This is a genomic window from Pseudomonas muyukensis (genome assembly GCF_019139535.1).
In the GTDB taxonomy this organism is placed as follows: Bacteria; Pseudomonadota; Gammaproteobacteria; order Pseudomonadales; family Pseudomonadaceae; genus Aquipseudomonas; species Aquipseudomonas muyukensis.
The window spans coordinates 1,098,337-1,155,067 of sequence record NZ_CP077073.1; the positions used below are offsets into that span (position 1 = coordinate 1,098,337).

Annotated in this window: 49 protein-coding genes, 2 pseudogenes and 1 riboswitch (2 of these 52 running past the window's edge); of the genes and pseudogenes, 24 read left to right on the forward strand and 27 right to left on the reverse strand. The window is 66.0% G+C overall.

Going from position 1 to position 56,731, the window contains the following annotated elements; all coding sequences use genetic code 11:
* The 3 genes and pseudogenes from KSS95_RS24760 to KSS95_RS24770 form a co-directional block, all read left to right on the forward strand.
* On the forward strand, positions 1-541 hold the 3' portion of the coding sequence (locus KSS95_RS24760) for a methyl-accepting chemotaxis protein (RefSeq protein ID WP_437179600.1). 173 nt of this gene lie to the left of the window's left edge; only the last 541 of its 714 coding nucleotides appear in the window; its start codon lies beyond the left edge, outside the window; its stop codon occupies positions 539-541.
* A 156-nt stretch (positions 542-697) separates the two neighbouring features.
* Positions 698-1,786, forward strand: a pseudogene (locus KSS95_RS24765) (methyl-accepting chemotaxis protein); the annotation flags it as partial.
* Positions 1,778-2,507 (forward strand): annotated as a pseudogene (locus KSS95_RS24770) (methyl-accepting chemotaxis protein); the annotation flags it as partial. The pseudogenes KSS95_RS24765 and KSS95_RS24770, both read left to right, overlap by 9 nt.
* 325 nt (positions 2,508-2,832) lie before the next feature.
* Here the strand turns inward: KSS95_RS24770 and KSS95_RS04995 are convergent.
* From KSS95_RS04995 to gshB, 14 genes are all read right to left on the reverse strand, one after another.
* Positions 2,833-3,447, reverse strand: coding sequence for a TetR/AcrR family transcriptional regulator (locus KSS95_RS04995; protein WP_217852165.1), 615 nt, complete (start codon positions 3,445-3,447; stop codon positions 2,833-2,835).
* Positions 3,448-3,451: 4 nt separating this feature from the next.
* The gene (phaC, locus tag KSS95_RS05000; protein WP_217852167.1) at positions 3,452-5,116 is read right to left on the reverse strand and encodes a class II poly(R)-hydroxyalkanoic acid synthase; all 1,665 of its coding nucleotides are present in this window, start codon (positions 5,114-5,116) and stop codon (positions 3,452-3,454) included.
* A 63-nt stretch (positions 5,117-5,179) separates the two neighbouring features.
* Positions 5,180-6,031 (reverse strand): poly(3-hydroxyalkanoate) depolymerase, encoded by an 852-nt coding sequence (gene phaZ, locus KSS95_RS05005; protein WP_217852169.1) that lies wholly within the window; start codon positions 6,029-6,031, stop codon positions 5,180-5,182.
* 62 nt (positions 6,032-6,093) lie between these two features.
* A complete protein-coding gene (gene phaC / locus KSS95_RS05010) occupies positions 6,094-7,773 on the reverse strand; it encodes a class II poly(R)-hydroxyalkanoic acid synthase (RefSeq protein ID WP_217852171.1) in 1,680 nt (559 codons plus the stop codon).
* 336 nt (positions 7,774-8,109) lie between these two features.
* Positions 8,110-8,487, reverse strand: coding sequence for a gamma-butyrobetaine hydroxylase family protein (locus KSS95_RS05015; protein ID WP_217852172.1), 378 nt, complete (start codon positions 8,485-8,487; stop codon positions 8,110-8,112).
* Between the two features lie 158 nt (positions 8,488-8,645).
* The gene (gene hslU, locus KSS95_RS05020) at positions 8,646-9,989 is read right to left on the reverse strand and encodes an ATP-dependent protease ATPase subunit HslU (RefSeq protein ID WP_217852173.1); all 1,344 of its coding nucleotides are present in this window, start codon (positions 9,987-9,989) and stop codon (positions 8,646-8,648) included.
* 76 nt (positions 9,990-10,065) lie between these two features.
* A complete protein-coding gene (gene hslV / locus KSS95_RS05025) occupies positions 10,066-10,596 on the reverse strand; it encodes an ATP-dependent protease subunit HslV (RefSeq protein ID WP_217852175.1) in 531 nt (176 codons plus the stop codon).
* A 256-nt stretch (positions 10,597-10,852) separates the two neighbouring features.
* Positions 10,853-12,124, reverse strand: a complete 1,272-nt coding sequence (locus tag KSS95_RS05030) for a dihydroorotase (RefSeq protein ID WP_217852177.1) — start codon at positions 12,122-12,124, stop codon at positions 10,853-10,855.
* On the reverse strand, positions 12,121-13,125 hold the full coding sequence (locus tag KSS95_RS05035) for an aspartate carbamoyltransferase catalytic subunit (protein WP_038706925.1): 1,005 nt from the start codon (positions 13,123-13,125) through the stop codon (positions 12,121-12,123). Before KSS95_RS05035 ends, KSS95_RS05030 begins: the two co-directional genes overlap by 4 nt.
* Positions 13,126-13,137: 12 nt before the next feature.
* Positions 13,138-13,656, reverse strand: coding sequence for a bifunctional pyr operon transcriptional regulator/uracil phosphoribosyltransferase PyrR (pyrR, locus tag KSS95_RS05040; protein ID WP_217852179.1), 519 nt, complete (start codon positions 13,654-13,656; stop codon positions 13,138-13,140).
* Between the two features lie 53 nt (positions 13,657-13,709).
* Positions 13,710-14,135 carry a Holliday junction resolvase RuvX gene (gene ruvX, locus KSS95_RS05045; RefSeq protein WP_028688357.1) on the reverse strand — a complete coding sequence of 142 codons (426 nt, stop codon included), beginning with the start codon at positions 14,133-14,135 and terminating at the stop codon, positions 13,710-13,712.
* Positions 14,135-14,704, reverse strand: coding sequence for a YqgE/AlgH family protein (locus tag KSS95_RS05050; RefSeq protein ID WP_217852181.1), 570 nt, complete (start codon positions 14,702-14,704; stop codon positions 14,135-14,137). The genes ruvX and KSS95_RS05050 overlap by 1 nt, the downstream gene beginning before the upstream one ends.
* A 267-nt stretch (positions 14,705-14,971) precedes the next feature.
* The gene (locus KSS95_RS05055) at positions 14,972-15,871 is read right to left on the reverse strand and encodes an energy transducer TonB (protein WP_217852183.1); all 900 of its coding nucleotides are present in this window, start codon (positions 15,869-15,871) and stop codon (positions 14,972-14,974) included.
* A gap of 91 nt (positions 15,872-15,962) precedes the next feature.
* The gene (gshB, locus tag KSS95_RS05060; protein WP_217852186.1) at positions 15,963-16,916 is read right to left on the reverse strand and encodes a glutathione synthase; all 954 of its coding nucleotides are present in this window, start codon (positions 16,914-16,916) and stop codon (positions 15,963-15,965) included.
* A gap of 296 nt (positions 16,917-17,212) precedes the next feature.
* On the opposite strand from gshB, the gene pilG reads away from it, so the two are divergent.
* The 7 genes from pilG to trhA all read left to right on the forward strand — a co-directional run bounded on the left by pilG (position 17,213) and on the right by trhA (position 27,170).
* Positions 17,213-17,614, forward strand: a complete 402-nt coding sequence (gene pilG / locus KSS95_RS05065) for a twitching motility response regulator PilG (RefSeq protein ID WP_217852188.1) — start codon at positions 17,213-17,215, stop codon at positions 17,612-17,614.
* Between the two features lie 47 nt (positions 17,615-17,661).
* Entirely contained in the window at positions 17,662-18,027 is a 366-nt protein-coding gene (pilH, locus tag KSS95_RS05070) for a twitching motility response regulator PilH (protein ID WP_217852190.1), read from the forward strand.
* Complete coding sequence (locus KSS95_RS05075) at positions 18,024-18,578, forward strand: chemotaxis protein CheW (protein ID WP_217852192.1); 555 nt, start codon at positions 18,024-18,026, stop codon at positions 18,576-18,578. The genes pilH and KSS95_RS05075 overlap by 4 nt, the downstream gene beginning before the upstream one ends.
* 50 nt (positions 18,579-18,628) lie before the next feature.
* Positions 18,629-20,668: a methyl-accepting chemotaxis protein gene (locus KSS95_RS05080; RefSeq protein WP_217853935.1), complete on the forward strand. Its 2,040-nt coding sequence runs from the start codon at positions 18,629-18,631 to the stop codon at positions 20,666-20,668.
* Between the two features lie 10 nt (positions 20,669-20,678).
* On the forward strand, positions 20,679-25,958 hold the full coding sequence (locus KSS95_RS05085) for a hybrid sensor histidine kinase/response regulator (RefSeq protein ID WP_217852194.1): 5,280 nt from the start codon (positions 20,679-20,681) through the stop codon (positions 25,956-25,958).
* The gene (locus KSS95_RS05090; RefSeq protein WP_217852196.1) at positions 25,951-26,424 is read left to right on the forward strand and encodes a chemotaxis protein CheW; all 474 of its coding nucleotides are present in this window, start codon (positions 25,951-25,953) and stop codon (positions 26,422-26,424) included. The genes KSS95_RS05085 and KSS95_RS05090 overlap by 8 nt, the downstream gene beginning before the upstream one ends.
* Before the next feature lie 128 nt (positions 26,425-26,552).
* The gene (trhA, locus tag KSS95_RS05095) at positions 26,553-27,170 is read left to right on the forward strand and encodes a PAQR family membrane homeostasis protein TrhA (protein WP_217852197.1); all 618 of its coding nucleotides are present in this window, start codon (positions 26,553-26,555) and stop codon (positions 27,168-27,170) included.
* Positions 27,171-27,189: 19 nt separating this feature from the next.
* Here the strand turns inward: trhA and KSS95_RS05100 are convergent, their stop codons facing one another.
* The 4 genes from KSS95_RS05100 to KSS95_RS05115 form a co-directional block, all read right to left on the reverse strand.
* Positions 27,190-27,789 carry a hypothetical protein gene (locus tag KSS95_RS05100; protein WP_217852199.1) on the reverse strand — a complete coding sequence of 200 codons (600 nt, stop codon included), beginning with the start codon at positions 27,787-27,789 and terminating at the stop codon, positions 27,190-27,192.
* 144 nt (positions 27,790-27,933) lie between these two features.
* Positions 27,934-28,653, reverse strand: a complete 720-nt coding sequence (locus KSS95_RS05105) for a 16S rRNA (uracil(1498)-N(3))-methyltransferase (protein WP_217852201.1) — start codon at positions 28,651-28,653, stop codon at positions 27,934-27,936.
* A 106-nt stretch (positions 28,654-28,759) separates the two neighbouring features.
* On the reverse strand, positions 28,760-30,166 hold the full coding sequence (locus tag KSS95_RS05110; protein WP_217852203.1) for an adenosylmethionine--8-amino-7-oxononanoate transaminase: 1,407 nt from the start codon (positions 30,164-30,166) through the stop codon (positions 28,760-28,762).
* Positions 30,167-30,238: 72 nt separating this feature from the next.
* Positions 30,239-30,646, reverse strand: a complete 408-nt coding sequence (locus KSS95_RS05115; protein ID WP_217852205.1) for a hypothetical protein — start codon at positions 30,644-30,646, stop codon at positions 30,239-30,241.
* A gap of 201 nt (positions 30,647-30,847) precedes the next feature.
* On the opposite strand from KSS95_RS05115, the gene KSS95_RS05120 reads away from it, so the two are divergent.
* The 3 genes from KSS95_RS05120 to KSS95_RS05130 all read left to right on the forward strand — a co-directional run bounded on the left by KSS95_RS05120 (position 30,848) and on the right by KSS95_RS05130 (position 34,067).
* The gene (locus tag KSS95_RS05120; protein WP_217852207.1) at positions 30,848-32,668 is read left to right on the forward strand and encodes a flavin monoamine oxidase family protein; all 1,821 of its coding nucleotides are present in this window, start codon (positions 30,848-30,850) and stop codon (positions 32,666-32,668) included.
* A gap of 234 nt (positions 32,669-32,902) precedes the next feature.
* A complete protein-coding gene (locus KSS95_RS05125; protein ID WP_217852209.1) occupies positions 32,903-33,454 on the forward strand; it encodes a cytochrome b in 552 nt (183 codons plus the stop codon).
* Between the two features lie 34 nt (positions 33,455-33,488).
* Positions 33,489-34,067 (forward strand): YceI family protein, encoded by a 579-nt coding sequence (locus KSS95_RS05130; protein WP_203648287.1) that lies wholly within the window; start codon positions 33,489-33,491, stop codon positions 34,065-34,067.
* 156 nt (positions 34,068-34,223) lie between these two features.
* On the opposite strand, the gene rhlE2 is transcribed toward KSS95_RS05130, so the two are convergent.
* From rhlE2 to ahcY, 4 genes are all read right to left on the reverse strand, one after another.
* Complete coding sequence (gene rhlE2 / locus KSS95_RS05135; RefSeq protein ID WP_217852210.1) at positions 34,224-36,119, reverse strand: RNA helicase RhlE2; 1,896 nt, start codon at positions 36,117-36,119, stop codon at positions 34,224-34,226.
* A 222-nt stretch (positions 36,120-36,341) separates the two neighbouring features.
* A complete protein-coding gene (locus KSS95_RS05140) occupies positions 36,342-37,112 on the reverse strand; it encodes a substrate-binding periplasmic protein (protein ID WP_217852212.1) in 771 nt (256 codons plus the stop codon).
* Positions 37,113-37,228: 116 nt separating this feature from the next.
* The gene (metF, locus tag KSS95_RS05145; protein ID WP_217852214.1) at positions 37,229-38,074 is read right to left on the reverse strand and encodes a methylenetetrahydrofolate reductase [NAD(P)H]; all 846 of its coding nucleotides are present in this window, start codon (positions 38,072-38,074) and stop codon (positions 37,229-37,231) included.
* Positions 38,075-38,216: 142 nt separating this feature from the next.
* Positions 38,217-39,626: an adenosylhomocysteinase gene (gene ahcY / locus KSS95_RS05150; RefSeq protein ID WP_217852216.1), complete on the reverse strand. Its 1,410-nt coding sequence runs from the start codon at positions 39,624-39,626 to the stop codon at positions 38,217-38,219.
* Positions 39,627-39,647: 21 nt separating this feature from the next.
* Positions 39,648-39,743: riboswitch (S-adenosyl-L-homocysteine riboswitch) on the reverse strand.
* A gap of 178 nt (positions 39,744-39,921) precedes the next feature.
* Between ahcY and KSS95_RS05155 the strand changes: the two genes are divergently transcribed.
* Positions 39,922-40,323, forward strand: a complete 402-nt coding sequence (locus tag KSS95_RS05155; protein ID WP_003257757.1) for an acyl-CoA thioesterase — start codon at positions 39,922-39,924, stop codon at positions 40,321-40,323.
* Positions 40,324-40,429: 106 nt separating this feature from the next.
* Here the strand turns inward: KSS95_RS05155 and KSS95_RS05160 are convergent, their stop codons facing one another.
* Entirely contained in the window at positions 40,430-41,665 is a 1,236-nt protein-coding gene (locus KSS95_RS05160; protein WP_217852218.1) for a cation:proton antiporter, read from the reverse strand.
* 311 nt (positions 41,666-41,976) lie between these two features.
* Here KSS95_RS05160 and KSS95_RS05165 point away from each other — a divergent pair, with 311 nt between their 5' ends.
* Together KSS95_RS05165 and KSS95_RS05170 are read left to right on the forward strand one after the other, a co-directional pair.
* On the forward strand, positions 41,977-42,810 hold the full coding sequence (locus tag KSS95_RS05165; RefSeq protein WP_217852220.1) for an EamA family transporter: 834 nt from the start codon (positions 41,977-41,979) through the stop codon (positions 42,808-42,810).
* A gap of 27 nt (positions 42,811-42,837) precedes the next feature.
* Positions 42,838-43,224 (forward strand): MAPEG family protein, encoded by a 387-nt coding sequence (locus KSS95_RS05170; protein WP_217852222.1) that lies wholly within the window; start codon positions 42,838-42,840, stop codon positions 43,222-43,224.
* Positions 43,225-43,349: 125 nt separating this feature from the next.
* Here KSS95_RS05170 and mltA read toward each other — a convergent pair whose 3' ends face one another.
* A complete protein-coding gene (gene mltA / locus KSS95_RS05175; RefSeq protein ID WP_217852224.1) occupies positions 43,350-44,501 on the reverse strand; it encodes a murein transglycosylase A in 1,152 nt (383 codons plus the stop codon).
* 119 nt (positions 44,502-44,620) lie between these two features.
* Here mltA and KSS95_RS05180 point away from each other — a divergent pair, with 119 nt between their 5' ends.
* Positions 44,621-45,067: a c-type cytochrome gene (locus tag KSS95_RS05180; RefSeq protein ID WP_217852226.1), complete on the forward strand. Its 447-nt coding sequence runs from the start codon at positions 44,621-44,623 to the stop codon at positions 45,065-45,067.
* 181 nt (positions 45,068-45,248) lie between these two features.
* On the opposite strand, the gene KSS95_RS05185 is transcribed toward KSS95_RS05180, so the two are convergent.
* The 3 genes from KSS95_RS05185 to KSS95_RS05195 form a co-directional block, all read right to left on the reverse strand.
* On the reverse strand, positions 45,249-45,641 hold the full coding sequence (locus KSS95_RS05185) for a DUF1090 domain-containing protein (protein ID WP_217852227.1): 393 nt from the start codon (positions 45,639-45,641) through the stop codon (positions 45,249-45,251).
* A 205-nt stretch (positions 45,642-45,846) separates the two neighbouring features.
* Positions 45,847-47,037 (reverse strand): methionine adenosyltransferase, encoded by a 1,191-nt coding sequence (gene metK / locus KSS95_RS05190; protein WP_217852229.1) that lies wholly within the window; start codon positions 47,035-47,037, stop codon positions 45,847-45,849.
* A gap of 12 nt (positions 47,038-47,049) precedes the next feature.
* The gene (locus KSS95_RS05195) at positions 47,050-48,048 is read right to left on the reverse strand and encodes an ArsR/SmtB family transcription factor (RefSeq protein WP_217852231.1); all 999 of its coding nucleotides are present in this window, start codon (positions 48,046-48,048) and stop codon (positions 47,050-47,052) included.
* Between the two features lie 283 nt (positions 48,049-48,331).
* On the opposite strand from KSS95_RS05195, the gene tkt reads away from it, so the two are divergent.
* From tkt to KSS95_RS05230, 7 genes are all read left to right on the forward strand, one after another.
* Positions 48,332-50,329 (forward strand): transketolase, encoded by a 1,998-nt coding sequence (gene tkt / locus KSS95_RS05200; RefSeq protein WP_217852233.1) that lies wholly within the window; start codon positions 48,332-48,334, stop codon positions 50,327-50,329.
* A 154-nt stretch (positions 50,330-50,483) separates the two neighbouring features.
* Positions 50,484-51,545 carry an erythrose-4-phosphate dehydrogenase gene (gene epd, locus KSS95_RS05205; RefSeq protein WP_217852235.1) on the forward strand — a complete coding sequence of 354 codons (1,062 nt, stop codon included), beginning with the start codon at positions 50,484-50,486 and terminating at the stop codon, positions 51,543-51,545.
* A 12-nt stretch (positions 51,546-51,557) separates the two neighbouring features.
* Complete coding sequence (locus KSS95_RS05210) at positions 51,558-52,721, forward strand: phosphoglycerate kinase (protein ID WP_217852237.1); 1,164 nt, start codon at positions 51,558-51,560, stop codon at positions 52,719-52,721.
* Positions 52,722-52,753: 32 nt separating this feature from the next.
* Positions 52,754-52,972, forward strand: coding sequence for a hypothetical protein (locus KSS95_RS05215; RefSeq protein WP_217852239.1), 219 nt, complete (start codon positions 52,754-52,756; stop codon positions 52,970-52,972).
* Positions 52,973-53,126: 154 nt separating this feature from the next.
* Positions 53,127-53,456: an MliC family protein gene (locus tag KSS95_RS05220; protein ID WP_217852240.1), complete on the forward strand. Its 330-nt coding sequence runs from the start codon at positions 53,127-53,129 to the stop codon at positions 53,454-53,456.
* A 100-nt stretch (positions 53,457-53,556) separates the two neighbouring features.
* On the forward strand, positions 53,557-54,621 hold the full coding sequence (gene fba / locus KSS95_RS05225) for a class II fructose-bisphosphate aldolase (RefSeq protein ID WP_011536013.1): 1,065 nt from the start codon (positions 53,557-53,559) through the stop codon (positions 54,619-54,621).
* A gap of 216 nt (positions 54,622-54,837) precedes the next feature.
* Positions 54,838-56,731, forward strand: the 5' portion of a protein-coding gene (locus KSS95_RS05230; protein ID WP_217852242.1) for a putative bifunctional diguanylate cyclase/phosphodiesterase. 224 nt of this gene lie beyond the right edge of the window; only the first 1,894 of its 2,118 coding nucleotides appear in the window; it begins with the start codon at positions 54,838-54,840; its stop codon lies beyond the right edge, outside the window.

Here is a 56,731-nt window from a genome sequence, read left to right on the forward strand (position 1 = left end):
CCAGCTCAAGGCTGAAAGCGACAAGATCGGCAGTGTGCTCGACGTGATCAAGGCGGTGGCCCAGCAGACCAACCTGCTGGCACTGAACGCCGCCATCGAGGCGGCCCGGGCCGGCGAGGCCGGGCGCGGCTTCGCCGTGGTCGCCGACGAGGTGCGCAGCCTGGCCCAGCGCACCCAGCAGTCCACCGAGGAAATCGAGGAACTGATCGCCGGCCTGCAAAGCGGCACCGAGCGGGTGGCCAACGTCATGGACAGCAGCCGCGCGCTGACCGACAGCAGCGTCGAACTGACCCGCCGCGCCGGCGGTTCGCTGGCCACCATCACCCACACCGTGTCGTCGATCCAGGCGATGAACCAGCAGATCGCCACCGCCGCCGAGCAGCAGAGCGCGGTGGCCGAGGAGATCAACCGCAGCGTGATGAACGTGCGCGATATCTCCGACCAGACCTCGGCGGCCAGCGAGGAAACCGCCAGCTCCAGCGTCGAGCTCGCGCGCCTGGGCACACACTTGCAAGGCTTGGTCGGGCGCTTCCGCCTGTAAACCGCGGCGTTGTGGGCTGCAGGAATTTTCCTTCATCCCACAACGACTCTTCCTACCTGAATTACAGGCCCCGTCCGGCAGCTTCTCTGCCGATGAGCGATGACCATAGCGGCAAAGTGCCGCTATGGCCTTCTCTCACCTGGACGGAGACCTGTCATGTTCGCTTACCTCGACCGCAAGCTCGGCAACCTGAAGGTCGGGCACAAGCTCGCCCTCGGTTTTGCCGTGGTATTGCTGCTGACCCTGGCCACCACGGTCAGCGGCTGGCGCGCGCTGGACGGTGCCATCGGCCGCTCGGAGCAGCTCAGTGAAATCGGCGCGATCAACGACCTGACCAAGGACCTGCGCGCCGAACGCATCACCTACCGCGTGCTCAACGACGACACCAGTCGCACCCGCATCACCCGTATCCTCGACCAGTTGCAAAGCCGCATGACCACCTTGCAGCAACGCTCCCATGTCGAGGAATCGCGCGAGATGCTGACCCAGAAGCTGCAATTGCTGCAGCGCCTGCAAGAGGACTTCGCCGCCTTGCAGCGGGCAGTCGACAGCCGTCAGGGCCTGCGCACGGCGATGCTGGAACAGGCCGGCACGCTGGAAAAGGTCATCGACGAACTGCAAACCCAGGCCCTGCTGAAAATGCCCGGCGACGGTCAGCAAGGCAGCGTGGTCGGGCTCATGGACAACCTCAGCCGGCATGTCGAAAGCGCCAACCAGCAGAGCCAGGTGCCGGCGTATACCTTTTCTCCCCGCGACAGTTTCGCCACGGTTGGCGATGCTGCGCTGGACGCCGCCGACACCAGCCTGGAACAACTGCTCAGAGGCGTGGCGCCGCTGGGCCTTGCGCGTACGCTGATGGAGCGCCCGGGGGCGGAACTGGCCCGTTACCGCGATAACCTGCAGCGCTACCGGGGCGCCGCGCTGCAAGTCGAGCAGTTGCAGGACAACATGGAGAAGATGGGCGAGGAATTGCGCGCCGTCAGTATCGAGTTGGGGCAGCGCAAGGTCGAGCAGCGTGACAGTGAAGCCCTGGCCGCCCGCTCGTTGCTCACCAGCGTGGCGGTACTGGCCTTGCTGGTGGGCGTGTTGGCCGCCTGGCTGATCACCGGGCAGATCACCCGGCCCTTGCACCAGACCTTGGCCCAGGCTTCGCGCATCGCCCGCGGCGACCTCAGCCAGGTGGACACGGTCGCGCGTCGTGACGAGATGGGCCAATTGCAGACCAGCATGCGGGAAATGACCTTGAGCCTGCGCGAGCTGCTCGGCGGCATCGACCAGGGCGTCGGCCACCTGTCCCGGGCCGCCGCGGAGCTGGCCACGTCCAGCGTCGACACCCGCGAGCGGATCAACCAGCAGCGTGAAGAAACCGACCAGGTGGCCACGGCGATGAACCAGATGAGCGCCACGGTGCAGGAGGTGGCGCAAAATGCCGAGCAGGCGTCGATGGCCGCCACCACCGCCGACAGCCAGGCGCAGTTGGGCGACCAGGTGGTGGCCGAGGCTATCTCGCGCATCGAGCAACTGGCCGGGCAGATGGACCATTGCCGCGACGCGATGGGCCATCTGTCGGGCGAGAGCCAGCGGATCGGCTCGATCCTCGATGTGATCAAGTCGGTATCGGAGCAGACCAACCTGCTGGCGCTCAACGCCGCCATCGAGGCGGCGCGGGCCGGTGAGGCCGGGCGGGGCTTCGCCGTGGTCGCCGACGAGGTGCGCGGGCTGGCCCAGCGTACGCAGCAGTCGACCGAGGAAATCGAGCAACTGATCGACAACCTGCATCGCGGTACCGACGAGGTGACCCGCTTGCTCGACAACAGCAAGGACCTCACCAGCAAGAGCGTCGAGCTCAGCCGCAAGGCCGGCGACGCGCTGGGGCAGATCACCGCGACGGTGTCGACCATCCAGGGCATGAACCAACAGATCGCCACGGCCAGCGAGCAACAGAGCGTGGTGGCCGAGCAGATCAACCGCAGCGTGATCAATGTGCGCGATGTGTCCGATCGAACCAGCGTGGCCAGTGAGCAGACAGCGGTGTCCAGTGGCGAGCTGGAGCAGTTGGGGCAGCAACTGCGCGCGATGGTGGGTCGGTTCAGCCTGTGATGGCCGCATGGCGCCGCGGTGATTGGCAGCGCCTGATCTGGCACTCGGCCTTGTAGGAGCCAGCCTTGCTGGCGAACCAGACGCCGCGGTGGATGGCACCGGCTATGCCGGTGTTCGCCGGCAAGCCGGCTCCTACGCGGTCTGCGACCTGCCAGCCTTGCTGGCGAACCAGGCGCCGCGAAGGCTGCCTGCTACGCCTCCAGGTAGCGCATGGCCAGTTGCTCCGCGGCCTTGCGCGCCGGAGCGTGCAGGTGCGGCGCCACCAGCATCATCACCTGGTACACCACCACCCCCACGTCACCCTCGCGGCCCAGCACCCGCTGGTAATCCAGCGAGCACATCAGGGTCAGGGTGATCTGTTCCACCAACTGCCCCAGCGCCTGGGTCTCGCTGGTCACCTGGCCCTGGCCCTTGAGGCTGGCCAGCAGCGCGGCGAGGGTGCGCTTGAGCGCGTTGATCAGGCTGCGCATGCCGCGGGCCAGCTTGGGCAGGCGCCCGGTGAGGTTGGACAGGTCCTGGAACAGGAAGCGGTACTGCGCCATGCGCTCGACGATCAGGTGCAGGAACAGCCAGTAGTCCTCGGCGTCCAGGCGCACGTCCAGCGGCGGATCGAGCAGCGGCATCAACTGCTCCTCGAAGCGTTCGAACAGGCCGATCACCAGCGGCTCCTTGCCGTGGAAGTGGTAGTACAGGTTGCCGGGGCTTATGCCCAGTTCATTGGCGATCTCCAGGGTCGACACATTCGGCTCGCCCTGGCGATTGAACAGTTGCAAGGCACATTCGAGGATACGGTCGCGGGTCTTCATCCGGTCAGCGGGCCAGTACGTAGGTGCCTGGCGCGGGGCCCAGCGGTGGATAGGTGGCGTTGCCCAACTCGGGGCGTGGCGCCTTGAGCGTGCCGGAGCGCTGGCTGATCCACTCCAGCCACAGCGGCCACCAGCTGCCGTCGCGGCGCTCGGCGTCGTGGAACCAGGCGCGCGGGTCGCTGGAGAGCTTGGGGTTGTGCAGGTAGTAGGCCTTGGGGTTGCCGGGCGGGTTGATGATGCTCTGGATATGCCCGCTGTTGGCCAGGATGAAGCGGCGCTCGCCGCCCAGCAGCAGGGCCGAGCGGTATACCGCGTCCCACGGGGTGATATGGTCGTTGCTGCCGGCCACGGTGAAGCTGTCCAGGGCGACCTGCTTGAGGTCGATCGGCGTGCCGCACACCTCGAGCCCGGCTGGGAAAGTCAGCGGGTTGAGCTTGAAGAAGTCCAGCAGGTCGCCGTGCAAGGCCGCCGGCAGGCGGGTGTTGTCGGCGTTCCAGTAGAGGATGTCGAAGGCCGGTGGGGTCTTGCCCATCAGGTAGTTGTTGACCCAGTAGTTCCAGATCAGGTCGTTGGGCCGCATCCAGGCAAAGATCCGTGCCACCTCGCCGCCGTCCAGCACGCCGCGCTGGTAGGAGCGGCGCTTGGCCGCCTCGATGGTCTGCTCGTCGGCGAACAGGCTGGCGGGGCTGTCGAACTGGCTGTCGAGCAAGCTCACCAGGTAGGTGGCGCTGCGCACCTTGCGCAGTTGCTTCTTCGCCTGCAAGTGGCCTTGCAGCGCGGCCATGGTCAAGCCACCCGCACAGGCGCCCATCAGGTTGGGGTCGCGACTGGCGCTGATGCTGCGACAGGCGTTGAGCGCCTCTTCCAGGGCCTGTACATAGCTCGACAGCCCCCATTCGCGGTGGCGCGGGTCGGGGTTGCGCCAGCTGACCATGAACACCTGCAAGCCCTGCTTGAGCATGTACTGGACAAAGCTGTTGGTCGGGCCGAGGTCGAAGATGTAGAACTTGTTGATCTGTGGCGGCACCACCAGCAGCGGGCGGGCGTATTGCTTCTCGCTCATGGGCTTGTACTGGATCAGCTCCAGCAACTCGTTGCGAAACACCACCGCGCCGGGGCTGGCGGCCAGGTTGCCGCCAACCTCGAAGGCGCGCTCGTCCACCTGGCGCGGCAGGCCGTCGTTGTGGCGCAAGTCGTCGAGCAGATGGCTGGCGCCGCGCAGCAGGCTCTGCCCGCCGCTGTTGAACAGCTCCTTGATCGCCAGCGGGTTGAGCAGCGAGTTGCTGGGCGACACGGCATCGCTGAGCAGGTTGAACAGAAACTGCGCGCGGGCGCGGTCGTCGTCGCCCAGGCTGCTTTCCTCGATCCACTGGCGGGTCTGCCGCTGCCAGGCCAGGTAGGCTTGCAGGCCACGGCGGTAGAGCGGGTTGTGGTGCCAGGTCGGGTCGCTGAAGCGGCTGTCCCGCGGATGCGGCTGCAGCGAGGAGTCGCCAATCAGCACCCGGCCCAACTGGCCGCCCAGGCTCAGCAGGTGATGCGCGGTGTGCAGCGGGTTGCGCAGGCTGATCCGGCCGACCTGGCGCAGGGTCGAGATCAGGTCACGACCGCGCAGGCCGGTGATGGCGTTCTGCACGTTCATGCTGGTGGCGGGCACCGGTTTGTCTTTCATGCCAACACTCCATCGTTTAGCAATCGGGCCGATCACGGGGCAAGCCGGCCCCACGCCAGCGCCTCAGGTGCCCGCAGCGGGCCTTGGGTGCATGACCGCGCGTTGGCGCTCCTGCTGGAGGAACTTCATGATGATCGGGGCGACGGCCTCGGCCCGGGTGATCAGGAACAGGTGGCCGTCGTCGATTATGTGTAGCTGGGCATTGGGAATTCGCCAGGCCAGCAGGCGCATGTTGATCAGCGGGATCAGCGGATCGTCGTCGCCGGCCAGCACCAGGGTCGGCTGGTGGATCTTGTGCAGCCAATGGATGCTGGTCCAGCCCAGGCCGGCGAACAGTTGCCAGTAGTAGCCCAGCTTGCCGCCGGAGCGCACCTTCGAGGCATGGTGCATGGCCAGGTCAGGGTCGCGGCGAAAGCCACCGCCGTAGATCAGCGGGGCGATGCGGATCACGTGGGACGGCTGGATATAGCGCCGAGGGCTGGCCATCATCCACAGCACCTTGGGTTTGCCCGGCACCATCACCGCGCCGGCGGCGGTGGCGGCCAGCACCAGCTTCTTGCAGCGCTCGGGGTAGTCGTGGGCGAACTGCTGGGCCAGGGCGCCGCCCCAGGACACACCGATGACATTGACCTGGCCGTAGTCCAGGTAGTCGAGCATGCGCGCGGTCAGCTTGGCCAGGCCAGCAAAGCGGTAGGGGTGGCGCGGCGTGGACGAGCCGCCGACCCCGGGCACGTCGAAGGCGATGACCTCCAGGTCCGGGTCCAGGGCCTCAATGAACGGGAACACCAGTTCGAGGTTGGCGCCGATGCCGTTGAAGATCAGCAGCGGCGTCAGGTGTGGCTTGCCCGGGCGGACCGCAGTGCGGATGGACTGCTGGTCCAGCTCGACGGTCCTGAAAATGTACGGTTCCGGCATGCGCGTGACTCTGGGGTGAAAGTAGCGCCGCGCGGGGCCGGTAGGCTGCGCGGCGGTTCAGCTCAACGTTCGTGGACGTAGGTGCCGGGTGCGGCTTCGCCTGCGCCATAGGCGCGATTGCCCAGCCGTACCGGCGCCTTCTTCAGCTCGCCAGCGCGCTCGCCCAGCCAGGCTTGCCAGTGCAGCCACCAGGAATCGGCGTGCTTGACCGCGTTCTCCTGCCAGGCCAGCGGGTCGTCGGGGCGGTCCTCGCCGGTCATGAAGCGCGCCTTGGGGTTGCCAGGTGGGTTGAGGATGCTCTGGATGTGCCCGCTGTTGGACAGCACGAACTCGATCTTGCCGCCGAACAGGTGCGCCGAGCGGTAGCACGACTGCCACGGGGTGATGTGGTCGGCCGTGCCGGCGACGCTGTAGATATCGCAGTCGACCTGTTTCAGGTCGATGGCGGTGCCGCATACCTCCAGGGCCTGCGAGCGGGTCAGCGGGTTGTTCTTGAACATCTCGATCAGGTCGCCATGGAAGGCGGCCGGCAGGCGGGTGGTGTCGTTGTTCCAGAACAGGATGTCGAACACCGGCGGCTCGTTGCCCAGCAGGTAGTTGTTGACCCAGTAGTTCCAGATCAGGTCGTTGGGGCGCATCCAGGCGAACACCTTGGCCATGTCGCTGCCTTCGAGCACCCCGGCCTGGTAGGAGTGGCGCTTGGCCGCCTCGAGGGTCTGCTCGTCGACGAACAGCGCCACCTGGGTGTCGACCGTGGTGTCGAGCACGCTGACCAGCAGGGTCAGGGCGTTGACCTTTTTCTCGCCCAGCGCGGCGTAATGGCCCACCAGCGCGGTGCAGGTGATGCCGCCGGAGCAGGCGCCGAGCATGTTCAGGTCCTTGCTGCCGGTGATCGCCAGCACCGCGTCGACCGCTTCCTTGAGGGCATCGATGTAGGTGGACAGGCCCCACTCGCGCTGGGCCTTGGTCGGGTTGCGCCAGCTGATGATGAAGGTCTGTTGCTGCGAACGCAGGCAGAAGCGTGCCAGGCTCTTCTCCGGGCTCAGGTCGAAGACGTAGAACTTGTTGATCTGCGGCGGCACCACCAGCAGCGGGCGGCTGTGCACCTGCTCGGTGATGGGCTTGTACTGGATCAGTTCCAGCACATCGTTGCGGTACACCACCGAGCCTTCACTGGTGCCCAGGTTCTTGCCCACTTCGAAGGCTTCCATGTTGACCTGGCTGGGCATGCCGCCATTGTTGACCATGTCCTTGGCCAGGTGGGACAGGCCATCGAGCAGGCTCTTGCCGCCGGTTTCGAAGAAGCGCTTGATCGCCGCGGGGTTGGACAGGGTGTTGGTGGGCGCCATGGCCTCGGTCAGCAGGTTGATGACGAACTGGCCGCGGCTGATGTCCTGCGCCGACAGGTCGCTGCTGCCGATCCAGTCGTTGAGCTCCTTGCGCCAGGCCAGGTAGGTCTGCAGGTAGCGGCGATACAGGGGGTTCTGGCTCCAGGCCGGGTCGCTGAAGCGACGGTCGTCGCCCTCCGGTTGCAGGGCCGACTTGCCCAGCAGCACGTTTTTCAGTTCCAGGCCGAAATGCGCCACGTGGCGGGCGCTGTGCAACGGCTGGCGAACGGCCTGGCGCAGCACCGTGCGCGCCGAGGTCAGCAGGTCCTTGCGGCGAATGCCGATGACCGGATTGAGCCCCAGGGTGTTTTCCGAGGCCTGCCGCTGCAACTCATCGTTGTTCTTGTTACTCATCTACGACGCTCCGTTGTCCTGAGACGAGTACCGGCGTGCTGTGACAGCCCGGTACTGCTACTCGGGTGACCAGTGATAAGGAACAGCGGTGCTGCGACCGGATGCGTGGCGCTGATGAGCTGCGGGGGTTGGTGCGTATGAAGACAACCTGCTTTCGCTCGCGACCTGTACATACCGGCCTGGCCCTGCCTGCGTGGAACACAATGCAGGGAACTTGCCAGCCCCATTGGTTACCCGACTTTCGTGTAATGCGCAAGACAGCCAGTCATTGGCTGCCATTGAGGCATTCAAGCAGATGAGATTAGAAAATGCGCTCTAAAGCCTGGCGGCCTTGCGCTAGAGCATGAGTTTAACCACGGATTCGGATGGGTCGCGGGATTTGCCGGCCTTGTGCAGTTCATCAAGGTATTCGGCCCACAGCTGTTCCTGGCGCAGGCACAGTTGCTCGAGGTACTCCCAGGTGAACAATCCTGAGTCATGGCCGTCGTCGAAGGTCAGTTTCAGTGCGTACTGACCGGCCGGCTCCAGGCCGCTCAGGCCGACGTTGATCTTGCCGAACTGCAGGATCGGGTTGCCGTGGCCCTGGACCTCGGCGGACGGGGAGTGCACGCGCAGGAATTCGGCGGGCAGGTGGTAGACCTCGCCGGGGGCGTAGCTGAGGGTGAGGGTCTTGGAGGCTTTGTGCAGGTTGATGGCGGTGGGCAGGCGGGCCATGGGCGAATCTCTCTTTGGCTTCAAGCTGCAAGCTTCGAGTGATTCCAGGCATTGTGCAAGGGGGCTGCTGTGCAGCCCTTTCGCGACACAAGGCCGCTCCTACAGGGAAGCGCGCTCCTCTGTATCGCGAAAGGGCCGCAAAGCGGCCCCCGGCGGTCTTACAGGATGTAACGCGACAGGTCTTCGTTTTGCGCCAGCTCGCCCAGGTGGCTGTTCACGTAGGCCGCGTCGATGTTGATCGGCGTTTCTTCGTGGGCGCTGGCCAGGTCGCCGGCGCTGAACGACACCTCTTCGAGCAGGCGCTCGAGCAGGGTGTGCAGGCGACGGGCACCGATGTTCTCGGTTTTCTCGTTGACCTGATAGGCGATCTCGGCCAGGCGCTTGAGGCCCTCGTCGGCGAACTCGATGTGCAGGCCTTCGGTCTTGAGCAGCTCGCGGTACTGTTCGGTCAGCGAGGCGTGCGGCTCCTTGAGGATGCGCTCGAAGTCTTCCGGGGTCAGGGCCTTGAGCTCGACACGGATCGGCAGGCGGCCTTGCAGCTCGGGCACCAGGTCGCTCGGCTTGCTCAGGTGGAACGCGCCGGAGGCGATGAACAGGATATGGTCGGTCTTGACCATGCCCAGCTTGGTATTGACGGTGCAGCCTTCGATCAGCGGCAGCAGGTCGCGCTGTACGCCTTCACGGGAGACATCGGCGCCGCCGACGTTGCCGCGCTTGGCCACCTTGTCGATCTCGTCGATGAACACGATGCCGTGCTGCTCGACCGCTTCCAGGGCCTTGGCCTTGAGGTCTTCGTCGTTGACCAGGCGGCTGGCTTCTTCGTCGCGGACCATCTTCAGGGCATCCTTGACCTTCAGCTTGCGCGCCTTGCGCTTGCCCTTGCCCATGTTGGCGAACAGGCTCTGCAGCTGGTTGGTCATCTCTTCCATGCCGGGCGGCGCGGCGATCTCGACGCCCACGGCATCGGCGACTTCGATCTCGATTTCCTTGTCGTCCAGCTGGCCTTCGCGCAGGCGCTTGCGGAACAGCTGGCGGGTGTTGGAGTCGCTGCTCGACTGCTGGGCTTCCTCGCTGAAGCTGCTGACCCGCGCCTGCGGCAGCAGGGCATCGAGGATGCGGTCTTCGGCGGCGTCCTCGGCGCGATGGCGCACGCGCACGATCTCCTGCTCGCGCAGCATCTTCAGCGCGGCGTCGGCCAGGTCGCGGATGATCGATTCGACATCACGGCCGACATAGCCGACTTCGGTGAACTTGGTCGCTTCGACCTTGATGAACGGTGCGTTGGCCAGCTTGGCCAGGCGCCGGGCGATTTCGGTCTTGCCGACGCCGGTGGGGCCGATCATCAGGATGTTCTTCGGGGTCACCTCGGCACGCAGCTCGGCCGGCAGCTGCATGCGCCGCCAGCGGTTGCGCAGGGCGATGGCCACGGCGCGCTTGGCGTCGTCCTGGCCGATGATGTGACGGTTGAGTTCGTGGACGATCTCGCGGGGGGTCATGGACATGATCAATGTGGTCCTCGAGCAGAGTGATTCAGCGTGGGAAGGCCTCACCGCCGGGGTGAGGCGCCAGAACAGCTGATTACTCGGCCAGGTCCTGCTCCTCGATGGTCAGGTTGTGGTTGGTGAACACGCAGATGTCGCCGGCGATGTTCAGGGCGGTCTCGGCGATTTCACGGGCCGAGAGGTCGGTCTTGTTCAGCAGGGCGCGGGCCGCGGCCTGGGCATAGGCACCACCGGAGCCCATGGCGATCAGGCCATCCTCAGGCTCGACCACGTCGCCGTTGCCGGTGATGATCAGGGACGCGTCCTTGTTGGCCACCGCCAGCATCGCTTCCAGGCGGCTCAGGGAACGGTCGGTACGCCATTCCTTGGCCAGCTCGACGGCGGCGCGCACCAGGTGCCCGGAGTGTTTCTGCAGTTGGGCCTCGAAGTGCTCGAACAGGGTGAAGGCGTCGGCGGTGGCTCCGGCGAAACCGGCGATGACCTGGCCGTTGTACAGGCGCCGGACTTTCTTGGCGTTGCCTTTCATCACGGTGTTGCCGAGGGAAACCTGGCCGTCGCCGCCCATGACGACTTTGCCGTTACGGCGGACAGAAACGATGGTAGTCAAGGGAGAGTCTCCACGCAGCGGGGCGAAAATGCCTGATGGAGAGTCATATGGGGGGAGGGGGGAAGGATTTCAACCGGGGGGGATGAATGGTTGCTACCCGTCGAGGCTGGGCATGTTCGTTGCAGGAGCGGCCTTGCGTCGCGAAAGGGCCGCAGAGCGGCCCCGGCGATTTCCGCATGATGCCGAGATCCGGGGGCCGCTACGCGGCCCTTTCGCGACACAAGGCCGCTTCTACAAGAGCGAGCTGTGAGCTTGCTCAGGCCTCGTGGCAGACGTGCCCATCGACCAAGGTATAACGCACCGCGCCCGGCAGGCAGTGGCCGATGAACGGGCAGTTCTGGCCGCGGGAGAACCACTGCTCGCCGGCCACGGTCGAGGCCTTGGCATCGAACAGCACCAGGTCCGCCGCGCCACCGACCTTCAACTCGCCGGCTGGCAGGCGCAGGGCTTGCGCTGGGCCGCTGGCCAGGCGCGCGAGCAAGGTCGGCAGGTCGAGCAGGCCGTCCTCGACCAAGGTCATGGCCAGCGGCAGCAGCAGCTCGACGCTGCTGATACCGGGCTCGGTGGCGCCGAACGGCGCCAGCTTGGCGTCGCGCTCGTGGGGCTGGTGGTGGCTGGAGATGGCCTGGATCACCCCCGACTTCACCGCTTCGCGCAGGCCGTCGCGGTCGGCGGCGGTGCGCAGCGGCGGCTGCACGTGGTACAGGCTTGAGAAGTCGCGCAGGGCCTCATCGGTGAGGATCAGCTGGTACAACGCCACGTCGGCGGTCACCGGCAGCCCCAGTTGCTGGGCCTGGGCGATCAGCCGGGCACCGCGGGCGCTGGTGATCTGGGTGAAGTGGGCGCGCACGCCGGTCTGCTCGACCAGCAGCAGGTTGCGGGCCAGGGCCACGGTCTCGGCGGTCTCGGGGATGCCGGGCAGGCCGAGGAAGCTGGCCATCGGGCCTTCGTGGGCCAGGCCGCCCTGGGCCAGGTCGCGGTCCTGGGAGTGGAACACCACGGTCAGGTCGAAGGTGGCCGCGTACTCCAGCGCACGGGCCAGGGTCCGGTGGTTGGGGATCTCCTTGAGGCCGTTGCCGAAGGCCACGCAGCCGGTGTCGCGCAGGGCCACCAGTTCGGCCAGTTGCTCGCCGTCCAGGCCCTTGGTCAGGGCGCCGATCGGGTAGACCTTGCTGTTGGCCGCTTCGCGGGCGCGGTCGAGGATCAGCTCGGCCACCGCCGAGGTGTCCAGCACCGGCTTGGTCTGCGGCGGGCAGCACAGGCTGGTGACGCCGCCGGCGACCGCGGCGCGGGTCTCGCTGGCGATGCTGCCCTTGCGGCTGTAGCCCGGTTCGCGCAGCGACACGCCGAGGTCGACCAGGCCCGGGGCGGCCACCAGGCCGTCGGCCTGGATCACGCGGCTGGCGCTGAAGCCGGCCGGGGCTGCGCCGATGGCGACAATGCGCCCGCCGTCCAGGTGCAGGTCGGTGACCTGGTCCAGGCCGCTGGCAGGATCGATGACCCGGGCGCCGATGATGCTGATGGTCACTGGGCGTTCTCCTGCTCGAATTGACGTTGCGCGTTCTGCCCGCTCATGGCCATGGACAGCACGGCCATGCGCACGGCGATGCCGTAGGTGACCTGGTTGAGGATCACCGAATGCTTGCCGTCGGCCACCGCCGACTCGATCTCGACGCCGCGGTTGATCGGCCCTGGGTGCATGACGATGGCGTCAGGCTTGGCCCCGGCCAGGCGCGCGGTGGTCAGGCCGAACAGGCGGTAGAACTCGCCCTCGCTGGGCAGCAGGCCGCCGGCCATGCGTTCGCGCTGCAGGCGCAGCATGATCACCACGTCGACGTCCTTCAGGCCTTCGGCGAGGTCGGTGTAGACCTTCACGCCGTATTGCTCGATGCCGATCGGAATCAAGGTTTTCGGGCCGATCACGCGAATGTCCGGGCAACCCAGGGCCTTGAGCGCGAGCATGTCGGAGCGGGCCACGCGCGAGTGCAGGATGTCGCCGACGATGGCTACCGACAGGTTCTCGAAGCTGCCCTTGTGCCGACGAATGGTCAGCATGTCGAGCATGCCCTGGGTCGGGTGCGCATGGCGGCCATCGCCGCCGTTGATCACCGCGACGTCCGGGCAGACGTGCTCGGCGATGAAGTGCGCGGCACCGGAGTCGGAATGGCGCACCACGAACATGTCGGCGGCCATGGCCTCGAGGTTGCGCAGGGTGTCGAACAGGGTCTCGCCCTTGCTGGTCGAGGAAGTCGACACGTTCAGGCTGATCACGTCGGCCGACAGGCGCTGGGCGGCCAGCTCGAAGGTGGTGCGGGTGCGGGTGGAGTTCTCGAAGAACACGTTGCACACGGTCTTGCCGCGCAGCAACGGGACTTTCTTCACGGCCCGGGCACCGACTTCGAGGAACGAGTCGGCGGTGTCGAGGATCTCGGTGAGCAGTTCGCGGGGCAAACCGTCGAGCGAGAGAAAATGGCGTAGCTGGCCCTGATCATTGAGCTGCAGCGGGCGCTTGGCGTCGAATGGCGTCATCGCGGGGGACTCTTAAAGGGCGGATGCAAATGCGAGGTCCTGGCGCTCGAGGGCGAGCGGCGTGGGTCCGGTCAATTTTACCCGTTCATGGGCCGCCAGGGACAGGGTGGCGCCCAGCACGTTGGGGCGAATCGGCAGTTCGCCGGCATCCAGGTCGAGCAGGCAGACCAAGGTCACGCTGGCCGGGCGGCCATAGTCGAACAGTTCGTTGAGGGCGGCGCGGATGGTACGGCCGCTCATCAGTACGTCGTCCACCAGCACCAGGTGCTGGCCTTCGATCTCGAACGGCAGCTCTGATGGGCGCACCTGCGGGTGCAGGCCGTTCTGGCTGAAGTCGTCGCGGTAGAAGGACACGTCCAGGGTGCCCAGCGGGCCCTGCTCGCCGAGTTCGGCCTGCAGCGCCTGGGCCACCCACACGCCGCCGGTGCGGATGCCGATGAAGCGTGGCTCGGCGATGGCGCGGCGGGCCAGGTGGGCGCGAAGGTCGACGGCCATCTGCCGGATCAGCTCGGCGGGATTGGGTAGGCTCATTGCGTGCTCCTCGGGAAGGCGGGCGCCGGCAGGCCGCCGGCGGCAAAGCGGATTTAAGTGTTGGCCTCCAGCCAGCCTTGCAGCAGCAGGGCCGCGGCGATGGCGTCGACCGGGTTGTCGCGATAGCTGCCGTGGCGCCCGCCCCGAGCCATTTGCTCGCCCTTGGCCTCGAAGGTGGTCAGGCGTTCGTCATGGGTGTGCACCGGCAGGTTGTAGCGGCCATGCAGGCGGCGGGCGAATTTCTCGGCGCGCTCGCTCATCTCGCTGGGCGTGCCGTCCATGTTCAGCGGCAGGCCGACGACGATGGCGTCGGGTTTCCATTCCTTGATCAGTTTTTCCACCTGGTTCCAGTCCGGCACGCCGTTCTGGGCCTTGAGCGTGCACAGCTCGCGGGCCTGGCCGGTGATGACCTGGCCGACGGCGACGCCGATCTGCCGGGTGCCGTAGTCAAAGCCCAGCAACAGGCGCAGTTCGGCCATCAGGCGTGCCCTGCCTGGCTGGTCAGCAGGCTCAGGTTGATGCCCAGGCTCTTCGCGGCCTGGGCCAGGCGCATTTCGCTGGCCATGGCGAACAGGATGTCGGCGTCGAATGGGCAGTTGAGCCAGGCGTTGTCGGCCAGCTCCGCCTCCAGTTGCCCGGCTTCCCAGCCGGCATAGCCCAGGGTGATCAGGCTCTGGCGCGGGCCGGTACCGGCGGCGATGGCGAACAGCACGTCCTGCGAGGTGGACAGTGACAGGCCCTCGAGCTCGACCGTGGCCTGGTAGCTGCAGTCGTTGCTGTGCAGTACGAAGCCGCGGTCGGTCTGCACCGGGCCGCCCTGGTAGATCGGGATGTGCAGGGTGCTGGCCGGTGGCTCCTGGTCCGGGCGCAACTGCTCGAGGATGTCGCCCAGATTCAGCTCCTGCGGGCGGTTGACCACCAGGCCCATGGCGCCGTTGGCGTTGTGCTCGACGATGTAGGTGAGGGTCTGGGCAAAGTTCGGGTCGGCCATGTGCGGCATGGCGATCAGGAACTGGTGCTTGAGGTAGCTGGGGGCGAGGGTCTTCATGAACGCTAGTGTGGCGCCAGGTGGCAAGGCTGACAAGGTGTTCGAGCGCCGCTTATGCGGCGCATCGCGGATGCATCCGCTCCTACAGGCGACGGAACGGGGGTAGCGCACACCGAGAAGTCGTGTCGTGCCAACAAGGCGGTCGGCCATGGCCTTTCAGGCATCGGTACGTTGCAAAAGATGTAGGAGCGGATTCATCCGCGATGCGCCGCGCGGGCGGCGCTCGATGTGCGCGCCACCGCAAGATCCAGACCCTTCACCTGCCCGTCAATTGCTCGACAGCTTGTCACCCCGGGCAAAGCGCCAGGTGCGGATGATCTCTAGCCGGTCGAACTCGGCCAGGTCACCGGTGAACGGCGCGAACGGCGCTGCCAGGCGCACGATGCGCTGGGCCGCCTGGTCCAGCACCGGCTGGCCGGAGGACTCCAGCACCAAAACTTCGTACAGCGAGCCGTCGCGGTTGATCGATACCATCATCCGCAAGCTGCCGTACATCTGTTGGCGCCGGGCCTCTTCGGGGTAGTTGAGGTTGCCGATGCGCTCGACCTTCTTGCGCCACTCTTCCTTGTACCAGGCGCCCTTGTCGCGCATGGTCGAGGCGGCGTTCAGGCGATGGATGCGCGGGCGCTTGGCATACAGCTGCTGTTCGTGGGACAGCTCGGCCTCGAGGCTGGCGATCTGGCTGGACAGCTGCGAGCTGTCGAAGGCCGGCGCCTTGGTCTCGGGCTTGGGTTGCGGTTTGCTTTCCTTCGGCCTGGGCTCGACCTTCTGCGGTTTCGGCGCCTGGGTGGCGACCACCGACTTGGCGGGCGCTGGCGGCGTTTGCGGACGGGCGGCCGGGGGCGGGGTGATCTTGTTGATCTTGCTGTCCTGGAACGGCGCGGCCTCGGTGGTCTTGGGCAGCGCCTTCTTGTCCAGGGTGCCGCTGCCCTGCTGGTTGTCCTGGGCCTGGAAGTCAGCCTTCTCTGGCGCTTTCTCGCTCTTGAAGGTGGCCAGGGTGATGTCCATGGTGTGACGGATATCGGCCGGCTTGACCACCGTGAAGCCCACGCCAAGGATCAACGCCAGGTGCACCACGGCAGCCAGGAACAGGGTGAAGCCGAGCCGGTCCACCGGGCGAATGCGCGGTGGCAGCAGGTCGGCGGGGATGTCGGCGGGCAACGTCATCGGGTATCCAGCAACCGCGAGGCGGGGTAGCGGTTCAGTCGAGAAGGACCGGCATCATACCCCACTGCGCGGCTTTGCCACCTGTCCTCGGTCAGCGCGCCTGCAGCTTGCGATCAATGGCATCCATCAACTGGCCGCCAATGTTGGTGTTGTAGGCCGCGTCGATCTCGCGGATGCAGGTCGGGCTGGTGACGTTGATCTCGGTGAGGTGCTCGCCGATCACGTCCAGGCCAACGAACAGCAGGCCCTTTTCGCGCAGGGTCGGGCCAACCTGGGCGGCGATCCAGCGGTCGCGCTCGCTCAGCGGGCGGGCCTCGCCACGCCCGCCGGCGGCCAGGTTGCCACGGGTCTCGCCGCTGGCCGGGATACGCGCCAGGCAGTAGTCCACCGGCTCGCCGTCGATCATCAGGATGCGCTTGTCGCCGTCCTTGATCGCCGGCAGGTAGGCCTGGGCCATGATCTGCTGGGCGCCGAGGGCGGTCAGGGTCTCGAGAATCACCGACAGGTTGGGGTCGCCGGCGCGGTGACGGAAGATCGAGGTGCCGCCCATGCCATCCAGCGGCTTGAGGATCACATCGCCGTGCTTGGCGGCGAACTCGCGGATGATGTCCGCACGGCGGCTGACCAGGGTCGGCGGGGTGCACTGCGGGAACAAGGTGGCGAACAGCTTCTCGTTGCAGTCGCGCAGGCTCTGCGGGCGGTTGACCACCAGCACGCCTTCGGCCTCGGCCTGCTCCAGCAGGTAGGTGCTGTAGACGAACTCCATGTCGAAGGGCGGATCCTTGCGCATCAGGATCACGTCCAGGTCGTTCAGCAGGCTGTCCTGCTCCTCGCCCAGCTCGAACCAGCGGGTCGGGTCGGCGAACACCCTCAGCGGGCGCATCCGCGCGCGGGCCTTGCCTTCGCCCTGGTACAGGTCGCGCTGCTCCATGTAGAACAGGCTCCAGCCGCGCGCTTGGGCGGCCAGCAGCATGGCCAGCGAGCTGTCCTTTTTGTAGGCGATGGACGCGATGGGGTCCATGACAATCCCGAGGCGAACGCTCATGGGGTAATTCCTCTTGGCGGCGATGGCCGCGATGGCACGAAAGAAAAGTGGCTCAGGGTGGCGCCGTGAAGGCTGCGGGTCAAGGGGCGGGGCAGATGGAATGGCTACCCGGAGTATGCTAAAAATGCCAGTCATAGCGCTGTACAGCAGGCCTTTGGGGCAGCTGCGCAGCCCTTTCGCAACACAAGGCCGCTCCTACAGGGGATCGCGGTCTCTTGTAGGAGCGGCCTTGTGTCGCGAAAGGGGCGCGCAGCGGCCCCAGTCTTTCGGCATTATCAGCGACGGTAGCCCAAGTGATGGAACAACCCCTGAAGGTGATGGTGATCGACGATTCCCGCACGATCCGCCGCACCGCGCAGATGTTGCTCGGCGAGGCCGGCTGCGAGGTGATCACCGCCAGCGACGGCTTCGACGCCCTGGCCAAGATCGTCGACCACAAGCCCCGGATCATCTTCGTCGATGTGCTGATGCCGCGCCTTGACGGTTACCAGACCTGCGCCATCATCAAGCACAACAACGCATTCAAGGACACCCCGGTGATCCTGCTCTCTTCCCGCGATGGCTTGTTCGACAAGGCCCGTGGCCGGGTGGTCGGCTCCGACCAGTTCCTGACCAAACCATTCAGCAAGGAAGAGCTGCTCGACGCGATCCGTGCCTGCGTGCCCGGTTTCGTCGCGCAGGATTCACACGCACCCTGACGCCGCCCACGCCGGGCGGCGCCTTTATTTCCTGATGGGGAAACAGCATGGCCCGAGTTCTGATTGTCGACGACTCGCCGACAGAGATGTACCGCTTGACCGAATGGCTCGAAAAGCACGGCCACCAGGTGCTCAAGGCCAGCAACGGTGCCGACGGCGTGGCCCTGGCTCGCCAGGAGAAGCCCGATGCGGTGCTGATGGATATCGTCATGCCCGGCATGAACGGCTTCCAGGCCACCCGCCAGTTGAGCAAGGACCTGGAGACCAGCGCCATCCCGGTGATCGTGGTGACCACCAAGGACCAGGAAACCGACCGCATCTGGGCCACGCGCCAGGGCGCCCGTGATTTCCTGACCAAACCGGTGGAGGAAGACGCCTTGCTGGCCAAGCTCAAAGAAGTGCTCGGCGCTTGACCACCCGCCCTCAGGGCGCGTCATTGACCGCCTTCGAGCTGCTGCTGGACATCGACCGGCGCTGCCGCCTGCTGGTGGCCGATCAGCCGCCCCAGGACATGCGCCTGCAACAGTGGAGCGGCATTGGTTTTCGCGTCGCCGGCCAGTGGTTCGTGGCGCCCATGGGCGAGGTCGCCGAGGTGCTGCGCGAGCCGCGCAGCAGCCGGGTGCCGGGGGTACAACCCTGGGTCCGCGGGGTGGCCAACCTGCGCGGGCGATTGTTACCGGTGATGGACCTGTGCGCGTTCTTCGGCCTCGGCCCAGCCGCTGCCGGCAAGCAGCGCCGGGTGCTGGTGCTGGACCACGAAGAGCTGTTCGCCGGGCTGCTGGTGGACGAGGTCGTGGGCCTGCAGCACTTTGCCCTGAGCAGCCTCGAACTGTCGCCGCCGCAGCCGCTGATACGCGCCGCCGCCGCCTTCGTGCAGGGGCATTTTTCCCGTGAACGCAATTGGGCGATCTTCAGCCCGTTCGCCCTGGCCCAGGCGCCGGGCTTTCTCGATGTGGCGTTGTAGAGGACTTTTCCGTGAGCCAGCCTGTTCCCACCGCCAGCATCCCCGCCGCCGTGTCTCCGGCCGCCGTGGCCCAGCGCCCGCGCAGCACGGCGCAGATCAGCGTGCTGTTCGTGGTGCTGATCCTGTCGATCGTCCTGCTGTTCGCCAATTTCGCCTACCTCAACACCCAGGCCAACCACGACAAGCAGTACATCGGCCATGCCGGCGAGCTGCGCGTGCTGTCGCAGCGCATCGCCAAGAACGCCACCGAGGCGGCGGCGGGCAAGGCCCTGGCGTTTCGCCTGCTGAGCGATGCACGCAACGACTTCGAGCGGCGCTGGCGCTATTTGCGCGAAGGTGACCAGGCCACTGGCCTGCCGGCCGCGCCAGCGGCGGTGCGCGACGAGATGGACGCGGTACGCCAGGATTGGGAAAACCTGCGCAAGAACACCGACACCATCCTCGCCAGCGAGCAGACCGTGCTGTCGTTGCACCAGGTGGCGGCGACCCTGGCCGAGACCGTGCCGCAGTTGCAGGTGGAATACGAGAAGGTCGTCGAGATCCTGTTGCAGAGCGGCGCCCCGGCCAGCCAGGTGGCGGTGGCCCAGCGCCAGTTGCTGCTGGCCGAACGCATCCTGGGCTCGGTCAACACCGTGCTGGCCGGCGATGAAACCTCGGTGCAGGCCGCCGATGCCTTTGGCCGCGACGCCAGCCGCTTCGGCCAGGTGCTCGAGGGCATGCTCGCCGGCAACCCGGCGCTGCAGGTCACCCGGGTCGAGGACGCCGACGCCCGGGCGCGGCTGGCCGAGATCGCCGAGCTGTTCCAGTTCGTCGCCGGCTCCGTGGACGAGATCCTCGAGACCTCGCCGGAGCTGTTCCGGGTGCGCGAGGCCGCCAGTAATATCTTCAGCCTCTCGCAAACCCTGCTCGACGAGGCCTCGCACCTGGCCAACGGTTTCGAGAACCTGGCCGGCGGGCGCACCCTGGACACCGTCGGTGGCTACGTGCTGGGCCTGCTGGCGCTGGCCTCGATCATCCTCATCGGCCTGGTGATGGTGCGCGCCACCAGCCGCCAGTTGCGCGACACGGCAGAAAAGAACGAACGCAACCAGCAGGCGATCATGCGCCTGCTCGACGAGATCGAGGAACTGGCCGACGGCGACCTCACGGTTACCGTGTCGGTCACCGAGGACTTCACCGGCGCCATCGCCGACTCGATCAACTATTCGGTCGACCAGTTGCGTGACCTGGTCGCCACCATCAACCACAGCGCCGAGCAGGTGGCCGCCGCGGTGCAGGACACACAGAACACCGCGCGCCAGCTGGCCAAGGCGTCGGAGCACCAGGCCGAGCAGATCAGCGAAGCCTCCGAGGCCGTGGGCGACATGGTCGAGTCGATCGACCGGGTGTCGGCCCACGCCTACGAATCGGCCAAGGTGGCCGAGCGTTCGGTGGCCATCGCCAACAAGGGCAACGAGGTGGTGCACAACACCATCCATGGCATGGACAACATTCGCGAGCAGATCCAGGACACCGCCAAGCGGATCAAGCGCCTGGGCGAGTCGTCCCAGGAGATCGGTGACATCGTCAGCCTGATCGACGACATTGCCGACCAGACCAACATCCTCGCCCTCAACGCGGCGATCCAGGCCTCGCTGGCCGGCGAGGCCGGGCGCGGCTTCGCCGTGGTCGCCGACGAGGTGCAGCGGCTGGCCGAGCGCTCGTCCTCGGCGACCCGGCAGATCGAGGCGCTGGTGCGCACTATCCAGGCCGATACCAACGAGGCGGTGATCTCCATGGAGCAGACCACCGCCGAGGTGGTGCGCGGCGCCCGCCTGGCCCAGGACGCCGGGGTGGCCCTGGCGGAGATCGAGGGCGTGTCGCAGACCATGGCCGAACTGATCCACAGCATTTCCGACGCCGCCCAGCTACAAACCTCTTCCGCCGGGCAGATTTCCCACACCATGGCGGTGATCCAGCAGATCACCGCGCAAACTTCCGCCGGCTCCGGCGCCACCGCCGACAGCATCCGTCACCTGGCGCGCATGGCCAGCGAGATGCGCCGCTCGGTGTCTGGTTTCACCTTGCCAAAACCGGCAGAGCGCTCGTGAGGACGCGGGCATGACGGTAACCGCGCTGCACCACGCGCGTCACGACACGGTCGCCCTGGCCTGGGCCCGGGCGCCGATCCTCGACTGCCTGGGGCAGGCCCGCCAGGCCCTGGAGCGTTTTTCCGGCGAGCCTGGCGACTTGTCGTTGCTGGCGTTCTTTGTCGACAACCTGCACCTGGTGCACGGCTGCCTGCGCATGCTCGAGCTGCCCGGGGCCACGCGCCTGGCCGAAGAGCTCGAGCTGTTGGCCCGGGCCATCGCCGATGGCCAGGTGAGCCCGCGCGGCGACTGCCTGGGGGCGTTGTTCCGCGGCCTCGAGCAGTTGCCGCCGTATCTGGACCGCTTGCGCGGCGCGCGGCACGACCTGCCACTGGTGGTGCTGCCGCTGCTCAACCAGTTGCGCACCTGCCGCGGCGCCGAGCCGTTGGCCCAGGCCAGCCTGCTCGGCGAACTCGGCCAGCGCATCGCCGGGCCGGCGGACCTGGCCGACCTTGACCTGTCCCTGGGCAACTGGCGCGAGCACATGCAGGCCGGCCCCGGTCGTGACGCCTTGCGCTCGGTGGTGATGGCGCTGTGTGACGACCTGATGCGCATCAAGGACCGCCTCGACCCCTTCGTCGGCGGCGAGCGCCCGCCCCAGGAGCCGTTGCAGGCCTTGCTCGCACCGCTGCGGCATGTCGCCGACACCTTGGCCGTGCTGGGCTTCCAGCAGCCGCGGCGGGTGATCGTCGACCAGGTGCTGGCGCTGCAAGCCCTGCTCGAGCAGGACGGCGCGGTGGACGAGGCGGTGCTGATGGACGTCGCCGGGGCGCTGTTGTACGTGGAGGCCACCCTCAATGGCATGGTCGGCCCGCTGGAGGAAACCAGCCCAGGCAACCTGCCGGGCTCCGACCTGGCCGAGATCCGCCAGTTGGTGCTCAACGAATCGCTCAATGTGTTGCAACAGGCCAAGGACCTGATTGGCGACTGCCTCGAATCGGACTGGTCGCGTCAGCGCCTGCAAGCCTTGCCCGGCCTGTTGCAGCAGGTGCGCGGGGCCCTGGCGATGCTGATGCTGCCGGTGGCCGGCGAAGTGTTCGGTGCCTGTGCCGGTTACGTGCAGGGCTGGCTGGTGCACCTGGAAGACGAACCGCTGCCCGATGAGCTGGCGCACCTGGCCGACGCCCTGAGTGCCGCTGAGGCCTGGCTGCAATGGCGGGTGGCCGATCCGCTGGCCGATGCCCAGGGCTTCATCGACATGGCCCATGCCAGCCTGGCCGCGTTGGGTGTGCAGTGCCAGCGGGTCGAGGCGGCCGCTGCTGCCCCGGCGCCGGACGGCATCGACGACGAGCTGCGTGCGGTGTTCCTCGAAGAGGCGGGTGAGTTGCTGCCGGAGATCGAGCGGCACTGGTTGCGCTGGCGCGCCGACAACGACCTGCGCGAGGCGTTGGTGGAGGTGCGCCGCGCCCTGCACACGCTCAAGGGCAGCGGCCGCATGGTGCATGCCGAGGCGTTGGCGGAGCTGGCCTGGGGCGCCGAGCACCTGCTCAACCGAGTGCTCGAAGGGCGCATCCTGCTTAGCCCCGAAGGCTTGGTGGCATTGCAGCAGGTGTTCGTGCGCCTGCCCGACCTGCTGGCCGACTTCGCCGCCGGGCAGATGCCGGCGAGTCGCGAAATCGAACAACTGGCCGGCCACCTGCATGCGTTGGCGCTCAACGACGCGCCACCCAGCGCCAGTATCGACGGCCTCGACCCGCAGTTGCTGGAGATCTTCCGCAACGAGGCCCAGGGCCATCTGGCCGGGCTCGACGCCTTCTTGCACAGCGTCGACGCCCGTGGCACGCCGGTCAGCGATGACCTGCAGCGCGCGCTGCACACCCTCAAGGGCAGCGCCGCCATGGCTGGGGTGATGCCGGTGGCGGAGCTGGCCACCGCCCTTGACCGCCTGGTACGCGAATACAAGGGCCACCAGTTGCCCTTGCAGGTGGTCGAGGCCGAGCTGCTGGAGGCCGCCCGGGCGTTGTTCCACCTTGGCCTGGCGCAACTGGGCAGCACGCCGCTGGCGCCGATTGCGGGGGCCGCGGCGCTGATCGAGCAGGTCGGCCAGGTGGTCGACGCCCGGCTCGCCCAGCACCAGGCCGAGGGCCATCCGCAGCGTCGGCAGCGGCGCGACCCGCAGATGATCGCCAGCTTCCTGACCTTGGGCATGGACATTCTGCTCGATGCCGAGACCCGCCTGGCCAACTGGCAGGCCCAGCCGGCGCAGCGCCATGAGCTGCAAATGCTGCTCGATGAAATGACCACCCTCGGCCACGGTGCGCACCAGGCTGAACTGTGGCAGGTGGATGAAATCTGCGAAGGCTTGCTCGACCTGTACGGCGCGGTGGAGGAGGGCAGCCTGGCGGTGACCCCGCGGATGTTCGAGGTGGCCCGGCAGGCCCACGAGGCCTTGCTCGACCTGTTCGACGAAGTGGCCGCCGGCCAGGACCTCAGCGCCCGCGCCGAATGCCTGGCGGCCTTGCATGGGTTGCTTGACGATGCCCTCGACCCCACCGCCATGGGCGTGGTCGGTGCCCAGGGGGTGACCCCGCTGGCGCCGCTGGGCGACCTGACCGACCCGGCGGTGGTCGACCTGTTCCTGGAGGAAGCCGGCGATATCCTCGATGGCGCCAACCAGGCGTTGCAGCATTGGCAGCACGACCCGGACAGCGTCTCGGCGCTGTCCACGCTGCAGCATGATATCCAGACGCTCAAGGGCGGCGCGCAGATGGCCGCGATCGGCGCCATCGAAGTGCTCGCCCAGGAACTGGCATTGCTTTACGAGGGCCTGGTCGACCGCCGCCTGGGCGCCAGCCCGGCGCTGTTCGAGCTGCTGCGCCGCAGCCATGGCGCGCTGGCCGACATGCTGCACAGCCTGGGCGAGGGCCATGCCCCGCTGTCGGCGGTGGCGCTGCTTGGCGAGCTGCATGAGTTTCGCCATCACGCGCCGGGGCCCGAGGCGGCGGACGATGAGCAGAGCGCCGAGGGCGACAAGGAGCTGCTGGAGGTCTTCCTCGAGGAAAGCTCGGACATCGTCGAGAGCGCCGCCGAGTCGCTGGCGCGTTGGCAGGCCGACCCGCGCAGCACGGTGGAGGTGGAAAACCTGCTGCGCGACCTGCACACCCTCAAGGGCGGCGCGCGCATGGTCGAGATCGCCGCCATTGGCGACCTGGCCCACGAGCTGGAATTCCTCTACGAACTGTTGGCCGCTGGGCGCCTGCCGCCGACCCCGGCGCTGTTCAGCCTGCTGCAGAACTGCCACGACCGCCTGGCGCACATGCTCGATGCCGCCCGCCTGGGCCAGCCCCTGCATACCGCCACGGCGCTGATCGACTATATCCGCAACTTCTCCAGCGCCGCCTTGACCGACAGCGCCGCCGCCCAGCCGCAAGCCGAGGCCGCCCCCGCCGAGGCGCCGGCCGCCGCGCCGGAACGCGCCGGGGACATGGTCAAGGTCGACGCCGAGTTGCTCGACGACCTGGGCAACCTGGCCGGTGAGCATTCGGTGATCCGGGGGCGCATCGAGCAGCAGGTCAACGATGCCCAGTTCGCCCTGAATGAAATGGAGACCACGCTGGAGCGCATGCGCGACCAGCTGTTGCGCCTGGATATCGAGACCCAGGGACGAATTTCCAGCCGCCAGCAGTTCGAGGGTGACGCCTACGACGACTTCGATCCGCTGGAGATGGACCGCCATTCGCAGTTGCAGCAATTGTCGCGGGCCTTGTTCGAGTCCACCTCGGACCTGCTCGACCTCAAGGAAACCCTGCTCCAGCGCGCCCAGGAGGCGCACAGCCTTCTGCAGCAGCAGGCCCGGGTCAACAGCCAGTTGCAAGAAGGCCTGACCGCCACCCTGATGGTGCCGTTCGAGCGCCTGGTGCCGCGCTTGCAGCGGGTGGTGCGGCAGGTGGCCAGCGAGCTGGGCAAACAGGTCGAACTGGTGGTCGGCAACGCCGAGGGCGAACTGGACCGCAGTGTCCTCGAACGCATGGTCGCCCCCCTGGAGCACATGCTGCGCAACGCCGTCGACCACGGCCTGGAGGCCCGCGAGGCGCGCCTGGCGGCAGGCAAGCCGGAGCTGGGCACCATCCACCTGAACCTGTTGCACGAAGGCGCCGACATCGTCATCGAAATGAGCGACGACGGTGCCGGGGTGCCGTTGACGGCGGTGCGCGAAAAGGCGATCAAGCGTGGCCTGCTCGATCCGCTGGCGCGTCTGAGTGACCACGAGATCCTGCAGTTCATCCTGCGTCCGGGGTTCTCCACCGCCGAGAAGATCACCCAGATCTCCGGGCGCGGCCTGGGCATGGACGTGGTGCACGAAGAGGTCAAGCAACTGGGCGGCTCGATGAGCATCGAGTCCAGCCCCGGCAAGGGCGCGCGCTTCCTGATCCGCCTGCCGTTCACCGTATCGGTGAACCGGGCGCTGATGGTGCACGTCGACGACGAACAGTACGCCATCCCGCTGAACACCATCGAAGGCATCGTCCGCGTGCCGCCGGCCGAGCTCGAGGCCTGCTACCGGCTGGATCCGCCGCGCTACACCTACGCCGGCCACGACTACGCGCTGCGCTACCTCGGCGAGCTGCTGCAAGGTGGCGGCCAGCCGCAGCTGCTGGGCCAGAGCGTGCCCTTGCCGGTGCTGCTGACCCACTCCCACGAGCAGTCGTTCGCCATCCAGGTCGACAGCCTGTCGCCCAGCCGCGAGATCGTGGTAAAGAGCCTGGGGCCGCAGTTCGCCGCGGTACCGGGGCTGTCCGGCGCGACCCTGCTCGGCGATGGCCGGGTGGTGCTGATTCTCGACCTGCTCGGCCAGTTGCGTGGCCAGCAGCGTCGCCTGGCGCGCCTGCCCGGCGCGCTCGACAGCCAGCGTGCGTTGACCGGCCCGGCGCCACGGCGGCCCTTGCTGGTGATGGTGGTGGACGACTCGGTCACCGTGCGCAAGGTCACCAGCCGCTTGCTGGAACGCCACGGCATGAGCGTGCTGACGGCCAAGGATGGGCTGGATGCCATGGCCTTGCTCGAAGAGCACCGTCCCGATGTGCTGCTGCTGGATATCGAGATGCCGCGCATGGATGGTTTCGAGGTGGCGACGCGCATCCGCCGTGACGAGCGCTTGAAGCAGTTGCCGATCATCATGATCACCTCGCGCACCGGCCAGAAGCACCGCGACCGGGCCATGGCCATCGGTGTCAACGAGTACCTGGGCAAGCCGTACCAGGAGTCGTTGCTGCTGCAGAGCATCGCCCACTGGAGCCAGTACCATGCTTGAACATATCGCCGGCCAGCGCAGCAACCTGATCGGTTTGTTATTGCCGCTGGGCGACCGCACCCTGGTGCTGCCCAACGTGGCGGTGGCCGAGTTGATCGGCCATCGCGCCATTGCCTGCGAGGCGGGCGAGCCGCAGTGGCACCTGGGCTGGGTAGACTGGCGCCAGCAACGCTTGCCGTTGATCGGTTTCGAGGCCGCCTGCGGTGGGCAGACCCTCTGCGGCGAGCGGGCGCGTATCGTCGTGCTCAATGCCCTGGGCGATACCGGGCTGCGTTACCTGGCGGTGTTGCTGCAGGGCATCCCGCGCTCGTGCAAGCTCGACAGCCAGCTCAACTACGTGGATGTGCCCCTGGCCGGGTTGGAACTGGCGGCGGTGCAGGTGGGCGAGCAGGTGGCCCGGGTCCCGGACCTGGCGGCGCTGGAACGGCTGGTGCGTGACGCGGATCTGCAATCAGTCGCAGGCTAGGATGTGCCGAGTGAAGCGGGCGCAGTCGCTCGATCGTTGGAGCCGGCGGTGCCGGCGAACACCGGCTACGCCGGTGCCATTCTGCGCGTCCTCAGGAACCTCATGCGCCTCGGGAGGTCTGTGCTTGCATGTACTACGGTGAACGTTTCAATGCCTGGACCCACCTGGTCGGTGCGGTCCTGGCCTGTATCGGCGCGATCTGGCTGATCGTCGTGGCCGGGTTGCAGGGCGATCCCTGGAAGATTGTCAGTTTTTCCATCTATGGCACCACCTTGCTGCTGCTCTACAGCATCTCCACCCTCTACCACAGCACCCGTGGCCGGGCGAAGCGGGTCATGCGCAAGCTCGACCACCTGTCGATCTACCTGCTGATCGCCGGCAGCTACACCCCGTTCTGCCTGGTCAGCCTGCGTGGGCCCTGGGGCTGGAGCCTGTTCGGGGTGGTCTGGGGGCTGGCGCTGATCGGCATGTTGCAGGAGATAAAACCACGCTCGGAGGCGCGGATCCTGTCGATCGTCATCTACGCGGTGATGGGCTGGATCGTGCTGGTGGCGGTCAAGCCGTTGCTGCACTCGCTCGGTACTGCCGGCTTTGTCTGGCTGGCCAGTGGCGGAGTGCTGTACACCGTGGGCATCATCTTCTTCGCCCTCGACAGCCGCCTGCGCCACGCCCACGGCATCTGGCACCTGTTCGTCATCGCTGGCAGCCTGATGCACTTCGTGGCGGTGTCTTTCTACGTATCCTGACCGGCCCCTCGCGGCCAGGTCAGTTGTAATCGCCCATCACGCAGCTGTTCGGGTGGCTCTGGCACAAGCGCTGGGTGGTTCTGAGGTGGTCATGGAAGCGTTCGGCGTGCTCGCTCCACCAGTGCTCATTGAACCGCTGCAGGGTCTGGACGATGTGACCGCCTTGCGCAGGCGCTTCGGGGGTGGGGTCTGCCTTGATCAGGGGCCAGAGGACGTTGAACTCGGCGATCAGTGCTTGCCGTGTGCTGTCGAGCGTGGCCGGGTCGGCAGCCGGGTGCTCGCGGTTGAAGTCCGCCAGCGCCAGGCTGACGTACTGTTCCAGCACCGGCGGCGGCCTGAGCGCCTGGGCACCTGCGAGCAGCGTCGCGTGCAGCCCTGGGGTCAGCGCGTCGATGTAGCAGAAGCCAAAGTGCATCCTGGGTTTGCCGTCATGCCCGCGCTGCTTCATCGCGGCCTTGCACAGCGCGAGCTTTTGCTCGTGGGTCTGCACTTCAGGGCAGGGCGCGTCCGCTTTGCAGGGGGCCGGCCCGGGCCCCAGTGCCAGCGTGTTGCGCTCGAAAAACAGCAGGCCGGCCAGCACGCAAACGGCCAGGAACCCAAGCAGGGTCAAGATCCTCATCGCCACCCCTTCCGGAAGTTTTCCACAGTCGGGAAACCTTATGAGAGCGGCCTGCCGGGCGCTACTGGCAAAACTGCCAGTGGCTGTTTGGCATGAGTTTTTCGGAAAATTCCCAGCCAAACCCTGGCATAGGTGGCTGGCGGGTCAGAAATCTCCCCAAAGCTGCTGTGCCACCGACAGCGCCACCACCGGGGCTGTCTCGGTGCGCAGCACGCGGGGGCCAAGGCGCGCGGCATGGAAGCCAGCGGCCTTGGCCTGCTCGACCTCGGCGTCGCTGAGGCCGCCTTCGGGGCCGATCAGGAACGCCAGGTTGCCCGGTTGCGCGTGGCTGGTCAGCGGCGCCGCCACCGGATGCAAGACCAGCTTGAGGTCGGCCTCGGTGCTTTTCAGCCATTCGGCCAGGGTCACCGGCGGTTGGATCACCGGCAAGGTCGAGCGGCCGCATTGCTCACAGGCGCTGATCGCCACCTGGCGCCAGTGGGCCAGACGCTTGTCGGCGCGTTCGTCCTTCAGGCGCACCTCGCAGCGTTCACTGACGATCGGGGTGATCAGGTTGGCACCCAGTTCGGTGGCTTTCTGGATCGCCCAGTCCATGCGTTCGCCCCGGGACAAGCCCTGGCCGAGGTGGATATGCAGCGGCGACTCGGCAAGGCCTGGCAAGGCCTGGTCGAGTTGCACGCGCACGCTTTTCTTGCCCACCTCCAGCAGCTGGCCAAGGAACTCCTGGCCGCTGCCGTCGAACAATTGCACGGCGTCGCCGGCGGCCATGCGCAGCACGCGGCCGATGTAGTGGGCCTGGGCCTCGGGCAGGTCGTGCTCGCCCAGGCCGAGTGGGGCGTCGATGAAGAAGCGGGACAGTCTCATGGTTCTACTCGGAATCTGTTGAGGGCATCGTCCCTGCCGGGGCCGCTTCGCGGCCCTTGCGCGCCAGAAGGCCGCGCCTGCAGGGGACGGCGTAAAGGCATGGGGTTTAGCCCGGGTCGCGGAAGCCGGGGTAGAAATTGGCCGGCACCGCCACGCTGAGGCTATCGCGGGTGGCGATGTCGATGCCTTCGCTGGCCACCTCGGCGAGGAAATCGATCTGCTCGGGGGTGATCACGTAGGGCGGCAGGAAGTACACCACGCTGCCCAGTGGGCGCAACAGCGCGCCACGGCTCAGGGCGTGCTCGAAGACCTTCAGGCCGCGGCGCTCCTGCCATGGGTAGGCGGCTTTGCTGGCCTTGTCCTGGACCATCTCGATGGCCAGGGCCATGCCGGTCTGGCGGATCTCGGCGACATGGGCGTGCTCGGCCAGGTGCGCGGTGGCGCTGGCCATGCGCGCGGCCAGGGCCTGGTTGGCCTCGATCACGTTGTCTTGCGCGAAGATATCCAGGGTCGCCAGCGCCGCGGCGCAGGCCAGCGGGTTGCCGGTGTAGCTGTGCGAATGGAGGAAGGCGCGCAGGGTCGGGTAGTCGTCGTAGAAGGCCTGGTACACCTTGTCGGTGGTCAGGCAGGCCGCCAGCGGCAGGTAACCGCCGGTCAGGGCCTTGGACAGGCACAGGAAGTCCGGACGGATGCCGGCCTGTTCGCAGGCGAACATCGTGCCGGTACGGCCGAAGCCCACGGCGATTTCGTCATGGATCAGGTGCACGTCGTAGCGGTCGCAGGCTTCGCGCAGCAGCTTGAGGTACACCGGATGGTACATGCGCATGCCGCCGGCACCCTGGATCAGCGGCTCGACGATAACCGCCGAAATGGTCTCGTGGTGTTCGGCCAGGGTGTGTTCCATCGCGGCGAACAGGTTGCGCGAATGTTCTTCCCAGCCCATGCCTTCAGGGCGGTGGTAGCAGTCGGGGCTGGGCACCTTGATGGTGTCCAGCAGCAGGGCCTTGTAGGTCTCGGTGAACAACGGCACATCACCCACCGACATCGCGGCGATGGTTTCGCCGTGGTAGCTGTTGGTCAGGGTGACGAAGCGCTTCTTCTGCGGCTTTCCCGTGTTCTGCCAGTAGTGGAAGCTCATCTTCAGCGCCACTTCGATGCACGACGAGCCATTGTCGGCGTAGAACACCCGCTCCAGCCCGGCTGGCGTCATCGCTACCAGGCGCTCGGACAGTTCGATCGCCGGCTGGTGGCTGAAACCGGCGAGGATCACATGTTCGAGCTGGTCGACCTGGTCCTTGATGCGCTGGTTGATCCGCGGGTTGGCGTGGCCGAACACGTTGACCCACCAGGAGCTGACGGCGTCCAGGTAGCGTTTGCCTTCGAAGTCCTCGAGCCAGACCCCTTTACCGCGTTTGATCGGGATCAGCGGCAGCTGTTCGTGGTCTTTCATCTGGGTGCAGGGGTGCCACAGGACCTTGAGGTCGCGTTGCATCCACTGATCGTTGAGGCCCATGGGCTTTGCTCCTGGCGTTACGGCGAGTTTGACCGCGTAAGCCTAAGCAAAGCCGGGGGGCAGGACAACCGCTCAGTGCAGGCGCAGCGGTGACCATCGCAGGGCGCGCAGGTGCACGGTCGAATGCGGGCCGGTGGAGAGGGTCAGGCTGCACAGCGGGCTGGAGCGTTCATGCAGGTGGTGGCCGAACTGGGTGGGGCTGGGGACAAAGACATTGTCGCCGTCAAAAAAGGTCAGCCAGTAGGCATGCACGACTTGCCTGCCAAACCGGCAGATTTGCGTATCCAGCGATAGATCGTGCACGGGGCGGCAGAAGTCGATGGTGACGTCGCATTCACCGGTAAGCGTCAGCTGAACGGCGCGTTCATCCTGCGCTGTCAGGTAGTGCGACCATTGCACATCCCCTTGCGTCGAGATCTTCCAGCCCGTCGAGCGGTTCCAGTCATGGCTTGGCGACAAGGCGTACGCGGTATGGCTCATGGAGAAGCGTCCGATGCTGCTGAGTCCTTGCCCAGATTGCTGGCCAAGCGCTGAGTGGGCAACTGGCAAAATTACCAGTTGCCAAAAGCACTTGATGTCACTGCGCTGGCAGGGTCTGCGAGGGTGACGTATTCTTAACGCATCTCTGCCGGGGCGTTCTTCCCCGATTTTTCTGTCGTTCTACAACCGGAGTTCGCCATCATGGCTGCTGCTTGGGTGCGCCTGTGCGCGTTGGTATTGATTGGTGTGTCCAGCGGTGCCGCGCTGGCCAAGGACAAGACGGCGATCGTCGTCGGTGGTGGCCTGGCGGGCCTGACGGCGGCCTATGAGCTGCAGAGCAAGGGCTGGCAGGTGACCCTGCTGGAGGCCAAGTCGGGCATGGGCGGGCGTTCGGGCCTGGCCACCAGCGAATGGATCGGCAACGACAAGACCCAGCCGGTGCTCAACCGGTATCTGCAGCAGTTCAAGGTTGCCACCCTGCCGGCGCCGGAGTTCGTGCGGACCCCCGGCTACCTGATCGACGGCGAGTACTTCAGCGCCGCCGACCTGACCGCCAAGCAGCCCGCCACCGCCGAGGCGCTCAAGCGCTACGAGAAGACCCTCGACGACCTCGCCCGCTCGATCGACGACCCGCTCAACCCGGCGGCCAACAGCACCTTGTTCGCCCTCGACCAGATGAACGTCTCCACCTGGCTCGACAAGCTGCAATTGCCCGCCACCGCCCGTCAGCTGGTCAACCAGCAGATCCGTACCCGCTATGACGAGCCGTCGCGCCTGTCGCTGCTGTACTTCGCCCAGCAGAACCGCGTCTACCGCAATGTCAGCGACCGTGACCTGCGCGCCGCGCGCCTGCCCGGCGGCAGCCCGGTGCTGGCCCAGGCCTTCGTCAAGCAGTTGAAGACCATCAAGACCAGCTCGCCGGTCACCGCCATCGTCCAGGACAAGGATGGCGTAACCGTCAAGGTCGGCGCGGTGGGCTACCAGGCCGATTACCTGGTCATGGCCGTGCCCCTACGCGCGCTGGCCAAGATCCAGATGACCCCGGGCCTGGACAACCAGCACCTGGCGGCGCTCAAAGGCACCAACTACGGCTGGCGCGACCAGCTGATGCTCAAGTTCAAGAACCCTGTGTGGGAAAGCCGTGCGCGGATGTCCGGTGAAATCTTCAGCAACACCGGCCTGGGCATGCTGTGGATCGAGCCTGCGCTCAAGGGCGGGGCCAACGTGGTGATCAACCTGTCTGGCGACAACGCTCGCCTGTTGCAGGCCTTCGGTGACAAGCAGATGGTCGACCAGGTGCTGATCCGCCTGCATGCCTTCTACCCGCAGGCCCGGGGCGCCTTCACCGGCTACGAGGTGCGTCGCTACAGCACCGACGCCGGCATGGGCGGTGCCTACCTGGCCTTCGGCCCAGGGCAGATCAGCAAGTACTGGCGCCTGTGGGAGCGCCCGGTGCAGCGCATCGCGTTCGCCGGCGAGCACACCGATGCGTTGTACCCCGGTACCCTCGAAGGTGCCCTGCGCAGTGGCCAGCGCGCCGCCGGGCAGGTCCAGGAACTGGCCGCGGGCAAGTCGTTCGACCCGGTCAAGGCCGCACCGGTAGCGGCGGCGGCAGCAGCGAAAGACCAGGGCGGGTTCTTCTCCAAGCTGTTCGGCGGCTCTGCCGACAAGGCGCCGGCCAAGGCCGAGGCGGCGAAAGCCGAAGCGGCCAAGGATGACAAGCCGGGCTTCTTCTCGCGTCTGTTCGGCGCGAGCGACAAGCCCGAGGTCAAGGCCGCACCGATCGCCAAGGCCGAAGAGCTCGCGCCGGCACCTGCCGCGGCGCCTGCGCCCGTAGCCCCGGCGCCGGTGGCCAAGGAGCAACCGGCCAAGGTCGCGCCGGCCAAACCTGCTGCCGCGCATAAACCGGCGGCCAAGCCTGTGCATAAACCTGCGGCCAAGCCCGCACCGGTGAAAAAGGCCACGGCCAAGGGTGAGCCTGCCAAGAAAGCGGTGGTCAACACCCAGGCCAAGGCCAACTGATCGATAGCGGCCCTCGCGGGCCAGCCCGCTCCCATGGCCACAGGTGGGGGCGGGCTGGCCTCGCGATCAGATCCTGGCATCTCCTCTTTGAGCGTCTATCGTTAATGTTTCCTTAATGGGAAGCTTGCAGACTTCATATCGGATTTCTCGATCATCCGAAGCAGTTTTTTCCGCTTTTATTCGATACGTTAGCCGCTAGTCTTGTGCACAGCTTTCACGGGGAAATACGCCAACATGCAACTGCGCAATTCATCTTCTCGCTATGGCTTGGTCAGCATCATCCTGCACTGGGGCGTGGCGCTGGCAGTCTTCGGCCTGTTCGGCCTCGGGCTGTGGATGGTCGGCCTGGACTACTACAACCCATGGCGCAAGTCCGGCCCTGATCTGCACAAGAGCATTGGCCTGGTGTTGTTGGCGGTGATGGTGCTGCGCGTGCTGTGGCGTTTCATCAGCCCACCGCCACCGGCGCCGGCCAACCACGGCAAGGCCACCCGCCTGGCCGCCAAGCTGGGGCACCTGGCGCTGTACCTGGGCTTGTTCGCGGTCATGGCCGCGGGCTACCTGATCTCCACCGCCGACGGTGTGGGCATCCCGGTGTTCGGCTTGTTCGAGGTGCCTGCGCTGGTCAGTGACCTGCCTGACCAGGCCGATACCGCTGGCGTCATCCACTTGTGGCTGGCCTGGGGCCTGGTGATTTTCGCCGTGCTGCACGCCCTGGCCGCCATCAAGCACCATTTCATCGACCGTGACGCGACCCTCACCCGCATGCTGGGCCGCAAAGCTTGACTCTCAACCTCAATTGCAAAGGAAGGAAGTAAGGATGTTGAAAAAGACTTTTGCCGCTCTGGCGCTCGGTACCGCTCTGATCTCTGCTGGCCAGGCCATGGCTGCCGAGTACAAGATCGACAAGGAAGGCCAGCACGCCTTCGTGGACTGGAAGATCAGCCACCTGGGCTACAGCTTCATCCACGGCACCTTCAAGGATTTCGACGGCAACTTCACCTGGGACAGCGCCAAGCCCGAGGCCAGCAAGATCAGCGTCGACCTGAAGACTGCCAGCCTGTGGTCCAATCACGCCGAGCGTGACAAGCACATCGCCAGTAAAGACTTCCTCGATGTGAAGAAGTACCCGGATGCCAAGTTCGTCTCCACCAGCGTCAAGTCGACCGGTGAGAAGACCGCCGACGTGACCGGTGACCTGACCCTGCACGGCGTGACCAAGCCGGTCACCTTCAAGGCTGTGTTCAACGGCGAGGGCAAGGACCCGTGGGGCGGCGAGCGCGCCGGCTTCAACGCCAAGACCACGCTGAACCTGAACGACTTCGGGATCAAGGGCCCAGGCCCGACTTCGCAAACCCTGGACCTGGATATCAGTGTCGAAGGCGTGAAGCAGAAGTAATCCGCGTTAGTTGAACGACCGAGGGGCCGCTACGCGGCCCTTTCGCGGCACAAGGCCGCTCCTACGAGTTCAGCGCAGCCCTTTGGCGCAGCGCAGTACCGGTAGGAGCGGCCTTGTGCCGCGAAAGGGCTGCATAGCAGCCCCTCGGTGTTTCAATCAGCCTTTGCGGGTCAGCAAGGCCGGGCGCTCACCGCGTGGGCGGGCTGGCAGGTCGTCCAGTTGCTCGGGCGTCGGGTAGCGGTCGAGCTTGGATTCCTTGCGGATGATCACCGGCGCGCTCTGCGATTCGCGCGGGTTGCGCACGGCAGGCTCCTGGCGGGCCGAGTCGTCACGGCGGTTGCGCCCGGCGTTGTTGTCACGACGGGCGCCGCCATTGCTGCCGCCGCCGTTGCGAGGACGCTTGTCGCCGCCCTGGCCCTGGCCTTGACGCTGCTGGCCATTGCCACGGGCTTGCCCCTGGCCTTGGCCGCCGCCACTGCGCTGCCCCTGGCCTTGAGCCTGGCCGCCGCCACCTGGGCGACGATTGCGGCCCTGGTTCTTGGCGTTCTGGTAGGGGCTGACGTAGTCGGCGCGATTACCGAAGTTGTCGACGTCGTCGTCGAGGAATTCTTCCGGGTCACGGTCGGCAGGTACCGCCGGCATGGCCTTCTGGCCTTGGGCCGACTGCTGCTGGCGGGGTTTCTTGTCGCGTGGCTTGCGCTGCTGGCCTTGCTGCTGCTTGTCGCCAGACTTCTCCTTCTCGGCGGGCTTCTCGGCCGCAGGCTTGTTACGGCCTTTGTCCTTGCCCTTGTCCTTGCGACCCCCGCTGTCCTTGCTGCCTTCGCCACGCGACTGCTGGTTGCGGCCACCGCGGCCGTTGTTTTGCGGGCGCTCGCGGACTTCCGGCTTTTCCGCTTCGACCTGCGAAGCGTCGAAGCCCATCAGGTCGCCGTCCGGGATCCGCTGCTTGGTGACGCGCTCGATGCTCTTGAGCAGCTTCTCTTCATCCGGGGCGACCATCGAGATGGCCTCGCCCGAACGACCGGCGCGGCCGGTACGGCCGATACGGTGGACGTAGTCTTCCTCGACGTTGGGCAGCTCGAAGTTGACCACGTGGGGCAACTGGTCGATGTCCAGGCCGCGGGCAGCGATATCAGTGGCCACCAGCACGCGCACGGTGTTGGCCTTGAAGTCGGCCAGGGCCTTGGTGCGGGCGTTCTGGCTCTTGTTGCCGTGGATCGCGGCGGCGCTCAGGCCGTGCTTTTCCAGGTACTCGGCCAGGCGGTTGGCGCCGTGCTTGGTACGGGTGAACACCAGCACCTGTTCCCAGGCCCCGAGGGTGATCAAGTGTGCCAGCAGTGCGCGCTTGTGGCTGGCCGGCAGGCGGTAGACCCGCTGCTCGATACGCTCGACGGTGGTGTTCGGCGGCGTGACCTCGATGCGCTCGGGGTTGTGCAGCAGTTTGTCGGCGAGGTCGGTGATGTCCTTGGAGAAGGTCGCCGAGAACAGCAGGTTCTGGCGCTTGGCCGGCAGGCGCGCCAGCACTTTCTTGACATCGTGGATGAAGCCCATGTCGAGCATGCGGTCGGCTTCGTCCAGCACCAGGATCTCGACCCGAGACAAGTCGACGCTGCCCTGGCCGGCCAGGTCGAGCAGGCGGCCCGGGCAGGCGACCAGTACGTCGACGCCCTTGGCCATGGCCTGGACCTGTGGGTTCATGCCGACGCCGCCGAAGATGCAGGCGCTGATGAAGTTCAGGTCGCGGGCGTAGATCTTGAAGCTGTCATGCACCTGGGCGGCCAGCTCGCGGGTCGGCGTCAGCACCAGCACGCGCGGCTGGCGCGGGCCGTGGCGTTGCGACTTGTCGGGGTGGCCGCCCGGGAACAGGCGCTCGAGGATCGGCAGGGCGAAGCCGCCGGTTTTACCAGTACCTGTCTGGGCGGCGACCATCAGGTCGCGACCTTGCAACACGGCGGGAATCGCCCGCTGTTGCACCGGGGTGGGCTGGGTGTAGCCCGCAGCCTCGATAGCGCGGACAAGAGCCTCGGAGAGACCGAGGGAAGCAAAGGACATGGGCAATCCTGTTCTCGTGGGGGCTGGGCCCGATGGGGTGTTCTGCCTGGCGCGACGGGCATCGGCGGGATGCGATCGCGTCCGGTCCAGCTGGGCGTTCACTGCGCATCCTGGAGGCGGCGGGCGGGCACCAGGGGTGCGCTGCTGCGGGTCGAGATGCCGATGGCGAGGCCGAGCGTCCGGGCGTGAGCCGGGCGGGAAGGCTCGAGTATAACAGAGCAATCAGCGTGTGCCGCTTTCCTGCTGCTCAACGGCGAAAGGAAAATCCTGCTGGCCGAGGTAGCGGGCGCTGATCGCGGCATAGGCAGGCTCCTGCTTGAAGCGTCGCAGTTCATCGGCGAAGGCCTGGGCCAGGGCTTCGCGCCCTGGCTTGCGGGCCAGCCCCAGGTACTGTGGGTGGCGGCTGATGACCAGCGGCAGCGCTTCGACGTCCTGCTCGATGCCCAGTTGGCGGCTCAGGTAGTGGCCGAGGCGGCGATCGGTTACCAGCAGGTCGATGCGCCCGAGCATCAGCTTGCCGAAGTTGGCTTCATGGCTGGGGGCCGATTCGCGGCGGAACAGCGGCGAGTCGCTGAAGGCGGGGTTATAGGTATAGCCCGGCGAAGTGCCCACGGTCAGCCCGGCCAGGTCTTCCAGGCGGCGCACCGGGTGCGGCCGGCTGCGGGCCTGGTACAGGACGAATTCGACCTGCGACATCGGCTCGTCCGGGTAGACCAGGTAGTCGCGGCGCGACTCGACCTGGAAGATATCCATCACGCCGTCCGCCAGGCCTTGCTCGACCATGGCCAGGCAGCGCCGCCAGGGCAGGAACTGCCACTGCACCTCGATGCCCAGGCGTCGGAACACCTCGTTGGTCACTTCGTAGTCGATGCCCTGGGGCCGGTTGTTGGCCTGGAACAGGTAGGGCGCCCAGTCGTCGCTGACAATGCGCAGGCGTTCCGCCTGTGCCAGCGGGCTCAGGCAGGCGAGCAGCAACAGCAGGAGGGAAGGCATCAGCAGGCGCATGGCGCGAGATTACGCTGGCAGCCCAGGCAAGACCAGTGGGCTTTTGTCGCTGGGTGTTGGCACGGGCAAGGCAATGGCCGCAGCCAATGCCTTGCCTGCGGCCATCAGCGGGGCAGCTTCAGGTTGTTCCAGATCGCCAGGCTCGGCTCGGCCTGGTTCAAGGTGTAGAAGTGCAGCCCTGGCGCGCCGCCTTGCAGCAGCTGTTCGCACATGCGGCTGATCACTTCCTCGCCGAAGGCCTGGATGCTCGCGGTGTCATCGGCATAGGCTTCCAGCTGCTTGCGGATCCAGCGGGGGATTTCGGCGCCGCAGGCGTCGGAGAAGCGGGCTAGCTTGCTGTAGTTGGTGATCGGCATGATGCCCGGCACCACCGGGATGTCCACGCCCAGCTTGCCCGCGCGCTCGACGAAGTAGAAGTAGCTGTCGGCGTTGAAGAAGTACTGGGTGATGGCGCTGTCGGCACCGGCCTTGACCTTGTGTACGAAGTTGGCCAGGTCCGCTTCGAAGTTGCGTGCCTGCGGGTGCATCTCCGGGTAGGCGGCGACTTCCAGGTGGAAGTGGCTACCCGTCTCCTGGCGAATGAACTCGACCAGGTCGCTGGCGTAGCGCAGCTCGCCGCTGGCCATGCCCATGCCGGACGGCAGGTCGCCACGCAGGGCGACGATGCGCTTGATGCCGGCGGCCTGGTACTCGGCGAGCAGGGCGCGCAGGTCGTCCTTGCTGTCACCCACGCAGGACAGGTGCGGGGCGGCCGGGACCTTCACTTCGCTTTCCAGCTGCAGCACGGTGTTCAGCGTGCGGTCGCGGGTCGAACCCCCGGCGCCATAGGTGCAGGAGAAGAAATCCGGGTTGTAGCTGGCCAGCTGGCGGGCGACGCCCATCAGTTTTTCGTGGCCGGCGTCGGTCTTGGTCGGGAAGAATTCGAAACTGTAGCGGCGTTCTTGTGACATCTCGGGTTCCTTCGGCAGCGCGCCCGGGGGCGGCAGCCTGCAAATAAAAGCCAGGACGGTGGGGGCCGGCCTGGCTCGGACATCGGTTCGAAACGTTGCCTGCCAGTGCCAGGCGTGACGCCGGGCACTGGCAACCAGCCGCTTAGTAGCGGTAGGCGTCCGGCTTGAACGGGCCTTCGACGGTGACACCGATGTACTCGGCCTGCTGCGGGGTCAGCTGGGTGACCACGCCGCCGAAGCCGCGGACCATTTCCAGGGCCACTTCTTCGTCGAGTTTCTTCGGCAGCACTTCCACGGTCAGGCGCTCGGCCTTCTTGGCGGCTGGCAGTTCGGCGAACTTCTGCTCGAACAGGAAGATCTGCGCCAGCACCTGGTTGGCGAACGAGCCATCCATGATGCGGCTTGGGTGACCAGTGGCGTTGCCCAGGTTGACCAGGCGGCCTTCGGCCAGCAGGATCAGGTAGTCGTCGTTCTGCGGGTCGAACACGCCAGCGCCGGTGCGGTGGATCTTGTGCACCTGCGGCTTGACCTCTTCCCATGCCCAGTGCTTGCGCATGAAGGCGGTGTCGATCTCGTTGTCGAAGTGGCCGATGTTGCAGACCACGGCGCGCTTCTTCAGGGCCTTGAGCATGTTGGCGTCGCAGACGTTGACGTTACCGGTGGTGGTGACGATCAGGTCGATGCGGCCCAGCAGGTCCTTGTTGATGCCGGCCTCGGTACCGGTGTTGATGCCGTCCTTGAACGGCGAGACCACTTCGAAGCCGTCCATGCACGCTTGCATGGCGCAGATCGGGTCGACTTCGGTGACCTTGACGATCATGCCTTCCTGGCGCAGCGACTGGGCCGAGCCCTTGCCCACGTCACCGTAGCCGATCACCAGGGCCTGCTTGCCCGACAGCAGGTGGTCGGTGCCGCGCTTGATGGCATCGTTCAGGCTGTGACGGCAGCCGTACTTGTTGTCGTTCTTGCTCTTGGTGACCGAGTCGTTGACGTTGATCGCCGGGACTTTCAGCTCGCCCTTGGCCAGCATGTCGAGCAGGCGGTGCACGCCGGTGGTGGTCTCTTCGGTCACGCCGTGGATCTTGTCCAGCATGGCCGGGTATTTCTTGTGCAGGATTTCGGTCAGGTCGCCACCGTCGTCCAGCACCATGTTGGCATCCCATGGCTGGCCATCCTTGAGGATGGTCTGCTCGATGCACCACTCGTATTCCTGCTCGGTTTCGCCTTTCCAGGCGAACACCGGGATGCCGGCGGCGGCGATGGCGGCGGCGGCCTGGTCCTGGGTGGAGAAGATGTTGCAGGACGACCAGCGTACTTCAGCGCCCAGGGCGACCAGGGTCTCGATCAGCACGGCGGTCTGGATGGTCATGTGGATGCAGCCGATGATCTTCGCGCCCTTGAGCGGTTGCTCGGCTTGGTACTTGCGGCGCAGGCCCATCAGTGCCGGCATTTCCGATTCGGCGATGATGACTTCCTTGCGGCCCCAGTCGGCCAGGGAGATGTCGGCGACCTTGAAGTCGGAAAAACCAGCAGGCGTGTTTACAGCGCTCATCGAGAGCCTCCATTCGTAGTGTGCGAATGGGCGCCGTTGTGCGTTGAGCGTCCGCTTGGCGGACAACGCCCCAACCGAGCCTGACAGGACGAACCTGCTGCAGCGCCCCTCGGTCGGGTGGCGGGATGGCCGCCACTGCGGGGGCCATTTGAATCGGCAGGGATTATAGCCGTGGGCATGTGACACACCCAAGACTTTCTGTCGATTAATCGAGACGATAGTCGATGTTCAATGGAGCGTGACCAAGGGGTCTGCCATCATGAGCGCACGTTAGCCGAGCCGGTCAGGAGTACAGATGAACTTTCACACCCGCAAATGGGTAAAACCCGAAGACCTCAACCCCAACGGCACCTTGTTCGGTGGCAGCCTGCTGCGCTGGATCGACGAAGAGGCGGCGATCTACGCCATCGTCCAGCTGGGCAACCAGCGGGTGGTGACCAAGTACATCTCGGAGATCAACTTCGTCAGCGCCTCGCGCCAGGGCGACATCATCGAGCTGGGCATCACCGCCACCGAGTTTGGCCGCACCTCGATCACCCTCAAGTGCGAGGTGCGCAACAAGATCACCCGCAAGGCCATCCTCACGGTCGACAAGATGGTCTTCGTCAACCTCGGCGAGGACGGCTTGCCGGCGGCGCACGGGCGTACCGAGATCAAGTACATCCAGGACCAGTTCCCGGACTCTGCGGTGGAATGACGGTCCCGGGGCTGCTGTGCAGCCCTTTCGCGACACAAGGCCGCTCCTACGTGGGTTGTAGGAGCGGCCTTGTGTCGCGAAAGGGCCGCGCAGCGGCCCCAGAGTCTCAAGGCTGTGTGCTGACCTTGCGCACCACCTTGCCGACCGTCAGACCCTGCACCAGGATCGACGACAGCACCACGATGTAGGTGATCGACAGCAGCAGGTCGCGCTCATCGCCCTGTGGCAGCGACAGCGCCAGGGCCACCGAGACGCCGCCGCGCAGGCCACCCCAGGTCAGCACGCGGATGGTGCCTTGCGGCACACTGCGCCAGCGGCGCAGCAGGACGATCGCCGGGGCCACGGTCAGCAGGCGCGAGGCCAGCACCGCCACCGCCAGCACGCCACCGGCCGCCAGGTGCAGCCAGTTGAACGGCAGCAGCAACAGCTCCAGGCCGATCAGCGCGAACAGCAGGGCGTTGAGCATGTCGTCGATCAGTTCCCAGAAACCGTCCATGTAGCGACGGGTCATGTCGTTCATCGCCAGGTTGCGCCCCAGGTTGCCGATGATCAGGCCGGCCACCACCATGGCGATCGGTGCCGAGACGTGCAGCTCGTAGCACATCGCCGAGCCGCCGATGACCAGCGCCAGGGTCAGCATCACCTCGACCTGGTACTGCTCGACGCTCTTGATCATGCGGTAGGTGGCATAGCCGATCAGGCCGCCGAAGGCGATGCCGCCAATGGCTTCGCGGGCGAACAGGATGGCGGTGTCGGCCACGCTCGGCGTCTCGCCCAGCTGGATGATGCCCAGCAGCACGGTGAACACCACCACCGCGGTGCCGTCGTTGAACAGCGACTCGCCGACGATGGTGGTCTTCAGCGGCTTGGAGGCGTTGGCGGTACGCAGGGCGCCGAGCACGGCGATCGGGTCGGTCGGCGAGATCAGTGCACCGAACAGCAGGCAGTAGATCAGCGGCACCTGCCAGCCGAACAGGGCGAACACCCAGTGCGCCAGGTAGCCGATCACCACGGTGGCGATCAGCACGCCGAGGGTGGCCAGCAGGCCGATCGGCCAGCGGTAGCTGCGCAAATCGCTGAGGTTGACGTGCAATGCGCCGGCGAACAGCAAGAACGACAGCATCCAGTGCATCAGCAGGTCGTTGAAGTCGATCTGGTTCATCAGGCCTTCGACGCGTTCTTCCAGGCCAGGGAAGCCGATCAGGCTCAAGCCCTGCAGGATGAGGGAGAACAGCAAGGCGGTGACCATCACGCCGATGGCCGGCGGCAGGCCGATGAAGCGGTAGTTCACATAAGTGAGCAGGGTGGTGAGGCAGATAAACGCGGCAACTAATTCAAGCATCCCGAATCCTGTGACAGTGGCTTCCAAGTCGTTACCCGAATGGCTCGGGCAGTTCTTTGATGATCTGGCGAGGGGATCAGGACACAGGATTTGACCAGGATTGTTGGAATTGTTCCGGATGTTCACAGTTGAAGGGCGCATTAGGGCGACGAGGTGCATGTCACAACATTTTCAACGCCTGTGAGATCGAGCGCCGCGCGGGCGGCGCTTGATCTCACAGGCACTGAAACTCTCCCGGCATACACATTCAGGCAACTCGCAACCCAACGCTATATATTCATCCCTCAAAAACGTCACAAGGACCTTACGGCGTGCTGGCAACTTCCCTGGTACTGGTCGCAGCCCTGCTCCATGCCACCTGGAACACCCTGATCAAATTCAGCGCCGAGCGCCTGCTGGTGATCGCCAGCATGGACCTGGTGGCGCTGCTGTTCGCCGTGTGCGCCGTGGCCTTCACCGAGTTCCCGCCCGCCCAGATCTGGCCCTGGCTGCTGGCTTCGGCCCTGGCCGAGCAGTTGTACCGCTTCCTGCTGATCCAGGCCTATCGGGTTGGCGACCTGGGCCTGGTCTATCCGCTGATGCGCGGCCTGTCGCCATTGGTGGTGCTGGGCCTGACCCTGGCCTTTGCCGGCGAATCGCTGAGCCAGCAGCAGATCATCGGCATCCTGCTGATCCCCTGTGGCATGGCGTGCCTGCTCTGGCAGGGCGGCGGCGGCGACCGCCTGCCCTGGTCGATGCTGCCGGTGGTGGCGCTGATTGGCCTGTGCATCGGCTGCTACACCTGGTTCGACGGCCAGGCGGTGCGCCTGTGGGGCAAACCGTGGGATTACCTGGTGTGGCTGAGCCTGCTCAGTTCCTGGCCGTTCCCGCTGCTGGCCGTTGTGGCTCGACGAGGGCCGTTCATGCTGTTCTGGCGCACTCAATGGCGGCTGGGGCTGGCGGTCGGTTTCTGCGTGCTGTTCAGCTACGCCCTGGTGCTGTGGGCCATGCACCTGGGCTCGGTGGCCGAGGCGGCGGCCCTGCGTGAGTTGAGCGTGATCCTGGTGGTGCTGCTGGGCATGCGCTACCTCAAAGAACCTTTTGGCGGGCCGAGACTCCTAGCTTGCGGGCTGGTCCTGGCTGGCATGCTGGTGATGAAGCTCTAACCCATTTTTGAACAAGGAGTCCTGAGCATGACCGTTGCCCTGTGGTGCATCCTGATCGCGCTGCTGCTGAACCCGCTGTGTGCCTTGATCGCCAAGGTGAGCAGCGGCCGGTTCCGCCTCAAGGACAATCACGATCCTCGCGCCTTCCTTGATACCCTGGCGGGCCTGCCACGGCGTGCCCATGCCGCGCAGCAGAATGGCTACGAGGCATTCCCGGCGTTTGCCGCGGCGGTGCTGGTAGCGGATATCGTCGGCAATGCCGAGCAGGTGACCCAGGATGTCCTGGGGGTGATGTACATCACCAGCCGCTTGCTCTACATCATCTGCTACCTGGCGGACTGGGCGGCGTTGCGGTCGCTGGTGTGGTTTGCCGGGGTGGCGCTGATCGTGGCGTTCTTCGTGGTGTCGATCTAGCCTCGCGCGGGGCTGATTCGCCCGTAGGAGCCGGCTTGCCGGCGAACACCGGCATAGCCGGTGGCATGCACCGAGGCGCGTGGTTCGCCAGCAAGCTGGCTCCTACAGGGTAGGGTTCGGGGGCCTCATGGGGCTTTAGGCACCTCTGGCAATGGCTGGCCCTTGGGCCAGAGCATCCAGATCTGCCCCTGCTGCTTCATGTTTCCCGCCAACTCGCCGGCCTCGGGCCCGGTGCCCCAGAACAGGTCCGCGCGCACCTCGCCGGTAATCGCGCCGCCGGTGTCCTGGGCGCCGACCGGGCGCACGACCGGTGAGCCGTCAGGCCGTGTGGTCGACAGCCACAACAGGCTGCCCAGCGGAATCACCTTGCGGTCGATGGCCACGCTGTAGCCCGCGGTCAGCGGCACGTTCAGCGAGCCGCGCGGGCCTTCGTTGCTGTCCGGGCGGGTGCTGAAGAACACATAGCTGGGGTTGCTGGCCAGCAGCTCCGGCACGCGTTGCGGGTTGGCCACGGCCCAGGCGTGGATACTGCCCATGGTCACCTGCTCCTTGGGCAACTGGCCCTGTTCCACCAACCAGCGCCCGATTGGCCGGTAGGGGTGGCCGTTCTGGTCGGCGTAGCCCAGCCGCAGTTGGCGGCCATCTTCCAGCTGGACCCGGCCCGAACCCTGGATTTGCAGGAACTGCAGGTCCATCGGGTCGGTCAGCCAGGCCAGTACCGGTGCCTTGGCGCCATCACGGTTGATCACCTCGGCGGTGTCGTAGGGTTTGAGCACACGACCGTCCAGGCGGCCACGCAGGCGTTTGCCCTTGAGCTCGGGGTACACACTGGCCAGGTCGACCACGATCATGTCCTCGGGCACGCCATACACCGGCACCTGCGCCGCCTCGGTACGTGCCAGGCTACCGGGGTAGACCGGTTCGTAGTAGCCGGTGATCAGGCCGTTGGCGTTGTTCTCGGCCGAACGCAGGCCATACACCTGCAGGTTCTGCTCGAGGAAGGTGCGCACCTGGGCGGCGCTCGCCGTGGCGCTGCCCGCTGCCTCGCAGGTGGCGGCCCATACTGGGTCGCGCTTGAGCTTTTCGCAGCCGCTGCGCCAGGCGTAGAAGCCGGCCAGCAAGTCGTCGTCGCTGACCGGGGGCAGGTCGTTCCAGGTGGCCGGTACGTAGGTGGCGATGGCGTGAGGTTGCGGCTTGGCGCTTTCGCCGCCGTTGCAGCCGGCCAGCAGCGCCAAGGCCGGCAGGGCCCAGGCGAGATGGCGCAATGCAGATTTCATCGGGTCGGTCCTGTGTGGGGCGAAACATGAATATTCGCCCTTGTTTTCTGTGTGGCTATTGGTCTTTGCCCGGTGCGCGGCGATACTGGCCGCCCGTTTTCCTGGCCAAAGAGACCGTGATGTACAAGCGATTGACCGTAGTACTGTTCGCCGCCCTTGCCTTGAGCGCCTGTGACGGCGTCGACCCCAACTCGCCGCTGGGCCAGCGCAAGGCGATCTTCAAGCAGATGCTCAAGACCAGCGAGGACATGGGCGGCATGCTGCGCGGGCGCCTGCCGTTCGACGGGGCGAAGTTCGCCGACGGGGCGCAACGGCTCGATGGCCTGGCCCATGAGCCCTGGCAGCACTTCCCGCAGGTGCGCGACGAGGGTGACAGCAGTGCGCGGGTGGAGGTCTGGGAGCGCCAGGCGCGCTTCCATGACCTGGCCCGGCAGCTGGAGGGCGTCACCGGCGAGCTGGTCGCGGTGACCCGCAGCCAGCCACTGGACGCCGCGCAGCTCAAGGCACCGATGGACAAGGTCGAGGCGGCGTGCAAGGCCTGTCATAGCGAGTTCCGCAATCATTGATGGCATCTTGGCGCGAGCGCTCTCGATATCCCGCCGCCGGCCCAGATCCCTGTAGGAGCGACCTTGTGTCGCGATGGGCCGCACAGCGGCCCCAGGATTTCAGCCTTGATGCATAGATCGCCGGGGCCGCTGCGCGGCCCATCGCGACACAAGGCCGCTCCTACACTGATCGGCGCGGGGCTCAGCGGTCGAGGTCGTCCACTGCTTCCTGCAGTTCCTTGCGCGACTCGGCCAGCTTGTCCTTGCGCTTGTTGATCTTCTCGGAATCGCCTTTCTTCTCGGCTTTTTTCAAGTCTTTCTCGCGCTGCGCCACTTCGTGGCGGGCATCGAGCACTTTCTGCTCGCGCTCTTTGCGCAGGCCGCTGTCAGTGCAGTGCTCGACCCCGCGCAGCGCTTCTTCAAGCCCGGCCACCTGGTCGCTGTTGCCGTGGTCGCGGGCGATCTTCAGTTGGTTCTCGATGGCACTGCGCTTGGCGGCGCAGCCGGTCAGGCCGGGATCGGGTTGGGCGGCTTGCGCGACGCCGGCGAGCAGGCCGACGGTTGCCAGCACGGCGAGAATGGAAGTGCGTTGCATGAAAGCCTCCTTGACGGGGCGGGCGGCAAAAAAAGTAGGGGCAAATCCTGCCTTGGTTTTTCAGGTTTATAAACCCTGGGTAGCGGTTTCTTGCCCAGGATCAGTTATTTCGCGATGTTTCTTGGCCATCCGGCCTTTTGTGCCAGATGTTAAAAAGCCCCTGCCGATCGCTCGGCAGGGGCTTTTCAGTACTGGAGCTGAAGGCTTACAGGCCGGCAGCGTCGCGCAGGGCGGCGGCGCGGTCGGTGCGCTCCCAGGTGAAGGTGGTGAAGGTGTCGTCGCCGACGGTCTTCTGCTGCGGCTCGCGGCCGAAGTGGCCGTAGGCAGCGGTTTCCTGGTACATCGGGTGCAGCAGGTCGAGCATGGTGGTGATGGCGTACGGGCGCAGGTCGAAGCACTCGCGCACCAGCTGGATGATCTTGTCGTCGGACACCTTGCCGGTGCCGAAGGTGTTGATCGAGATGGAGGTCGGCTGGGCCACGCCGATGGCGTAGGACACCTGGATCTCGCAACGTTCGGCCAGGCCTGCAGCGACGATGTTCTTGGCCACGTAGCGGCCGGCATAGGCGGCGGAACGGTCGACCTTGGACGGGTCCTTGCCGGAGAACGCGCCACCACCGTGACGGGCCATGCCGCCGTAGGAGTCGACGATGATCTTGCGGCCGGTCAGGCCGCAGTCGCCCACCGGGCCACCGATGATGAAGTTGCCGGTCGGGTTGATGTGGAACTGGGTGCCTTTGTGCAGCAGTTCGGCCGGCAGGGTGTGCTTGACGATCAGCTCCATCACCGCTTCCTGCAGGTCTTTCTGCGACACCTCAGGGTTGTGTTGGGTCGACAGCACCACCGCGTCGATGCCCACTACCTTGCCATTTTCGTAGCGGCAGGTGACCTGGGACTTGGCGTCCGGGCGCAGCCACGGCAGCAGGCCGGACTTGCGCGCCTCGGCCTGGCGCTCGACCAGACGGTGCGAGAAGCAGATCGGCGCCGGCATCAGCACTTCGGTCTCGTTGCTGGCATAGCCGAACATCAGGCCCTGGTCGCCTGCGCCCTGGTCTTCCGGCTTGGAGCGATCGACGCCCTGGGCGATGTCCACCGACTGCTTGCCGATGATGTTCATCACCGCGCAGGTGGCGCCGTCGAAACCGACGTCGGAGCTGTTGTAGCCGATGTCGATGATCACCTTGCGCACCAGGTCTTCCAGGTCGACCCAGGCCGAGGTGGTGACTTCACCGGCGATGATGGCGACACCGGTCTTGACCAGGGTCTCGCAGGCCACGCGGGCGTACTTGTCCTGGGCGATGATCGCGTCCAGGACCGCGTCGGAGATCTGGTCGGCGATCTTGTCCGGATGCCCTTCGGACACGGACTCGGAAGTGAAAAGGGAGTATTCGCTCATCTCGAGGGGTTCCTAAAATTTACCGATGTGTGTGTCGCCAGTGGCCCGCTGGAAATGCCGGACCTGGATCTGGAAACCGTTACGCAAGCCCACGTAGAGGCTGTCCCCAAGGGTCAGCCCCGCCGCGTTGGCCCAACGGGCCAGGTCGTCCTGCTCGAAGCCAAGCCACAGGTCGCCGCAGGCTTCGCGGGCCCACCCCTGGTCATGGCTGCACAGCTCGGTGACCAGCAGGCTGCCGCCTGCCTTCACCCGTTTGGCCAGCAGGCGCAAGGCCAGGGCCGGGTCGCTGAAATGGTGCAGGACCATGTTCAGCACAACGCAGTCGGCTTGCACATCCGTTGCACCCAGTGCATCGGCCAACTGCAGGTTTACGTTGTTCAGGGCGTGGCGCGCGCAGACCTGGCGGGCCAGTTCGAGCATGGTCGGGCTGTTGTCCATGGCCGTGACCTGGGCGAAGCGCCGAGCCAGGTCGGGCAGGAAACCGCCGTCGCCGGGGCCGACTTCCAGGGCGCTGGCGCCGGCCTCGAAGCTCAGCTTGTCGAGCAGCGCCAGCAGGCTTTCGCGGTACTGCGGCAAGCCGGCGATCAAGTCCTGCTGGGCGCGAAACTTCTCTTCGACCTTGAGGTAGAAATCCTGGCTGGTGGCGGCGCGGCGCTGCTGCACCTGGGCGATACGCGCCTGCACGTCATGGCTCAGGGCGAGGCCGTCGACCTCCTCGAGCAGCGCCGTGTGCAACCGTCCACCCAGGCGCTGGCTGTCGGGCAGGGCGCGGCGGTAGAAGATCGCGTTGCCCTCGCGGCGGGTGGCCACCAGCTCGGCCTGGGCCAGCACCTTGAGGTGGTGGCTCATGCCCGACTGGCCGATGCCGAAGATCTGCGCCAGCTCCAGCACGCCGAACGAGTCGTTGGCCAGGGCGCGCAATACGTTCAGGCGCAGCTCGTCGCCACTGGCCTTGCACAGGGCGGCCAGTGTTTCGCTTGGCTGGGGAATCGATTGCGCACGAAGGTTCATGACGCGGCAGTCTAGTCAGGTGATGTTGCCCCTGCAAGGCCAATATCAAAAAGTTTTGATATTGGCTGATCAGTGGGCGCCAAGAGGGCCTGTGGAGGGGGCGTGCCCCGCGATAGCGTCATCGCGGGGCACGCCGACTCCCACGGTTTCAGCTTATTTGCCGGCAAAACACAGGAAAAATGCCCGACTGCGACCATCCGTCATTGCCCCCGGCCCCCCCAGTGGGCGAAAATGGCCGCCTTTTTTCGCTTCACCACCTATTCAAGCCTCAGGAGACTCAGCGATGCCCAGCCGTCGTGAACGTGCCAACGCCATTCGTGCCCTCAGCATGGATGCCGTGCAAAAGGCCAACAGCGGCCACCCAGGTGCCCCCATGGGCATGGCGGATATCGCCGAAGTGCTGTGGCGCGACTACCTGAAACACAACCCGAGCAATCCAAGCTTCGCCGACCGTGACCGCTTCGTGCTGTCCAACGGCCACGGCTCGATGCTGATCTATTCGCTGCTGCACCTGACCGGCTACGACGTCACCATCGATGACCTCAAGTCGTTCCGTCAGCTGCACAGCCGCACCCCGGGCCACCCGGAGTTCGGCTACACCCCAGGCGTCGAGACCACCACCGGTCCGCTGGGCCAAGGCCTGGCCAACGCCGTGGGTTTCGCCCTGGCGGAAAAAGTGCTGGGTGCCCAGTTCAACCGTGAAGGCCACAACATCGTCGACCACAACACCTATGTGTTCCTCGGCGACGGCTGCATGATGGAAGGCATCTCCCACGAAGTCGCCTCGCTGGCCGGCACCCTGGGCCTGAACAAACTTGTCGCTTTCTATGACGACAACGGCATCTCCATCGACGGTGAAGTGGAAGGCTGGTTCACCGACGACACGCCGAAGCGTTTCGAATCGTACAACTGGTTGGTGATCCGTAACGTCAACGGTCATGACGCTGACGAGATCCGCACCGCCATCGAGACCGCGCGCAAGAGCGACCGTCCGACCCTGATCTGCTGCAAGACCATCATCGGCTTCGGTTCGCCGAACAAGCAGGGCAAGGAAGACTGCCACGGCGCGCCGCTGGGCAACGACGAAATCGCCCTGGCCCGCAAAGAGCTGAACTGGAACCACGGCCCGTTCGAAGTACCTGCCGACATCTATGCCGAGTGGGATGCCAAGGAAGCTGGCGCCAAGGCAGAAGCCGAGTGGAACAAGCGTTTCGACGCCTACGCCGCTGCCTTCCCTGAGCTGGCTGGCGAATTCAAGCGCCGTCTGAGCGGCGAGCTGCCGGCTGACTTCGCTGAAAAAGCCGCTGCCTACATCGCTGAAGTCGCTGCCAAAGGCGAAACCATCGCCAGCCGCAAGGCCAGCCAGAACACCCTGAACGCCTTCGGCCCGCTGCTGCCGGAACTGCTGGGCGGCTCGGCCGACCTGGCCGGTTCCAACCTGACCCTGTGGAAAGGTTGCAAGGGCGTCAGCCATGAAGATGCCAATGGCAACTACATGTACTACGGCGTGCGCGAGTTCGGCATGACCGCCATCATGAACGGCGTCGCCCTGCACGGCGGCCTGGTGCCTTACGGCGCCACCTTCCTGATGTTCATGGAATATGCCCGCAACGCCGTGCGCATGTCGGCACTGATGAAGCAGCGCGTGATCCACGTGTACACCCACGACTCCATCGGCCTGGGCGAAGACGGCCCGACCCACCAGCCGATCGAGCAACTGACCAGCCTGCGCAGCACGCCGAACCTGGACACCTGGCGCCCGGCCGACGCGGTGGAATCCGCCGTGTCCTGGAAGCACGCCCTGGAGCGCAAGGACGGCCCATCGGCGCTGATCTTCTCGCGCCAGAACCTGCAGCACCAGGACCGCGACGCCCAGCAGATCGCCGACATCGCCCGTGGCGGTTATGTACTGAAGGACTGCGCCGGCGAGCCTGAGCTGATCCTGATCGCCACCGGTTCCGAAGTGGGCCTGGCGGTGCAGGCGTTCGCCAAGCTGACCGAGCAGGGCCGCAAGGTCCGCGTCGTGTCGATGCCGAGCACCAGCGTGTTCGACGCCCAGGACGCCGCCTACAAGCAGTCGGTACTGCCGCTGGAAGTCGGTGCGCGCATCGCCATCGAAGCTGCCCATGCCGACTTCTGGTACAAGTACGTCGGCCTGGAAGGCCGCGTCATCGGCATGACCACCTACGGCGAGTCGGCCCCGGCCCCCGCGCTGTTCGAGGAGTTCGGTTTCACCCTGGACAACATCCTGGGTACCGCCGAAGAGCTGCTGGAAGACTGATTCAGACTGTGCGAGGCGAGGGCGTTGCCCTCGTTTCGCGACGCAAGGCCGCTCCTACAAGGTATGGCGTACACCGTACCCTGTAGGAGCGGCCTTGTGTCGCGATGGGCCGCAACGCGGCCCCCAAAGCCATCATGCGTTAGCGAGCCATCGAATGCCCCACCCGCGTCCCTACAAAGTTGCACTCAACGGTTACGGCCGCATCGGCCGCTGTGTCCTGCGCGCACTGTTCGAGCGGGGAGCGAAGGCCGGTTTCGAGATCGTCGCGCTGAACGACCTGGCCGACCAGGCCAGCCTGGAATACCTGACGCGCTTCGACTCCACCCACGGGCGTTTCCCCGGCGAGGTGAAGGTCGACGGCGATTGTCTGCATATCAATGGCGACTGCGTGAAAGTGCTGCGCAGCGCCACCCCTGAAGGCATCGATTGGGCAGCCCTGGGTATCGACCTGGTGCTGGAGTGCTCCGGTGCCTATAACACCCGGGCCGACGGCCAGCGCTTCCTCGACGCCGGCGCGCCGCGGGTGCTGTTCTCCCAGCCCATGGCCAGCGAGGCGGATGTCGACGCCACGGTGGTCTACGGCGTCAACCAGGATTGCCTGAGCGGCAGCGAGCTGCTGGTGTCCAACGCTTCCTGCACCACCAACTGCGGCGTGCCGCTGCTGCGGGTGCTGGACCAGGCCTTTGGCATCGAGTACGTGCAGATCACCACCATCCACTCGGCGATGAACGACCAGCCGGTGATCGATGCCTATCACCACGAAGACCTGCGCCGCACCCGTTCGGCGTTCCAGTCGGTGATCCCGGTGTCCACTGGTCTGGCGCGTGGTATCGAACGCCTGCTGCCGGAACTTGCCGGGCGAATCCAGGCCAAAGCGGTACGCGTGCCGACCGTCAACGTCTCGTGCCTGGACATCACCCTGCAGACCGCCCGCGACACCAGTGCCGCAGAGGTCAACCGGGTGCTGCGCGAGGCCGCCCTGGATGGCCCGCTCAAGGGCCTGCTGGCCTACACCGAGCTGCCCCACGCCAGCTGTGATTTCAACCATGACCCGCATTCGGCGATCGTCGATGCCAGCCAGACCCGCGTCTCAGGCCCACGCCTGGTGAACCTGCTGGCCTGGTTCGACAACGAATGGGGGTTCGCCAACCGTATGCTCGACGTTGCCGAACACTATCTGCACGTCGTCCACTCTACCCGCAGCAAACAGCCCTGAAGGACTGCATTCATGACCGTGTTGAAGATGACCGACCTCGACCTGCAAGGTAAGCGCGTACTGATCCGCGAAGACCTCAACGTGCCTGTGAAGGACGGTGTGGTAACCAGCGACGCGCGTATCCTGGCAGCGCTGCCGACCATCAAGCTGGCCCTGGAAAAGGGCGCGGCGGTAATGGTCTGCTCGCACCTGGGCCGCCCGAGCGAAGGCGAATTCTCGGCCGAGAACAGCCTCAAGCCGGTCGCCGAGTACCTGAGCAAGGCCCTGGGCCGCGACGTGCCGCTGGTGGCCGACTACCTGGGCGGCGTCGAGCTCAAGGCCGGTGAGCTGGTGCTGTTCGAAAACGTGCGCTTCAACAAGGGCGAGAAGAAGAACGCCGACGAGCTGGCGCAGCAGTACGCCGCCCTGTGCGACGTGTTCGTCATGGACGCCTTCGGCACTGCCCACCGCGCCGAAGGTTCGACCCATGGTGTCGCCAAGTTCGCCAAGGTCGCTGCTGCCGGCCCGCTGCTGGCTGCCGAGCTGGACGCCCTGGGCAAGGCCCTGAAGGCCCCGGCCAAGCCGATGGCCGCCATCGTCGCCGGTTCCAAGGTGTCGACCAAGCTGGACGTGCTGAACAGCCTGAGCAGCGTCTGCGACCAGCTGATCGTCGGTGGCGGTATCGCCAACACCTTCCTCGCCGCTGCCGGCCACCCGGTGGGCAAGTCGCTGTACGAGCCTGACCTGGTCGAGACCGCCAAGGCCATCGCCGCCAAGGTCAGCGTGCCGCTGCCGGTGGACGTGGTGGTCGCCAAGGAATTCGCCGAGAGCGCCGCAGCCACCGTCAAGGCCATTGCCGACGTGGCGGCCGACGACATGATCCTGGACATCGGCCCGAAAACCGCCGAGCACTTCGCCGAGTTGCTGAAGACCTCGAAGACCATCCTGTGGAACGGCCCGGTCGGCGTGTTCGAGTTCGACCAGTTCGGCAACGGTACCAAGGTCCTGGCCAAGGCCATCGCCGACAGCGCCGCGTTCTCCATCGCCGGTGGTGGCGACACCCTGGCCGCCATCGACAAGTATGGTGTCGGTGCCGATATCTCCTACATTTCTACCGGTGGCGGCGCGTTCCTCGAGTTCGTCGAGGGCAAGGTTCTGCCCGCCGTGGCAATCCTGGAAGAACGGGCCAAGGCCTGAGTGTGACGGCGCCTGGCAAAGGGAGCGACCTGATGGTCAAGCAATTGCCTGTGATGATCGTGGCCGTGCTGCTGGGCGCTTGCTCCAGCAGCAAGGGCAGCGACGCCGATCCGGCGCAGCCGCCCAAGGGGGGCTGCTACCAGTCCCAGTGGCAGGCCGAGACGGTGCCGGTGATCAACAAGCGCCTGGGCCCGGATGGCCTGGAAAAGTACGACGACGAACACCAGCGCAAGGCGCCGGGCTGCCCTTGATCGGGGCATTGGCAACCTAACGCAGGTTTTGTGGTCTTGGACATTGGGGTCGCGTCGCGACCCATCGCCGGCCAGCCGGCTCCTACACGCGTTCCCTGTAGGAGCCGGCTGGCCGGCGATGGGCTGCACAGCAGCCCCCGACGAGGTTTAGCGGATGAAAGCGCTACTGGCCCTGTTGGCCTTGGCACCCCTGGCAGGCTGCTCGCTGTTGCAACCGGCCAAACCCGCCCCGGCGGATAACTGGACCCGCTGGGTCTGCGACAGCCAGGCCGAAGTGCTCTGGCGCTTCGCCGACGCACAGCAGGACGCGGTCGACGTGCGCCTTGGCGGCGCTGACCAGGTCTACCGGCTCAAGGCCGAGCCGGGCGCCTCGGGCGCGCTGTACAGCGATGGCATGCTGGCCTTCCACACCAAGGGCGAGGAAGGCCTGGTGTACTGGGTGGCGACCAACGATCTGATTGGGCGGGGCTGCAAGGCACCGTGACTGGCCGGGCCGCGCAGGTGGCCCACACTACTTGAACAGCAACCGCCCCTGCGGCAGGCTTGCATGAAACAAACGACGCTTGTCGGGAGAGAGATACACCATGGCACTCATTAGCATGCGCCAGATGCTGGACCACGCCGCCGAGTTCGGTTACGGCGTGCCGGCTTTCAACGTCAACAACCTCGAGCAGATGCGCGCCATCATGGAAGCCGCCGACAAGACCGACTCTCCGGTCATCGTCCAGGCTTCCGCCGGTGCCCGCAAGTACGCCGGTGCCCCGTTCCTGCGCCACCTGATCCTGGCGGCCATCGAAGAGTTCCCGCACATCCCGGTGTGCATGCACCAGGACCACGGCACCAGCCCTGACGTGTGCCAACGCTCCATCCAGCTGGGCTTCAGCTCGGTGATGATGGACGGCTCGCTGGGCGAAGACGGCAAGACCCCGACCGAATACGAGTACAACGTTCGCGTTACCCAGCAGACCGTTGCCATGGCCCACGCCTGCGGCGTTTCGGTAGAGGGCGAGCTGGGTTGCCTGGGTTCGCTGGAAACCGGCATGGCCGGTGAAGAAGACGGCATCGGCGCCGAAGGCGTGCTGGACCACAGCCAGATGCTGACCGACCCGGAAGAAGCCGCCGACTTCGTCAAGAAGACCCAGGTCGACGCCCTGGCCATCGCCATCGGCACCAGCCACGGCGCCTACAAGTTCACCAAGCCACCGACCGGTGACGTGCTGGCGATCGACCGCATCAAGGAAATCCACAAGCGCATCCCCAACACCCACCTGGTGATGCACGGCTCGTCCTCGGTGCCGCAAGAGTGGCTGGCGATCATCAACCAGTACGGTGGCGACATCAAGGAGACCTACGGTGTACCGGTCGAGGAAATCGTCGAAGGTATCAAGTACGGTGTACGCAAGGTCAACATCGACACCGACCTGCGCCTGGCTTCCACCGGCGCCATGCGTCGCCTGATGGCGCAGAACCCGAGCGAGTTCGACCCACGCAAGTTCTTCGGTGAAACCGTCAAGGCCATGCGTGACGTGTGCATCGCCCGCTACGAAGCCTTCGGCACCGCCGGCAACGCCTCGAAGATCAAGCCGATCTCCCTGGAAGGCATGTTCCAGCGCTACGCCAAGGGCGAACTGGCTGCCAAGATCAACTGATCCGGCAGCGCTCGAAAAAACCCGCAGAGATGCGGGTTTTTTTGTGCCTGGGCACCTGGGCGGTCGACGCCATCCAGCCCAGTTCTACCGTTAGTCGGCTAACAGCATCACACATGGCTTATAGCCATCTGCAGCCATTGCGTCTTTGCCCGCCGGGGCTAGAGTAACCATCGGATCCAATCGCAAGTCGCAGTCGGACTTACTCAGAGAAGCAACATGGATGGCGCTTATTCATATACCCCGGAAAGCAGTTCGGTGCTGCTGGTCGTAGACGACTACCCGGAGAACCTCATCAGCATGCGGGCCTTGCTGTCCCGCCAGGATTGGCAGGTCGTGACTGCCAGCTCAGGGATGGAAGCCCTGAGCGCCCTGCTCGAACACGACGTCGACCTGGTCCTGCTCGACGTGCAGATGCCCGAAATGGACGGTTTCGAGGTCGCCCGGCTGATGCGCGGCAGCCAGCGCACACGGCTGACGCCGATCATCTTCCTGACCGCCAACGAACAATCCGACGCCGCGGTGCTCAAGGGCTACGCCAGTGGCGCGGTGGACTACCTGTTCAAGCCCTTCGACCCGCAGATTCTCAAGCCCAAGGTCCAGGCCCTGCTGGAACAGCAGCGCAACCGGCGCATGCTGCAACGGCTGACCCGTGAGCTGGAGGCGGCGCGGGCGTTCAACGCCTCGATCCTGGAAAACGCCGCCGAGGGTATCCTGGTGGTGGACGAGGCGGGCACCATAGGTTTCGCCAACCCAGCCATCTCGCGGCTGCTCGATGCGCCTGTGGATAAACTGCAGGGTGCCCATGTGCTGGACCTGATCCAGTTGCCCTGCGCCAACCTGTGGCATGAGTCGGACTTCTACCAGGCCTACCTCGGGCGGCAGATTTTCCGCGTGCATGACGCCCAGTTGCGCACCCTGGCCGGGCAGCTGGTGCCGGTGGCGCTGTCCTGCGCGCCGTTGCCGGCCGAGCAGAAGGCCATGGTGGTGACGGTGCTGGACATGTCGGTGGTGCGCAGCCTGCACCAGCAGCTGGAATACCAGGCGGTGACCGACCCGCTGACCGGCCTGCTCAACCGTCGTGGCTTTTACCAGGCCGCCGAGAGCGCGTTGCTGCGCAGCGAACGCTCGGACAAGGCCCAGGCCCTGATGTACATGGACCTGGACGGCTTCAAGCGGATCAACGACCTGCTGGGCCATGATGCCGGTGACAAGGTGCTGCGCTGGGTCGCCGAGCAGCTCAAGGAGTGCCTGGGCAGCGAGGCGTTGCTGGCGCGCATGGGCGGCGACGAGTTCACCGCGCTGTTCGATGGCCTGCCGTACCCCGAGCAGGCCGGGCGCTACGCCGAGAAGTTGCTGGAGCGCATGTCGAGCTTTCAGCAGGTGGACGGGTTGGAGGTCAGCCTGGGGGTCAGTATCGGCATCGCCACCTACCCCGATTGCGGGGCCAATGTCGAAGGGCTGCTGCGCGCGGCGGATGCCGCGATGTACGCCGCCAAGCAGGCCGGGCGCCAGCAGTATCGCTTCTACGACCAGGAGCTCAACGGTCGCGCCCGCTCGCGGCTGATGCTCGAAGACAGCGTGCGCACCGCCATCGAGCAGAACGATTTCAGCCTGGTCTACCAACCCCAGGTGGCATTCGGCGATGGCCGGCTGCGGGGCTTCGAGGCGTTGCTGCGCTGGAAGCACCCGAGTGTCGGCGACGTGCCGCCAGGGCTGTTCATCCCATTGCTGGAGGAGGCCCGCCTGATCAACCGCCTGGCCAGCTGGATCTACCGCAAGGGCGCGGCCCAGCGCCGGCTCTGGGGCGAGCGCTTCGGCCCCGAGCTGGTGCTGGGCATCAGCCTCAGCCGCGCCCAGTTCACCATGCCTGGGCTGGTGGACGAATTGGCGCGGGTGATCGATGAGCAACAACTGCAACCTTCGCAGCTCGAGGTGGAGGTGGCCGAGACCTCGCTGATGTACAACATCGACGCGGCGGTGAAACAGGTGCACCGCCTGCGCGATCTGGGTATCCGCGTGGCACTGGACGACTTCGGCGCCGGCGACTGCTCGTTGCGCATGCTGCGCGACCTGCCCATCGACACCCTCAAGCTGGACCGTCATCTGGTGG

Coding starts and splice junctions, on each gene's coding strand:
- KSS95_RS04995 (WP_217852165.1), bottom strand. CDS start 3,447: ATGAAGACCCGCGACCGTATCCTCGAATGTGCCTTGCAACTGTTCAAT.
- phaC (WP_217852167.1), bottom strand. CDS start 5,116: ATGAAAGACAAACCGGTGCCCGCCACCAGCATGAACGTGCAGAACGCC.
- phaZ (WP_217852169.1), bottom strand. CDS start 6,031: ATGCCGGAACCGTACATTTTCAGGACCGTCGAGCTGGACCAGCAGTCC.
- phaC (WP_217852171.1), bottom strand. CDS start 7,773: ATGAGTAACAAGAACAACGATGAGTTGCAGCGGCAGGCCTCGGAAAAC.
- KSS95_RS05015 (WP_217852172.1), bottom strand. CDS start 8,487: ATGGCCCGCCTGCCCACCGCCATCAACCTGCACAAAGCCTCCAAGACC.
- hslU (WP_217852173.1), bottom strand. CDS start 9,989: ATGTCCATGACCCCCCGCGAGATCGTCCACGAACTCAACCGTCACATC.
- KSS95_RS05035 (WP_038706925.1), bottom strand. CDS start 13,125: ATGACGCCATTCGACGCCAAGCGCCCGCTGCAGCTCAATGATCAGGGC.
- pyrR (WP_217852179.1), bottom strand. CDS start 13,656: ATGAGCCTACCCAATCCCGCCGAGCTGATCCGGCAGATGGCCGTCGAC.
- ruvX (WP_028688357.1), bottom strand. CDS start 14,135: ATGGCCGAACTGCGCCTGTTGCTGGGCTTTGACTACGGCACCCGGCAG.
- KSS95_RS05050 (WP_217852181.1), bottom strand. CDS start 14,704: ATGAAGACCCTCGCCCCCAGCTACCTCAAGCACCAGTTCCTGATCGCC.
- KSS95_RS05055 (WP_217852183.1), bottom strand. CDS start 15,871: ATGACGTTGCCCGCCGACATCCCCGCCGACCTGCTGCCACCGCGCATT.
- gshB (WP_217852186.1), bottom strand. CDS start 16,916: ATGAGCGTTCGCCTCGGGATTGTCATGGACCCCATCGCGTCCATCGCC.
- pilG (WP_217852188.1), top strand. CDS start 17,213: ATGGAACAACCCCTGAAGGTGATGGTGATCGACGATTCCCGCACGATC.
- pilH (WP_217852190.1), top strand. CDS start 17,662: ATGGCCCGAGTTCTGATTGTCGACGACTCGCCGACAGAGATGTACCGC.
- KSS95_RS05085 (WP_217852194.1), top strand. CDS start 20,679: ATGACGGTAACCGCGCTGCACCACGCGCGTCACGACACGGTCGCCCTG.
- KSS95_RS05090 (WP_217852196.1), top strand. CDS start 25,951: ATGCTTGAACATATCGCCGGCCAGCGCAGCAACCTGATCGGTTTGTTA.
- trhA (WP_217852197.1), top strand. CDS start 26,553: ATGTACTACGGTGAACGTTTCAATGCCTGGACCCACCTGGTCGGTGCG.
- KSS95_RS05100 (WP_217852199.1), bottom strand. CDS start 27,789: ATGAGGATCTTGACCCTGCTTGGGTTCCTGGCCGTTTGCGTGCTGGCC.
- KSS95_RS05105 (WP_217852201.1), bottom strand. CDS start 28,653: ATGAGACTGTCCCGCTTCTTCATCGACGCCCCACTCGGCCTGGGCGAG.
- KSS95_RS05110 (WP_217852203.1), bottom strand. CDS start 30,166: ATGGGCCTCAACGATCAGTGGATGCAACGCGACCTCAAGGTCCTGTGG.
- KSS95_RS05115 (WP_217852205.1), bottom strand. CDS start 30,646: ATGAGCCATACCGCGTACGCCTTGTCGCCAAGCCATGACTGGAACCGC.
- KSS95_RS05120 (WP_217852207.1), top strand. CDS start 30,848: ATGGCTGCTGCTTGGGTGCGCCTGTGCGCGTTGGTATTGATTGGTGTG.
- KSS95_RS05125 (WP_217852209.1), top strand. CDS start 32,903: ATGCAACTGCGCAATTCATCTTCTCGCTATGGCTTGGTCAGCATCATC.
- KSS95_RS05130 (WP_203648287.1), top strand. CDS start 33,489: ATGTTGAAAAAGACTTTTGCCGCTCTGGCGCTCGGTACCGCTCTGATC.
- rhlE2 (WP_217852210.1), bottom strand. CDS start 36,119: ATGTCCTTTGCTTCCCTCGGTCTCTCCGAGGCTCTTGTCCGCGCTATC.
- KSS95_RS05140 (WP_217852212.1), bottom strand. CDS start 37,112: ATGCCTTCCCTCCTGCTGTTGCTGCTCGCCTGCCTGAGCCCGCTGGCA.
- metF (WP_217852214.1), bottom strand. CDS start 38,074: ATGTCACAAGAACGCCGCTACAGTTTCGAATTCTTCCCGACCAAGACC.
- ahcY (WP_217852216.1), bottom strand. CDS start 39,626: ATGAGCGCTGTAAACACGCCTGCTGGTTTTTCCGACTTCAAGGTCGCC.
- KSS95_RS05155 (WP_003257757.1), top strand. CDS start 39,922: ATGAACTTTCACACCCGCAAATGGGTAAAACCCGAAGACCTCAACCCC.
- KSS95_RS05160 (WP_217852218.1), bottom strand. CDS start 41,665: ATGCTTGAATTAGTTGCCGCGTTTATCTGCCTCACCACCCTGCTCACT.
- KSS95_RS05170 (WP_217852222.1), top strand. CDS start 42,838: ATGACCGTTGCCCTGTGGTGCATCCTGATCGCGCTGCTGCTGAACCCG.
- mltA (WP_217852224.1), bottom strand. CDS start 44,501: ATGAAATCTGCATTGCGCCATCTCGCCTGGGCCCTGCCGGCCTTGGCG.
- KSS95_RS05180 (WP_217852226.1), top strand. CDS start 44,621: ATGTACAAGCGATTGACCGTAGTACTGTTCGCCGCCCTTGCCTTGAGC.
- KSS95_RS05185 (WP_217852227.1), bottom strand. CDS start 45,641: ATGCAACGCACTTCCATTCTCGCCGTGCTGGCAACCGTCGGCCTGCTC.
- metK (WP_217852229.1), bottom strand. CDS start 47,037: ATGAGCGAATACTCCCTTTTCACTTCCGAGTCCGTGTCCGAAGGGCAT.
- KSS95_RS05195 (WP_217852231.1), bottom strand. CDS start 48,048: ATGAACCTTCGTGCGCAATCGATTCCCCAGCCAAGCGAAACACTGGCC.
- tkt (WP_217852233.1), top strand. CDS start 48,332: ATGCCCAGCCGTCGTGAACGTGCCAACGCCATTCGTGCCCTCAGCATG.
- epd (WP_217852235.1), top strand. CDS start 50,484: ATGCCCCACCCGCGTCCCTACAAAGTTGCACTCAACGGTTACGGCCGC.
- KSS95_RS05210 (WP_217852237.1), top strand. CDS start 51,558: ATGACCGTGTTGAAGATGACCGACCTCGACCTGCAAGGTAAGCGCGTA.
- KSS95_RS05215 (WP_217852239.1), top strand. CDS start 52,754: ATGGTCAAGCAATTGCCTGTGATGATCGTGGCCGTGCTGCTGGGCGCT.
- KSS95_RS05220 (WP_217852240.1), top strand. CDS start 53,127: ATGAAAGCGCTACTGGCCCTGTTGGCCTTGGCACCCCTGGCAGGCTGC.
- fba (WP_011536013.1), top strand. CDS start 53,557: ATGGCACTCATTAGCATGCGCCAGATGCTGGACCACGCCGCCGAGTTC.